Source organism: Streptomyces sp. PT12 (assembly GCF_003311645.1).
Taxonomy (GTDB): domain Bacteria; phylum Actinomycetota; class Actinomycetes; order Streptomycetales; family Streptomycetaceae; genus Streptomyces.
On sequence record NZ_QEST01000162.1, the window covers coordinates 1 to 56,355 of the forward strand.

Sequence of the window (56,355 nt, forward strand, 5' to 3'; positions counted from 1 at the left end):
GAACAACCGAAACGGCCCCCCGAAAGAACCGACGGACCGTCACGAAAGATCGAGGTTAGAGAGGCGAACTTCCCCCGGCCCAAACGCCTGGAGGACTTCGACTTCGACGCCAACCCCAACATCACCCCCGAAGTCGTCAACACCCTCGCCGACCCGGCCTGGGTCACCTCCGGCCAGCCGCTCTGCCTCATCGGCGACTCCGGCACCGGGAAGTCCCACCTGCTGATCGGCATCGGCACCGCGATCGCCGAAGCCGGCCTGCGCGTCCGCTACACGACCACAGCCAACCTGGTCAACGAACTGGCCGAGGCCGCCGACGAGAAGAAGCTGGGCCGCACCCTGGCCCGCTACGGACGCGTCGACCTTCTCTGTCTCGACGAATTCGGCTATCTCGACTTGGACAAGACCGGCGCCAAACTCCTGTTCCAGGTTTTTACAGAACGCGAGGAACGACGCGCGATCGCAGTCGCCTCCAACGCGCCGTTCTCCGAATGGAAGCAGACCTTCACCGATCCCCGCCTCTGCTCGGCCATCGTCGACCGGGTCACCTTCAACGCCCACATCATCGAGACCGGGACTGACTCCTACCGGCTCAAGCAGACCAAGGAGAAGCGCCGACGACGCTGATCCGCCCTCCCATCACGACCGAGGCCGGCACCCCATCGGGATGCCGGCCTCGGCTTTGCTGAGCCTGTCCGGTCTCCGCATCGTCCAGGCCATGCCCCGCCCTCGTCGTCCACCGAGGTCGCGGAGATGCCATCGGTCCCGGATCGAACACGGGTCGAAATCCGGAGGCCACACGCGCCTGTCGGGGACACGCTGCCAACCCGGACCCGAGACTCCAACGCTATCGCCCCCACCCCACTCTCCGGCCAGACGAACCACCCGATCGAGGTGGGGCCAAAACAACCTGGAACCAGGGCGCGAACACTCGCCCCGAGCGCCCCCAGCACTCCGCGAGTGGGGCCAAAAAACCTCGGAATCCTGGTCCCAAAAAAAGTGCCTACAAACAGGGCGTTTGTCCTCGCCGACGGCCGGGCACATGAACGCGACCTGCGCTTCGTCCACCACGCACACCAGCGGCCGGAACACCGGGTTGGTGCGGGCCATGTCCCGGGTGACGCCGTCCGGGGCGCCGGAGCGCTCCAGCGCGGTGATCCGCTCCTCCATCTCCGCGACCGCGCCTTCAAGCATCTCGGTCGCGTCGATCACGTGGTCATCGGTCGGGCCCTGGATCAGCACCGTCGCCAGCCCGTCGAACATCCGCCAGTCGCCCACGCCCTTCAGGTCGGCGATGCGGAACTCAACGGACGTGTCCAGGGCCAGCCACAGCGCCAGCGCCCGCAGCGCGGCGGTCTTGCCCTGGTTCGACAGGCCCGTGATCAACAGCATCCGCTGGAGCAGGCTGATGGCGGCAGCGTCCCCGCGCAGGTCCTGACCCCACGGCGCCCGGCCGGTGTAGAGGTCGGCCATCAGGTCGGGGTCGATCACCAGCGGGGAGGGGCCGATCGGCTCATCCAGCGCGCCCGAGTCGGCGATCCACAGCCGCACCGTGCGCGCGGCAGTGGGGATCGTGATGAACACCTCGTGCTCGTGCCGCCCCAGGTTCTCCGCAAGCTTCCGCCGGCGCTTTTGGATCTCCTCCGTGGACACCCCGGAAGGAAGCGTGACGTCGACCTCGACACCGCATCCGGCGATCGTGATCGGCCCCAGCATCCCCGCCCCGGCGTCGCCCATGGCGCGGATCGCCGTACGAAGCGACCCGATCCCCAGATCCCGCAGCGCGGTCACCACGACGGACGGCGTGATGGGGGCGCCGGAGTCGTCCCGGGCCTGCGGGGAGAGAGCCCACTGCGGGGCCGCCTGCTGGTGACGTCCGACCGCCCACAGCCCGGCCAGCCCCAGGAACGGCGCCGCCGTCACCAGCGGGCCCCACACCACGGTGGCGATGACCACGATCCAGCGGACCATCTCCACGAACGCCCGCGCCGGCGCGACCACGTCCGCCAGGTTCTCGTTCGCCACGGCCAGGATCACCCCCAGCGCGAGCAGGCTCCCGGCCGTCACCAGACCGCCCACCACCGCGCCACGGGCGATCCGCTGCGGAGCGGACAGCAGATCCATGCGCCGCTGGTGGCGGGCGGCGCGGAACGCCTGCCCGCGCATCTCCCAGTGCGCGGCCACCTCGTACTGACCGGCCACCTCAGCGGCCCGGATCATCCGCTCGTACCGCGCGGCCGTCCGGCTCTCCCACGCGCGGCGGGCCACGATCCGCGTGCCGCCCACCACGTACATGCCGTGCCGCGCCGCCCCACGCGCCACGGCGCGGGTCCGCTCGTGCTTGACCGCCCGCCAGGCCGCATGTCCCGCACGCACCCATACCCGGCGCGTTCCCGCGGCTTCAACCGCCGTCGCCCCGGCGGCGGCCTGGGCGGTCTCCTCGGCCGGTGCGGGGGCGGTCGTGGTGGTGCGGGCGGAGCGCGCCGACTCGATGCTGACCACGTTCCCGCCCGGCGCGGGCGGGTGCTCCTCGGACGGCTCCCGGCCGCCCTCAAAGGCGTGATTCACTGAAGTTCCTCCCCGATGGGATGGGCGGGGCCCGACCCGCAGTCTTGGCGGATCGGGGGCCGGGCCCCGGATCGACTGATTCAGACGCGCTGTTCCTCGGCCGACCGACCGGCCGGAAAGGCGCACGGGACACACAGCCCCAGCGAGACCGGGATGCAGTACTCCCGCACCGCCCGACACCCCGGGCACGTACGGCGCGCGGTCAGCGCCGCGCGGATGGCGCGCCACCTCGCCGGCGTCATCGGCCTCACCGGCGCCGCGCGGTCCAGGTCGTAGAGGTAGGCGACCAGCGGCGGCCGTCCCCGGCGGCGGGGCCGCTCCAGTACCGCAACCGGATCCTGACTGCCCGGCCGCAGACCCCGCGCACGAAGCTGCCGACGCGTGGCCAGCCCGTCCGGCGCGAGACGCCAGCGGTAGACAGGCAGGCCGCTCACGCCGCCGTCTCCATGGCCGCAGCGGCGGGGACGCGGGCGAGGAAGGCCCGGCCGATCCACTCCGTGTACGCGGGCGGGATCGCCTCGGTCAGCTCCTCGCGCGTGCTGGTCCAGGTGATGCCCATGGCCGCCTGCATCTCCTCCACGGTGGCCTTGCCGCCGCCGGACCCGTACGCGGCCACGTACGGCCCGTCGAACCACTGACCGTGGCGCCAGCCCCGCACGCGGCCCCGGTGCGGCACGTGGGCCAGCTGAGCGACGCTCCAGCCGCCCAGCTCGAAGTTGCGGTGTCGCAGCACCCCCAGCCCGAACATCTCCCCACACAGCCGCAGATCCGTGCGGACCGGGGCGCGGCCGTTGGGCTGCTCGATCACGAACGGCACCCCGGCGCGCTCCAGCAGCTCCCGGAGAGCGGGGATGAGCTGCACGTGTTCGCGGCCCCAGCCCTGGGAACGGTTGGTGCCCACGGTCAGCGTGCAGCCGTCCTGACAGGGCGGGGAGGCGTGGACCACCGCGTAGCGGTCGATCCCGCCCGTGGAGATCAGCCGCTCCAGCACGGCAAGGGCATCGCCCTGCTCACGCGGGAACGGATAGTTCGGGCGCGGAGCGATGTCCACCCCGTGCACCTCGAACCCCGCACGGTGGTAGCCCACCGCCGCCCCGCCGGCGCAGCAGAACAGATCCAGCAGCAGCGGACGACTCATGCCGCCACCCGCTTCCATGCGGCGCGGAGGCGGACTTCGGAGGCTGAGTGGCCAGCAGCGCGGAAGCGGGCGGCCATCTCCCGGTAGGACAGGGCCGGATCCTCACTGGTGCGGATCTGGTCGACCACGGCATCAAGCGCCTCATCGGTGAGTGCCGGGCCCGACTCCAGCGCGGGAACCGGCTCGGTGGCCCCCCACACGGGCAGTTCCCAGCGGGGCGTGACACCGGGCGTGACCCGGTGCGTCACGCTGGTCAGGGCCCTGCCGGTGTCCTCCCCGGCGCGCGCCTTCTCCAGCGTCGACCACGCCCCGGCGAGGGTGTCAGCGGTCTTGGCCTGGACGCGTGCGACGCGGGCGCCGGCATCGGTCACGGCCGTCAGTCGCGTCTCCTCCGTGGCCGCCTCAGCCCGCAACCGGGCGCGGGCCACGGCCGCTTCGTCACGGGCCTCCTGCTGGATACCCCGGATCGCGCCCAGCGCAGCCGGGGTGAGCGCGGTCCGCTCCCACATCCCGTGCACCAACCACAAAGCCTTGGCCGCGATCGGCAGCCATGCCACGGCCAGCCACGCGCCGATGGAGTGGTCGGCGGTGCATGCGTGCGCGACCAGAACGCCGGTCGCGATCAGACCGAAGCACCAGCCCACACCCGTGACCACGCGACTGTGGTCGCCCTGCGCGGCCAGACGGCGCTCATAGGCGAGGGTGGCCAGCCAGCCCCCGTCGATCCCCAGGCCGACCACCACGGCGACCGGCCACGGCATGACCGCCCCCAGCCACATCACGACCACGGCCAAGGTCAGCACCATCGACACCGCCGTCATCGCGACAGCGGGCAGAGCCGTCTTCGCCTTCATGCCACCACACCCCCGGCCGCGATGAGCGCCGCGACGGCCAGCAGACCGCCGGCCACGAGGGTGAGGGTGACCGCGCGCTGGATCCTGCGGTGCTTGGCCACCGCCAGGCGGGCCAGCGTCACCACTGCCACCGGCCGCCGGTCGGTGGCCACTTCGGTGAGGAGCTGTTCGGCGGTCAGGGTGGCCCAGTGCGGGAACGTCCCCGGGGCCCGGGGCGCGAGCTGGGGGCGGGCGGTCAGCAGCAGCAGCGCGCCGGCCGCCATCAGCACCGCGACGCCCAGACCGCCCACGATCCGGGCCGCGAGCGGCAGGGACAGCGCCCCGCCAGCCACCGTGACGCCGGTCAGCAACAAGCCGATGAACGTCGTGAGGTTCGCAGTCTTGGTGTCCGTCCGCGCGATCTGGCCCTGAGCCTCGGCGTACGCCTCGGACAGCGCCACGTTCACGTCCCGGGTCGCCTCGGTGCTCACGCGCCCACCCCCACACCGGCGGTGGTGCGGTTGGCCAGGGTCCGGCGGGCGGCCAGCACCCGGCGGCGGGCCCGGCGCAGACGCCGGGTGTCCAGCTCACTGGGGGTGCGGTCAAGGGTGATGATCTGTGCGTCCAGCAGCTCGACCTCCGCCAGGATGACGGGCATCTCGTGCTCGATCGCGTCCAGCTCAGCGGCCGTGGGCTCTCGGTCGAACGGGTCGGTAACAGGCGTCTGACGTGCGACGATGTTCCTCATGGGTCGTGGTCTCCCTAGCAGGTGGTACGGCCCTACAGCGGCACCCGGTTGCCCCCGGGTGCCGCACGCCGTCGAGTCGGAAGTGCTCCGGCTCCCCTCAGCGCCGCTCGTACGAGACGAGCAGCGGAGGCAACCGGCCCGCAGCGCCAGTGCGGCACTGCGGAAGTTGAGTCGTGCAGGTGTCTCCTTCGGGAGCGCGCTCCCGTTTCAGGCGATGTGAGACACAGCGACCTTTCGGTCTAGCCCTCCGGTTGCCAAGGGATCCGGGACCCTCCCCCGTCGCCGGGGACCTTTCGCGCCGGAAGCAGCCCAAACAAGGCCCTTCCGGGGCCTCACCTCGCTCTCGCTCGGTGCGACATGACCAACATACCCAGCCTGCCTAGGTAGGTCAACCAGGCTGAGAAGGATGGCCTTCCTGGGATTCACGGGCAGGTGGCCGTACGATGGCGGGATGAGCCTTGACCCAGACGACACGCGGCCGGCGTTCCAGCAGGTCAGCAGCGCACTGCGGGCGGACATCCTGACGGGGAAGTACGTCCCGGGAGACCAGCTCCCGTCCGGCCCGGAACTGACGAGGCACTTCGGTGTCGCCAAGGCGACCATCCAGCGGGCCCTTGACCAACTCCGCGACGACGGTCTGATCGTGACCAGAAAGGGAAAGGGGTCCTTCGTCCGTCAGCGGACCGAACGACCGGTGGGACTTCGCCCTCACCTAGAAGCCGCATTCAGCGAGCCCCAAGTCACCATCGACTTCGCCGGTTTCTCAAGCGAGACGCTGCACAACGCGATTCAAGAGCCGCTGGATAAAGTGCGCTCCGGCCGGCTCACTCCGCAGTCCATCACCGTTCGCCTGCTGCTGCCGGACAGCTCGGCCCCCATGGCCGTCCCTGTACTGGTAGACGGTCTGCGGGACGACTCCGACCTACGCCAGCGGGCGGGCCAGATCGGCCAGACAAACGCTGGCGGCATCAAGCATTCGGTGGAAGTCCTCGCGGAACTTGGGCTTGTGCAGTCGGCCACGGTGGAGATTCGTCTTTACCGGGCTTCACCGCTGTTCAAGCTGTACATCATCAATGGCGCGGAAGTCTTCTTTGGCTACTATCCGCTGCGCCAAAGGACGATGACCGTCAATGGCTCCGAAAAGGAGTTCTTCGACATCACCGGGAAGGACACGACCCTGTTTCATCATTCGTCCGGTCCCGATGAGTCGTCCATCGGGTCGCAGTATGTGAGCCAGTCCCGGCGGTGGTTCGACAGCGCTTGGTCCAGCATCGCGTTCGAGAGCCAGGCATGATCGCGGCCCTCGGTCCCCTGCTCGGGGAGGTCACGACCGTCCTGCTCGACTTCGACGGGCCGGTCTGCTCGGTCTTCGCAGGGCTCTCCGCCGGCGAGGTGGCCGACCGAATGCGGCAGCGGATCGCGGCCGATGGCCACACCGTCGAAGAAAGCTGGGAGGCGGAAAGCGATCCGCTCGCGCTGTTGAGTCGAATCGCCCGGGAGCGCCCCGGCCTGGCAGGGGAGGCAGATGCCGCCCTGACCGATCTGGAGACGGAAGCGGTCCAGCGCGCACGGCTCAACCCGGACATCAAGGTGGTGCTCGACGCGTGCGCCAGTTCCGGACGACGAGTCGTGGTGGTCAGCAACAACGCGGGGCGGGCCATCACGAGCTACCTGGATCGGGAAGGACTGGCCGGGCACGTGCACGGCGTTGTCGGCCGTGTTCCCGGAGAGCCAGCGTCCATGAAGCCGTCCCCCCGACTGCTGCTCGATGCGATGGGGGAGGTCGCCCCCGCCCGCTGCGTGTTCATCGGTGACGCCACACGTGACGTGGAAGCGGGCGACGCGGCCGGGGTGCCCACCATCGGCTACGCCAACAAGCCGGGGAAGGCTGAGAAGCTGTCGGCCGCTGGCGCGGTGGTCGTGGTGGAATCGCTGCTCCCGCTGGCCAACGCCCTATCGTCCAAGCCGTAGGCGTACGCCAACCCGTACGCCAACAGCGGCGTACAACGACGTACAGCCCCGCCCCCCGGCGGCCGATGAGCAGCGCGGTCCCGGGGCCGGGGCACGGCCTGAAAAGCGGAAGGTCGCCGGTTCGACCCCGGCCCCAGCCACCTTCTCTCCCTCCTCCGCTCAGCGCCCCGACCTCCCGCCCGGGTGGCGGTCGCGTGGCCCACCGTGCGGCAGACGCGTTCCAGCGGCTTCGACTCCCGTGGGGCGTCGGCCATGGCGTAGGCGCAGGAGCCCGCGAAGAGACCGGCCTCTGCGGCCGCGAGCAGCCCCACGACCGTGGCGGGCAGGCACGGAGAGTGACGGAAAGCGCGCAGGGAACGCCCATCCGGTCACCCTATGCGGGCAATTCACCACAACACGCCCAGCCGGATAAGGGCTCGCCGCTCACCGCGCGGAGGTGAGACGCTTGGGTGCGTATGTCTACGCATCCCTCCCCCGCATCGCCCTCCTTCTCCGGGCTGGCCGCGCGGCTGCCCGAGCTGACGCTACGCGACCAGCGGCGGCTCGGCAGGCGGCTCGACGGAGCGCGCCGCGTGCGCAAGCCCGAGGCCCAGCGGGCCGTCCTCGCCGAGATCGCCGACGCGATCGACGCCGCCGAGCTGCGCGTCGAGGCCAGGCGGGCGGCCGTTCCCGCGATCACCTACCCCGAGCAGCTGCCGGTCAGCCAGAAGAAGGACGAGATCCTGGAGGCGATACGCGATCACCAGGTGGTGATCGTCGCCGGGGAGACCGGGTCGGGCAAGACGACGCAGATCCCGAAGATCTGCCTGGAGCTTGGCCGCGGCGTCAAGGGCCTGATCGGCCACACCCAGCCCCGCAGGATCGCCGCCCGCACGGTGGCGCAGCGTGTCGCGGACGAGCTGGGCGGGCCGCTCGGCGAGACGGTCGGGTTCAAGATCAGGTTCACCGACCAGGCGAGCGACCACACCCTGGTCAAGCTGATGACCGACGGCATCCTGCTGGCCGAGGTGCAGCACGACCGCGAGCTGCGGGCGTACGACACGATCATCATCGACGAGGCGCACGAGCGCAGCCTCAACATCGACTTCCTGCTCGGCTATCTCGCCCAGCTGCTCCCTCGCCGCCCCGACCTCAAGGTCGTGATCACCTCCGCCACGATCGACCCGGAACGTTTCGCCCGCCACTTCAGGGACCGCGAGGGCCGGGCCGCGCCGATCGTCGAGGTCTCGGGGCGCACCTACCCCGTCGAGGTGCGCTACCGGCCGCTGCTCGAGGAGGAGGGCGACGCGCCCGACCGCGACCAGATCACCGCGATCTGCGACGCCGTTGACGAGCTCCAGGCCGAAGGCCCGGGCGACATCCTGGTGTTCCTCTCGGGCGAGCGCGAGATCAGGGACACCGCCGACGCGCTGGAGAAGCGCCGCCTGCCGCACACCGAGGTCCTGCCACTGTACGCGCGCCTCTCGCACGGCGAGCAGCAGCGCGTCTTCCAGGCGCACGCGGGGCGCCGCGTGGTGCTCGCCACCAATGTCGCCGAGACGTCGCTCACCGTTCCCGGCATCAGATATGTCATCGACCCCGGCACCGCCCGCATCTCGCGCTACAGCCACCGCACCAAGGTGCAGCGGCTGCCGATCGAGCCGGTGTCGCAGGCGAGCGCGAACCAGCGCAAGGGCCGCTGCGGGCGCACGAGCGACGGCATCTGCGTCAGGCTGTACTCGGAGGAGGACTTCCTCGCGAGGCCCGAGTTCACGGACGCGGAGATCCTGCGCACCAACCTCGCGTCGGTGATCCTCCAGATGAACGCCGCGGGCCTGGGCGAGGTGGAGCGCTTCCCGTTCATCGACCCACCCGACCACCGGTCGATCAAGGCGGGCGTGCAGCTGCTCGAGGAGCTGAACGCCCTCGGGCCCGGGGGCAAGCTGACCGAGACGGGCCGCAAGCTGGCGCAGCTCCCCGTGGACCCGCGCCTCGCGCGCATGATCCTGGAGGCCGACAGGAACGGCTGCGCGCGCGAGGTCATGGTGATCGCCGCGGCGCTCTCCATCCAGGACCCCAGGGAGCGCCCCTCCGACAAGCAGCAGCAGGCGGACGCCAAGCACGCGCGCTTCCGCGAGGGCCCGGGCGAGGAGTCGGACTTCCTGGCGCTGCTCGCCCTGTGGGGATATGTCCGCGAGCAGCAGAAGGCCCTGTCCTCCTCGGCGTTCCGCCGCATGTGCCGCACCGACTTCCTCAACTACCTGCGGATACGCGAGTGGCAGGACATCTTCGGGCAGCTGCGGACGGTGGCGAGGTCGCTGGGCATCGAGCTGTCGGACCGGGACGCGGAGCCGGGGCCCGTCCATCAGTCGCTGCTCGCCGGGCTGTTGTCGCACATCGGGCTCAAGGACCCGGACAAGCACGAGTATCTGGGGGCCAGGAGCGCCAAGTTCGCCATCTTCCCCGGCTCGGCGCTCTTCAAGAAGCCGCCGCGCTGGGTGATGTCGGCGGAGCTGGTGGAGACGTCGCGGCTGTGGGCGCGGATCAACGCCAAGATCGAGCCGGAGTGGATCGAGCCGCTGGCCGGGCACCTGGTGAAGCGCGCCTACAGCGAGCCGCACTGGGAGCAGAAGCAGGCCGCGGTGGTCGCGTTCGAGCGCGTGACGCTCTACGGGGTGCCGATCGTGGCGCAGCGGAAGGTGTCCTACGGGCGGATCGACCCGGTGGTCTCGCGCGACCTGTTCATCAGGAACGCCCTGGTCGAGGGCGACTGGCGGACGCGGCACCAGTTCTTCCACGACAACAGGAAGCTGCTGGCCGAGGTCGAGGAGTTGGAGCACAGGGCCAGGCGCCGCGACATCCTGGTGGACGACCAGACGCTCTACGACTTCTATGACCGGCGCGTTCCCGAAGAGGTCGTCTCAGGGGCGCACTTCGACGCTTGGTGGAAGAAGAAGCGCAGGGACGAGCCGGATCTGCTCAACTTCGAGAAGTCCATGCTCATCAACGAGCGGGCGGGCCACGTCACCAAGGACGACTACCCGGACACCTGGCGGCAGGGCAGGCTCTCGTTCCGTGTGACGTACCAGTTCGAGCCGGGCGCGGACGCGGACGGCGTCACGGTGCATGTGCCGCTTCCCGTGCTCAACCAGGTGACCGCCGACGGCTTCGACTGGCAGATCCCCGGCCTGCGTGAGCAGTTGGTGACCGAGTTGATCAGATCGCTTCCCAAGCCGATCAGGCGGCACTGCGTTCCCGCGCCCGACGTGGCGCGCCGTTTCCTCGCGGAGGGCGCGGAGGCGGCCGCCGACCCCGCGCGGGAGCCGCTGCGCGTCGCGCTGGCCCGCTCGCTGACGCGGATGACCGGGGTGCGGGTGGCGGCCGAGGACTTCGACGAGGACCGGATCCCCGGCCATCTGCGGATCACGTTCCGCGTCGTGGACGAGCGCGGGCGCCCGCTGCCTGGCCCGCGCGAGCACGCCGAGGACAAGGACCTTCACGCGCTGCGCGAGCGGCTGCGCCCGCAGGCCAGGCGGGCGCTCACCGAGGCGTTCACGGCCACCGCCTCTGGGCTGACGGCGTGGACCGTGGGGACCCTGCCGAGGGCGTTCGAGACGCGGCGCGGCGGGCAGCCGGTGAAGGCGTATCCGGCGCTGGTGGACGAGCGGACGTCGGTCGCGGTGCGGCTGTTCGACACCGAGGACGAGCAGCGCGCGGCGATGGCCCTCGGCACCCGCAGGCTGATCCTTCTCAACCTCCCTTCGGATCCCGCCAAGTTCGCGCAGCGGCAGCTGGACAACGCCGCCAAGCTCGCGCTCTCCAGCACCCCGCACGGCAGCGTGGGGGCGCTCTTCGACGACTGTGTGACCGCGGCGGCCGACCAGTTGATCGCGGCGCACGGAGGGCCCGCGTGGGACGAGGAGGGCTGGATCAAGCTGTTCGACGCGGTGCGCGCGGACATCGTGGACCTGACCCAGCGGATCGTGCGCCAGGTGCGCGAGGTGCTGGGCGCGTGGCAGGCGTGCGAGCGCCGTCTCGCGACCGTCACGAGCCCGGTGCTGCGCCCCGCCGTGGAGGATGTGCGCGAGCAGCTGGACGCGTTGGTGGGCCCGGGGTTCGTCACCGCGCACGGCGCGCGGCGGCTGCCCGACCTGCTGCGCTATCTGATGGCCGCGGACCGCAGGCTCCAGCAGCTGCCGCACCAGGCCGAGAAGGACCGGGCGCGGATGGCCAAGGTGCACCAGATGCGGGACGAATACGCCTGGCTGCTCGAGCAGTTCGGCCCGGGGCGGCCCGTGCCGCCCGCGGCACGGGAGATCCGCTGGATGATCGAGGAGCTGCGCGTGAGCTACTTCGCGCACGCCCTGGGCACGGCCTATCCCGTCTCCGACAAGCGGATCGTGAAGGCCGTGGACGCCCTGGCGCCCCCTCGGTGAACTGATTGGCCCGGCGCGCCCGCGCTGCGGTAGAGTCTCGCTCGCGCAGATGGTCCTGTGGAGCAGTTTGGAGTGCTCGCCACCCTGTCAAGGTGGAGGCCGCGGGTTCAAATCCCGTCAGGACCGCTCACATGAGCCCGGATCCCCCACAGTGGGATCCGGGCTCTCTTGTTGGGTAAGGAAGGGGAAGGAGAGGAAGAACGGCGCCTCTTACCGCAAGATCATCTGCGTGGGCAAGGCGCGGGGGGTGTGACGGGAGTCACTGAACTTGATTGCGGGCTGAGCTCGTCCGACCCCGTAGAGACACCCGCCAATTTAATATGTGCAATTGTACGGGGTGTCGGACATGGCCAGGACGCACAAAAAGATCGCGCCGGACCCGGCGGAGTCCGACGCGATCGGGGTCCAGACGGACCGGGGTGGGGGCCCCGGCGCCTGGGTCGTGCTGTGCTGCTCAGGCCTCGCCGCGCTGCTGCGGGATGCCCGCGAGCAGTGCGCGCACCTCCGCCTCGCGATAGCGGCGATGCCCGCCGAGCGTGCGAATGGACGTGAGCTTGCCCGCCTTTGCCCAGCGTGTGACCGTCTTGGGGTCGACGCGGAACATCGTGGCAACCTCAGCCGGGGTCAGCAGCGGCTCGGCATCAGGGGTGCGAGCGGTCATGAGCGGCCTCCTCGGGAGAACCGAACCAAACGGTTCTTTCCTCTAAATTCTGCACCTTGACCCACGTTGCCCGAAATGGGAGACGGGGGTCGAGTCGGTTATAGGACGAACGGCTTGTCCTCGGCACTACAACTACACCATCCGTCTAGCCGGGTCGGCCAAACCGATGGAATTGCCCTCTCAGGTGTTCAACCTCGGCGGAAGCCCACTGGACCATGCCATAACGGACAGTCACTCGACCGTGACGCGGAGTCACGGCACGATGACCGGGCGGGCAGGCGAGCACCCTCCCGGACTCCTTGTCCTATTTTGACACGAGGAGACTACTTGTTGGCAAGAGTTCCTTACAGTGCCTTCCATCACGCTTGGGGCTTTAGTCCCTTGATCAGTTGGCGAACTGGCGTTCCCTGATGGCCATCCAGCGATCGGTCAGCTCCTCGTAGACCCGGCTCGCGCGCTCCAGGTCATCCGCGGCGAGCGCGGCAAGGCCCTCGGCGACCTCGGCCGCCGAACGGTCCGCGGCGAGCCGGTCCTCGTCGATCGTGTGCACGAGCCCGCCGTAGTCGAGCTCGACCAGCGACCGCGGGTGGAACTCCTCGAGCCAGCGCCCCACATCCACCAGCGCCTCGGCCAGCGGCCCCTGCGGCATCGCCTCGCGCACCGCGCGCAGCCCCCTGGCCACCCGCCGCCTGGCCTCGACCATCTTCGTCCGGTACCGCAGCCCCGGCGCCCCACGGCCCTCGCCCCCCGGCCCTTCGTCCCCCGCCTTGGTGAACGCCCGCTCCTCGTCCGTGAAGAGCGCGAACCAGCGCACTGGCACATGCCACAGCGCCGAGCGGATCCAGGGCCGCGCGTCGGGGTTGCGCTCCCGCCAGTCCGCGTAGTCGGCCGCCGCCCGCCGCCGCGCCTCGGGCGGCAGCGCGGTGTCGAGCACAGACCCGGGCAGCAGCCAGTGGTCCACCTCGCCGAGCGCCTGCCAGGCCCGCAGCCGGGTCCGCCACGGGCACACGCACAGCACGCCGTCGACCGTGGCCACGAACGCGTCGCCGCTCTCCCGCGCCGGGGCCGCCCGCGGGGGCGCGGCGGCGAGCGCCGCCAGGGCGCGCTCCGCCTCGTCCTGCGCGGTCGGCAGCCGCGCGCGCCTGGCGTACTCCGCCCAGTGCGAGCGCTCGGGCTCGGGGAAGGCCGCGAGCGGCTCGTAGACCCTGAGATACGCCGCGTACGGAACCTTCGGCACGCAACCCTCCCGCTCCCTCGCTCACCAACGGTCGGCGCGTCCCGCGCGCCTCCCCCGATCGTGTCAGTGTGCGGATCCCGGGGCACCCCCCGCCCCCCGATCGCCGTAGTCTCATCTCACAACCATGCCCTCCCGACCCCACCGGAGAGCAGCCACATCGACATACAGGAGTCACCACCGTGACTGACGTACGTCCCGCTGTCCGCGTCGACGGCCTCGGTGAGGCCGGCGTGCTGGACGCGTTGTTCCACTCGGACCAGGGCGGCCACGAGCAGGTCGTGCTCTGCCAGGACCGGGCGAGCGGCCTCAAGGCCGTGATCGCCATCCACTCCACCACGCTCGGCCCCGCCCTCGGCGGCACCCGCTTCCACGCCTACGCCGACGAGGCCAGGCCCGAGGAGGCCGCCCTGCGCGACGCGCTCAACCTCGCCAGGGGCATGAGCTACAAGAACGCGATGGCCGGTCTCGAGCACGGCGGCGGCAAGGCCGTGATCATCGGCGATCCCGACCTGATCAAGACCGAAGAACTGCTGCTTGCCTACGGTCGTTTCGTGGCCGCGCTGGGCGGCCGTTATGTCACCGCGTGCGACGTCGGCACCTATGTCGCCGACATGGATGTGGTCGCGCGCGAGTGCCGCTGGACCACGGGGCGCTCACCCGAGCGGGGGGGCGCGGGCGACTCGTCCGTGCTCACGGCGTTCGGCGTCTTCCAGGGCATGCGCGCCTCGGCGGCGCACCGCTGGGGCTCCCCAGACCTGACAGGCCGCACGGTCGGCGTCGCGGGCGTGGGCAAGGTCGGCCACCTGCTGGTGGACCTGCTCGTGGAGGCGGGGGCCCGGGTCGTGGTCACCGACGTGCGCGACGAGGCGGTCCGGCGCGTCCTGAGCGCGCACCCCGGCACGGCCGTGGCGGCCTCGACGAACGAGCTGATCGCCACGCCTGGGCTCGACATCTACGCTCCGTGCGCGCTCGGCGGCGCGCTCGACGACACGACCGTGCCGCTCCTGACGGCGGGCGTGGTCTGCGGGGCGGCCAACAACCAGCTCGACCACCCCGGAGTAGAGAAGGACCTCGCCGACCGCGGCATCCTCTACGCCCCCGACTATGTCGTGAACTCGGGCGGCGTCATCCAGGTCGCGGACGAGCTCCACGGGTTCGACTTCGCGCGTGCGAAGGAAAAGGCCGCGTTGATCTACGACACGACGCTGGAGATCTTCGCCCGCGCCGAGGCCGAGGGAGTGCCCCCCGCGGTGGCCGCCGACCGGATCGCCGAGCACCGAATGGCCCAGGTCGGCACCCGCTGAAAGCGCGGTCGCGTAAGACATGTCACCCCCCTCGCGCGAGTCGCGCGCCGAAAGAAGGTAAAATCGCGGCTGACCAGCAAAGAGAGGACCACCGGTCGCCGTGCGCGCGGCCCGGTCCTGCGGACGGCGTACCGCAGGCCCGCGGAAGCAGGTACGGTTGAAGGCCGATGGACCGGGCCCTCGTCCGAGGGCTCGCTCTCAATCATGAACGGATGTCAACACTCCGGGGCCGTCGCGCCCCGTCGTTGAGGGGGTCGAGCCAATGGGGCGCGGCCGGGCCAAGGCCAAGCAGACGAAGGTCGCCCGCCAGCTGAAGTACAACAGCGGCAGGACGGACCTTTCTCGTCTGGCCGAGGAGCTGGGTGCATCGACGCCGGAACACCAACCGCCGAATGGCGAGCGGTTCGAGGACGACGATGATCAGGACGATGACCTGTACGCACGGTACGCGGAGATGTACAGCGACGAGGAGGAGGACGACGGCGACGAGCCCGCGTCCGACGCCTCCTCGAAACGCCGCGGCGCCTGACACGACTCTCCGAGCTCTCTGATCCACCCACCGGTCGACGAGGCGAGCGAGACGACAAGACAGACTCCAACCCGGTCCGGCAGCGCCGGACCGGGTTCAGTCCTGCCCGGCCGACCGCCGGTCCCTCACCCCGCACGGCGCCCCGTGAGGCTCGCGCCGCCGCCGGGGAGCCCGTCGCCCGCGGGCACCAGCTCGCCCGCCACCCAGGCGGGCACGTCGCGCTCCGTGAGGGTGGCCAGGGCGGCGCCGACCGCGTCGGACGGCACGACGGCGACCATGCCGACGCCCATGTTGAGCGTTCTCTCCAGCTCCTCGGTGGCCACGTCGCCCAGCCGGCCGACCGTGCCGAAGATCGGCGGCGGGGTCCAGGTCGTCCGGTCGACGCGGGCGTGCAGGCCATCGGGAACGACGCGCGCCAGGTTGGCGGCAAGCCCGCCGCCCGTCACATGTGCGAAGGCGTGCACATCTGTCGCGGCGATGAGCGCGAGGCAGTCGAGGCTGTAGATCCTGGTCGGCGTGAGCAGCTCCTCGCCCAGCGTCCCGCCGAGCTCGGGCACCTCGCGCTCAAGCGCCCAGCCCGCCCGGTCGAAGAACACGTGGCGCACCAGCGAGTACCCGTTGGAGTGCAGCCCCGACGAGGCCATGGCGATCACGACGTCGCCGGCGCGCACCCGTTCGGCGCCCAGGACCGCGTCCGCCTCGACCACGCCCGTGCCGGCGCCCGCCACGTCGTACTCGTCGGGGCCGAGCAGCCCCGGGTGCTCGGCCGTCTCGCCGCCGACCAGCGCGCAGCCCGCCAGCACACAGCCCTCGGCGATGCCCTTGACGATCGCGGCGACGCGCTCGGGGCGCACCTTGCCGACGCAGATGTAGTCGGTCATGAACAGCGGCTCGGCGCCGCACACCACGAGGTCGTCCACGACCATCGCGACCAGGTCGTGCCCGATCGTGTCGTGGACGTCCATGCGCTGGGCGACGGCGACCTTGGTGCCCACCCCGTCGGTGGCGGAGGCCAGCAGCGGGCGACGGTAGCGGGTCAGGGCCGAGGCGTCGAACAGGCCGGCGAAGCCGCCGAGGCCCCCGACGCTCTCGGGGCGCTGGGCCTTGGCCACCCACTCCTTCATCAGCTCGACGGCGGTGTCGCCCGCCTCGATGTCGACGCCGGCCGCAGCGTAGCTTGCGCCGGGCAGCGCGTTCTCAGTCATCGGACTCTGCCATGGGTTCGGGGATGGGAGATCTCTCGTGCTCGTCGCTCGTGCCGGTGCTCGTCGCGCGCGGGCCCGTGCGTCAGGGGCGCCGCAGCGCGTCGGCGGCGCCGGGGCCCGTCGCCAGCAGGGGGCGGCGCGCATCGACGGCTTCGGCGGGCTCGGGCCGCTCGTCGCGCGGCTGCTCCAGGATGTCCTTGGCGAGCACCGCGGGGTCGGGAAGCTCCATGGGATAGACGCCGTCGAAGCAGGCGCGGCACAGGCGCGACTTGGGGATCGTGGTGGCCTCGACCATCGCGTCGAGCGAGATGTAGGACAGTGAGTCGGCGCCGAGCGAGGTGCCGATCTCCTCGACCGAGAGGCCGTTGGCGATCAGCTCGGCCCTGGTGGCGAAGTCGATGCCGAAGAAGCAGGGCCACTTGATGGGGGGCGAGCTGATCCTGACGTGGACCTCGGCGGCGCCCGCCTCGCGCAGCATGCGGACCAGGGCGCGCTGGGTGTTGCCGCGGACGATCGAGTCGTCCACCACGACCAGGCGCTTGCCGCGGATCACTTCCTTCAGGGGGTTCAGCTTGAGCCTGATGCCCAGCTGTCTGATCGTCTGGCTCGGCTGGATGAACGTGCGCCCGACGTAGGCGTTCTTCACCAGGCCCGAGCCATAGGGGATGCCGCTGGCCTCGGCGTATCCGATGGCCGCTGGGGTGCCGGACTCGGGCGTCGGTATCACCAGGTCGGCGTCCACGGGCGCCTCGGCGGCCAGCCTGCGGCCCATCTCGACGCGCGAGAGATAGACGTTGCGGCCGGAGATGTCGGTGTCGGGGCGCGCGAGGTACACGTACTCGAAGGCGCATGTGCGCGGCGCGGCCTCGGCGAAGCGGAGGGTGCGCAGGCCGTTCTCGTCGACGGCGACCATCTCGCCTGGCTCGATCTCGCGGACCAGGGACGCGCCGACGATGTCGAGGGCGGCCGTCTCCGAGGCGGCGACCCAGCCGCGCTCGAGGCGGCCGAGCACCAGCGGACGGATGCCCTGGGGGTCGCGGGCGGCGTAGAGGGTGGTCTCGTCCATGAAGACGAAGCTAAACGCGCCCCGCACGCGCGGGAGTACGAGCGGCGCGGCCTCCTCGACGGTCAGCGGGCGCCCGTCGTCGCCGGTCTGCCCGGCGAGGAGGGCGGTGACGAGGTCGGTGTCGCTGGTGGCCGCCCCGCGGTGGCGCGGGCCGCGGCCGCCGGGGAGGGCGGCGACGAGCTCGGCGAGCTCGGCGGTGTTCACCAGGTTGCCGTTGTGGCCGAGGGCGATCGAGCCATGGCCGGTGGCGCGAAAGGTGGGCTGGGCGTTCTCCCAGGTGGAGGCGCCCGTCGTGGAGTATCTGGCGTGGCCCACGGCGATGTGGCCCGTGAGGGAGCCGAGGGACGATTCGTCGAAGACCTGGGAGACCAGGCCCATGTCCTTGAAGACCAGGATCTTGGAACCGTCGCTCACGGCTATGCCCGCGGACTCCTGTCCGCGGTGCTGGAGAGCGTAGAGCCCGAAGTAGGTGAGCTTCGCGACCTCCTCGCCCGGGGCCCAGACACCGAAGACGCCGCACGCGTCCCTCGGGCCCTGCTCGCCGGGGTCAAGGTCGTGGCTGAGTTGTCCGTCACCACGTGGCACGCTCCCGAGTCTAGGCCAGGACACCAGGGCGGCGAGAACCCCTTGTCGTGAGAGATGGCCCATACCGAACCGGTGTGATCAGCCCATCACGGGCAGCTCGGACGCGAGCGCGGACGCCCGTTCGCCGCTGGCGCGCAGGCGGCCCGCCGCGGTGGCCGCCGCCCACGCGGTGCGCCCCGTGGCCAGGCGCAGCCAGGTCAGGGGGTCGGTCTCGACCACGTTGGGCGGGGTGCCGCGGGTGTGCCGGGGGCCAGGGAGGCACTGGACGGCGACGAACGGCGGCACCCGCAGCTCGGTCGACGCGCCGGGCGCCTTGGCGGCGAGCGCGTCCGCGAGCACGCGCGTGGCGATGGCGAGCGCGCCGCGGTCGAGGCGCACGGGGTGGCCGGTGGCGCGGGCGAGGTCGTCGGCGCGGACGACGAGGCCGACGACCCGGGTGACCGTGAAGTCGAGCGCCCGCATGGGCCCCGAGGCGTGCGGCAGGAGGACGTCGTCGCGCACGCCCGTCTCCAGCACGGCCTCGAGCTCCTGCGCCGCCGCGTCCACGGCGGCGACGGGGTCGGAGGGCTCGTCCACGGAGGGGGCCGCCGTCGCCGCCGCCGTGGTCGCCAGGGCCCAGGTGACCGGGTCCGTGGTCGGGCGGGTGGCGGCCGGGGGCGGCTCGGCCAGCAGCCGCGGCAGCGCGTCGATCAGGCCCGCGACATCCGCGAGCAGCGCGCGGACCTCGCGCCGCCGCGCGCCGAGACCCGGCGCGGCCAGCCGTACGGTCTCCACCTGGGCGAGCAGCGCGTCGCGGACCCGGTCGGGGTGGTAGGCGCGGGGCTTGCGCCGGACGGCAGACATGGCACGGAGCTTAACGATCGCCGCCCCCGCCCGGGGCCCGCGGCGGCCCGGATGGCGGCCCGGGCGGCGGCCCGGGCGGGACAGTCGCATGGGCTGTCCTTCGGCGGGTACTCCGGGCCCATGGCTGGTATCGAACTCATGAGCAGCGCGTTCAACGACAGCGCGCCGATCCCCCCGCGGTACACGCTGGACGGCGAGAACCTGTCGCCGCCGCTGACCTGGAGCAGGGCCCCCGCGGGCACCGAGGAGCTCGTGTTGATGTGCGAGGACCCGGACGCGCCATCGGGCACGTTCCTGCACTGGCTGGTCACCGGCATCGATCCGGACAGTGACGGCGTGGCCACGGGCCAGGTGCCGCCCGGTGGGACGCCGCACCGCAACGGCATGGGCGACGAGGGCTGGGACGGGCCGAGGCCGCCGGTGGGCGACCCGGCGCACCGCTACTTCTTCCGCCTGTTCGCGCTCCCCGAGCCGGTCCGTTTCCCCGAGCGCGCGTCGGCCGACGAGGTGCACCGCGCTCTCGGCAGGCGGCAGCTGGCAAGCGGCACGCTGATAGGGCTCCACCAGCGCTGACCCGCGCGGGTCAGCGCTGGTGGAGAGCCGGTGTCCGAGACCGGTGTCCGAGAGCCGGTGTCCGAGAGCCGGTGTCCGAGAGCCGGTGTCCGAGAGCAGAGGAGGCGAATTCCCATGGCGGGAACCGACATGAACGAGATCCTGCGCGCCGTGCGGGACGTGGACTTCCCCGCGGGCAAGGAGGAGCTGGTAACGCAGGCCAAGCGGGCCGGGGCCTCCCAGGCCGCGATCAAGGCGCTGCGCGGCATCCCGCCCGACCGGTACCGCAACCGCTCCGAGGTGGCGCGCTCCGTGCGGCTGCCCATGGACGCGGGCAGCGAGCCGAGCCCCGCGGTGCGGGCCGAGCAGGCGCGCGAGGGCGGGCGGCCGCGCCGGTCGCCGTGGATGCGGGACATGCCCGAGCCGCCCGTTCAGGAGGAACTGGACCGCTGAGCCGCGGGGCCCCAAGGCCGAGAGGAGCGTGTGCACGCCATGGTGCGCAAGAAGATGGAAGGCAACGAGGAGCAGCGGCGCAGGGCCGCGCGCGACGCCCAGGGCAGCGGCGCGCTGCCGAGCGAGACCGGGTCGACCACCGGGGGCTCGAAGCAGCGCACGCACATGCCGGACCGCTCGTCGCTGAGCCACGAGGAGCGCATCGCGCCCCTCGGCCAGGGCAAGCAGCGGCATCCGGGGCCAGGGCGCGAGCGGCGCGAGCCGCCGCCGCAGCGGACGTTCGCCGGGCGCGGCGGCGCCGAGTACGGGCCCGAGCACGAGCGGGTGTTCCGCGCGCTCGGTGACGCGCAGCGGCGGCACGCGGGGCGGGCCGTGTACCTGGACGAGGTGGCCCGCGGGGCGGATCTGCCCCGCGAGCGCACCCGGGTCCTGCTGCACGACCTGGTGTCGGTGCACCGCCTGGCCACCGAGCTCCAGGGCGCGGACCGGCCCGACCAGGGGCCGCGCTTCCAGACCGGTCCTGGCCGGTGAAAGAGCGGCCCCGCCGCCTCAGCCGAACAGCGCGGGCAGCGTCGCGTCCACCGCGGCGCGCAGCTCGCCCAGCCCCAGTGTGAACTGGCCCTGCACCTCGATCGCCTCGCCCGTCACCACGCCCACGCGCGCCGCCGGGAGGCCACGCGCGGCGCACATGTCGGTGAAGCGGACCTCCTCGCTCCGCGGCACGGCGACGACCGCGCGGCCCGCCGACTCGGAGAACAGGAAGGTGAACGGGGTCAGCCCGTCGGGAACGACGAGGCGCGCGCCGTGCCCGCCCCTGAGGCAGGACTCGACGACCGCCTGGATCAGGCCGCCGTCGGACAGGTCGTGCGCCGCGTCGACCATGCCGTCGCGCGACGCGGCGATCAGGATCTCGGCGAGCAGCCGCTCACGTTCGAGGTCGACGCGCGGCGGCAGGCCGCCCAGGTGGCCGTGGACGACCTGGGCCCAGGCCGAGCCGCCCAGCTCGTCAGCGGTGTCGCCCAGCAGGTAGAGCAGCTGGCCCTCGGCCGCGAACGCCATGGGCGTGCGGCGCGTGACGTCGTCGATGACGCCGAGCACACCCACGACCGGCGTGGGGTGGATCGCGACGTCGCCGGTCTGGTTGTACAGGGAGACATTGCCGCCGGTCACCGGGGTGCCCAGCGTCCGGCAGGCGTCGGCGAGGCCGCGCGTGGCCTCCGCGAACTGCCACATGACGGCCGGGTCCTCGGGCGAGCCGAAGTTCAGGCAGTCGGTGACGGCGAGCGGGCGGGCGCCGGTGGCCGCGACGTTCCGGTAGGACTCGGCCAGGGCCAGCTGCGCGCCGGTGTACGGGTCGAGCTTGGCGTAGCGGCCGTTCCCGTCGGTGGCGATGGCGACGCCGAGGTTCGTCGTCGCGTCGACGCGGATCATGCCGCTGTCCTCGGGCTGGGACAGCACGGTGTTCCCGAGGACGTAGCGGTCGTACTGGTCGGTGATCCAGGACGTGGACGCCTGGTTCGGCGAGGACGCGACGGCGAGCACCTGCGCGCGCAGCTCGTCGCCGTCGGCGGGGCGCGGCAGCCTGGCCGGGTCGTCGGCTTGGAGGTCGTCCTGCCAGCCAGGGCGCGCGAACGGGCGCCGGTAGACCGGCCCTTCGTGCGCGACGGTGCGCGGCGGGACATCCACGATCTGCTCGCCGCGCCAGTGGATCTCCAGGCGGTCCCCCTCGGTGACCTCGCCGATCACGGTGGCGATGACGTCCCACTTGGCGCAGACGGCGAGGAAGCGCTCGACGTTCTCCGGCGCGACGACCGCGCACATGCGCTCCTGCGACTCGCTCATCAGGATCTCCTCGGGGGAGAGCGAGGAGTCGCGCAGCGGAACGGCGTCCAGGTCGATCCGCATGCCGCCCGAGCCCGCCGACGCCAGCTCGGACGTGGCGCAGGACAGGCCAGCGCCGCCGAGGTCCTGGATCCCGGCGACCAGCTTCTCGGCGAAGATCTCCAGGGTGCACTCGATCAGGAGCTTCTCCTGGAACGGGTCGCCGACCTGGACCGCGGGGCGCTTGGCGGGCTTGCCCGCGTCGTCGAACGTCTCGGAGGCGAGCACCGAGACGCCGCCGATGCCGTCGCCGCCGGTGCGGGCGCCGTAGAGGATCACTTTGTTCCCGGTGCCCGACGCCTTGGCCAGGTGGATGTCCTCGTGCCGCATGACGCCCACGCACAGGGCGTTGACCAGGGGGTTCCCCTGGTAGCAGGGGTCGAAGACGACCTCGCCTCCGATGTTGGGCAGGCCGAGGCAGTTCCCGTAGCCGCCGATGCCCGCGACCACGCCGGGCAGCACGCGCCGCGTGTCGGGGTGGTCGGCGGCGCCGAAGCGCAGCGGGTCCATCACGGCGACGGGGCGCGCGCCCATCGCGAGGATGTCGCGCACGATGCCGCCGATGCCGGTGGCCGCGCCCTGGTAGGGCTCGATATACGACGGGTGGTTGTGCGACTCGACCTTGAACGTCACGGCGTAGCCCTGGCCGATGTCGACGACCCCGGCGTTCTCCCCGATGCCGACGAGGAGCGCGTCGGTGGCCGGGGCCTTCTCGCCGAACTGGGCCAGGTGGACCTTGCTCGACTTGTAGGAGCAGTGCTCCGACCACATCACCGAGTACATGGCGAGCTCGGCACCCGTCGGGCGGCGGCCCAGGATCTCGCGGATCCTGGCGTACTCGTCCTCCTTGAGGCCCAACTCGGCCCAGGGCTGCGGGACTTCGGGGGTGACTTCGGCGTGCTTGACGGTGTCGACGCGGGCGTGCGCGCTCATCGGGCGACCAGCTCCCCGATGACCCCGGCGACCGAGGTGAAGAAGCCGAGTCCGTCGGTGCCAGGACCCGTCAGGGACTCCACGGCGTGCTCGGGGTGCGGCATGAGGCCCACGACGTTGCCCTGGGCGTTGGTGATCCCGGCGATGTCGCGGCGGGATCCGTTGGGGTTCACGTCCAGGTAGCGGAAGACCACGCGGCCCTCGGCCTCCAGCTCGTCGAGGGTGCGCTCGTCGGCGACGTACCCGCCCTCGCCGTTCTTGAGGGGGACGGTGATCTCCTGGCCATCGGCGAACGCGCGGGTCCAGGCCGTCGCGGTGCTCTCGACGCGCAGGCGCTGGTCACGGCAGATGAAGTGCAGGTGATCGTTCCGGGTGAGGGCGCCGGGGAGGAGATGGGATTCGCACAGGACCTGGAAGCCATTGCAGATCCCGAGGACCGGGAGACCGGCGCGGGCCCCTTCGATGATCGTTTCCATGACGGGCGAGAAACGGGCGATCGCGCCGCAGCGGAGATAGTCCCCATAGGAGAATCCGCCGGGCAGGATCACCGCGTCGACCTGGTGGAGGTCTTTGTCGCCGTGCCAGAGCGCGACGGGCTCGGCCCCGGCGAGCTTTACCGCGCGCCGCGCGTCGCCGTCGTCAAGGGAGCCGGGAAAGGTGACGACACCCACACGAGTGGTCACAGCCGCTCCTCGGGACGCACATGAACGGGCTCATCGACGGGCTCATCGACGCGGACGGTGAAGTCCTCGATCACGGTGTTGGCGAGAAACGTCCTGGCCATCTCGCGGACCCGCTCGATGGCGGCCTCGTCCACGGGGTCGGACAGCTCGAGCTCGAAACGCTTCCCCTGACGGACGTCCGCGACGCCGTCGAAGCCGAGGCGGGGCAGGGCGCGCTGGACGGCCTGGCCCTGGGGGTCGAGGATCTCGGGCTTGAGCATGACGTCGACTACGACGCGAGCCACTGGTACTCCCGGTGGTGATGCGGTGGTGGTGGTGCTTGACGCTGCACCGCTCAGCGTACCGGGGCGGAGAATCTACCCGGGTAGATAGGGCGCTTCGGTCACGTTAAGGTATCGAGGGCGGAAACCCCTGCAAGGAAGCCCCAAGAAAAAGTAAGGTCCCGCTTGCGGGATCTCGCCAAGCGGGAATTCCGTTGCCGCGCATTCTCATGAGAGCGCGGAACAAATAGAATGAAGCACAGTCGCGAACCAGGGAGCGTCAGCATCGCTGCGTGTGATTCGGCGGTCACCGGCTCGGGCACCGTCGGGCAGCGAGCCTCCCGGAAGGACCGATATCCCGTGGCACAGCGTGTAGTGGTCACCCTCTCCGACGACATCGACGGCGGAGAAGCGTCGGAAACGGTTGCCTTCGGTCTCGACGGGAAAACGTATGAGATCGATCTCAGCTCGCACAACGCGGAGAAGCTGCGCACCGCGCTCGCCCCCTACGTCGAGGCGGGGCGGAAGCGGGCGCGGTCGGGGAAGGCGTTCCACCACACCGCCGTCGCCCCCGACCCCAAGGCGGTACGGGCCTGGGCCGAGTCGAACGGCTTCGGCGTCCCGGCCAGGGGGCGCATCCCCAAGAAGGTCTACGACGCGTTCAACGAGGCACATGCCGCCGTCCATTGAGCCGACTTGCCATGAACCCCGGTTGATCCGCTAGAGTCTGGAGCACGCCAAGGGGCGCAAGCCCCGGAAGCCAGGCGGGTGTAGTTCAGTAGCAGAACACCCTCTTTCCAAGAGGGAGGCGCAGTGTGCGATTCCTGTCACCCGCTCCAGCCACTTCCCCACCTCAGGGTGGGTCCCATCCTCGGGGTGGGGGTATAGTGAGCGTCGTGCGGACGTGGCTCAGTTGGTAGAGCATCACCTTGCCAAGGTGAGGGTCGCGAGTTCGAATCTCGTCGTCCGCTCGTGAGAAGGGCCCGGTCTTCGGACCGGGCCCTTTGTCGTGTGCGAGGGCGGGCGTTGGGCTGGGGTGGGCTTCGTTGGACCCCGTTGGCCCGGGTGGGCTTCGTTGAGCTGGGCTGCGCGGGGCGGGCGTTGACGCTTTGGCCAAGGACTGACATTTGTCATGTGAGGCCATGACGATCGGCACTACCGTCGGGGGGCGAGGGGCCCGACGCTTGATCACATGGACACGATGATCGACGTACGAGGGCTGCGGCGGCGCTACGGGCCGCGGGGCGAGGGCGGGTTCGAGGCCGTCAGAGGGCTGGACTTCTCGGTGCGCGGGGGCGAGGTGTTCGCCCTCCTCGGGACGAACGGCGCGGGCAAGACCTCCACGGTCGAGGTGCTCGAAGGGCTGGCGCCGCCCACCGACGGCACCGTGCGCGTGATGGGGCGCGACCCGTTCCGCGAGCGGGCCGAGGTCCGGCAGCACACAGGGGTGATGCTCCAGGAGGGCGGGTTCCCCTCGGATCTGACGGTCGCCGAGACGGCCAGGATGTGGGCGGACTCGCTCACCGCGGCGCGGCCCGTGGACGAGGCGCTGGAGCTGGTGGACCTCCGCCACCGGGCTGCGGTGCGGGTCAAGCAGCTCTCCGGCGGCGAACGACGCCGCCTCGACCTGGCGTTGGCGCTCGTGGGCAGGCCGCGGGTGCTCTTCCTCGACGAGCCGACGACCGGCCTCGACCCCAAGGCGCGGCAGACGACGTGGGAGTTGGTGCGGCAGCTGCGCGACGAGGGCGCGACGATCCTGCTGACCACGCACTATCTGGAGGAGGCCGAGACGCTGGCCGACCGGCTGGCGATCATGCGCTCGGGGCAGATCGTGCTCGCGGGCACCCCCGCCGAGGTCACCGCGGCCCTGCCGTCCCGGATCCGCTTCACCCTGCCGGACGGGGTCGATCCCGCGGTGCTGCCGGTGGGTGGCGCCAGGGTGCGCGGGCAGGAGATCGAGCTCGAGACGCCCGATCTCCAGACGTCGCTGACGGACCTGCTGGTGTGGGCCAGGGACCGCAAGCTCGAGCTCGGCGGGATAGACGCCCGCTCGGCCTCGCTCGAAGACGTGTTTCTCGCCGTGGCGGAGGAGGCCCGATGAGCGTGACCGGAGCGGAAGGCGCGACGAAGTCCGGAGGCTTCTGGTCGGTCTGGGGCCTGCCGAGCTCCAGCGCGTGGCGCAGGATGCGGGCGCTGGCGAGGGCCGAGCTGACGCTGCTCCTGCGGAATCGCACGGCGGTGTTCGTCTCGCTGGTGATGCCCGTGCTGATGATGGCGGCGACATCGTCCACGGTGGGCGAGCTTGATCTCGAGGGCACGGGCTTCAGCGCGGGCGAGGTGGTGCTCACGGGCGGCCTCGGCATCGTGCTCGTCCTGGTCATCTACACCGGGCTGATACCGACGTATGTGGCCCGGCGCGAGGAGCGGACGCTCAAGCGGCTGCGGACCGGTGAGCTGACCGACGCCGAGATCCTGGTCGGCTCGGCCGCGCCCGCGGCGGCGCTGGCCCTGGCGCAGTGCGTGATCCTGGTGGTGTGCGGGGTGGTGGCGTTCGACGTGTCGGCGCCCCGGTCGCTTCCGCTGCTGGTGGTCGGCGTGGCGCTCGGCTTTGTGATGCTGACGGCCCTGGCGGCGGCGACCGCGGCGTTCACCAAGACCGTGGAGAGCGCGCAGATCACCTCGATGCCGCTGCTGATGGTGTCGCTCGTGGGCTCGGGCCTCATAGTCCCGCTCGAGGTCATGCCGGACGCGATGGCGGCGGTGTGCCGCGTGCTGCCCGTGACATCCCTGACGGAGCTGATGAGGGACGGCTGGCTCGGCGGCCTCGACGGGATGGAGCGGCTGCGCGCGCTGGCGGTCGCGGTGGCCTGGACGGCGTTCGCGGTGTTTGCTGTACGGCGGTGGTTCCGCTGGGAGCCGCGGCACTGACGAGAAGGGGACCGATGCGGGGGTTCGGCTGGCTGGGGCGGCTGCGCGGCGCGAGTCAGCAGCGCAGGATCCACCAGTACTTCCGGTTCTCGCTCGACTCGTTCGGCGTGACGGAGCTGGTCGTGGTTCTCGCGGTGATGGCCGTGACGGCGGAGGACAGCAGCGCCCTGGCCCTCACCCCGATCACCGCCCTCGCCCTGGCCAAGGGCGTGGTGGCGCTGCGGCTGACCAGGGTGGGCCTCGCCCACTACCTGGGGGCGGCGGAGCGCCCCGACCGGCTGCTGATGGCCATCTGCGCGCTGACGCTGGCGACGGTGTTCGGCGCGGGGGTGTCCATCGCGACCGGGGCGCTGCCCCCCGGCGCGACCGTGATCATCTCCTATGCCGCGGGCTATGCGTGCGGCCCGGTGATGCTGGCGCTGCCGCTGAGGCGGGCGATCGGCGTGAGCGCTGGCCTGGTGGCGTCGGCGGTGGTGGCCACGCTGATCGCCGGGGGGAACGGCGGCCTCCAGCTGGGGACGGTGCTCGGGGCGGTGCTGATCGCCGTGCTGCTGGGGTTCACGGCCCGCACCTCGGCCTGGACGCTGCGGGTGGTGGACAAGCTGGACGCGTCGCGCGAGACGGAGGCGCGCCTCGCGGTGGCCGAGGAGCGGCTGCGGTTCGGGCGGGACCTGCACGACATCCTCGGCCGGAACCTCTCGGTGATCGCGCTCAAGAGCGAGCTGGCCGCGCAGCTGGCCCAGCGGGATGTGACGGCGGCGACGGCCCAGATGGCCGAGGTCCAGGAGATCGCGCGGGACTCGCAGCGGGAGATCAGGGAGGTGGTGCGCGGCTATCGCGAGGTGAACCTGCACGCGGAGCTTGCCGGGGCGCGGGGGGTGCTGGAGGCTGCGGGGATCCGCTGCCGGATCGAGCACATGAACGCCTCGGACGACTCGGGCGCGCTGCCCGCGCGGGTGCAGTCCACGCTGGGGTGGGTGGTCAGGGAGGGCACGACAAACGTCCTCAGGCACGCCGACGCCGAGCAGTGCACGGTGCGGGTGCTCAGGACCGCGCGCGGCGAGGCGGTCCTTGACATGGTGAACGACGGGGTGCGCGGCGGTCGTTCGGCACCGGGGGACGCGGGTGCGGACGCGAGCGCGAGCGCGGGCGCGGACGCGGGCGCGGGCGCGGGCGCGGGCGCGGGCGCGGAGGGCGGCACGGAGGGCGGTGGGGCGGCGGGCTCAGGGGGCACGGGACTCGCCGGGCTGAGGGAGAGGCTGGCGGCGCTCGGCGGCTCGTTGACCGCACGGGCGGAGGACGACACATGGCGCCTGGTCGCGCGGGTGCCGATGAAGGGGACGGCGGAGTCATGACGGCGATCCGGGTGCTGCTCGCCGACGACGAGCACCTCATCAGAGGGGCCCTCGCCGCGCTGCTCGCGCTTGAGGACGACCTGGCGGTGGTCGCCGAGGCGGCGTCGGGTCCCGAGGCGCTGTCGATGGCCAGGGCGCACCGCCCCGATGTCGCGGTGCTGGACCTCCAGATGCCGGGCGGCGACGGCGTCTCGGTGGCGGAGGCGCTGCGGGGGGAGCTGCCAGACTGCGCGACGATGATCGTCACCGGGCATGGGCGGGCCGGGCACCTGAAGCGGGCACTCGCGGCCGGGGTGCGGGGGTTCCTGCCGAAGACGGTGTCGGCGCAGCGTCTCGCGGAGGTGATCCGCGCGGTGCACCGGGGGCAGCGTTACATCGACCCGGAGCTCGCAGCCGACGCGATCAGCGCGGGCGACTCGCCCCTGACCGCGCGTGAGGCGGAGCTGCTTGAGATGGCCGAGGACGGGGCGCCGATCAACGAGATCGCCGCGCGCGCGGGCCTGGCCGCCGGGACCGTGCGGAACTATCTCTCGTCGGCAGCCGCCAAGCTGGGCGCGGAGAACCGCCACACGGCGGCGCGGATGGCGCGCGAGCGCGGGTGGCTGTGAACGGGTGGCTGTGAGCGGTTCGCCTGGGGGGGCGTGCGGCGGCGTGTGCGAGGGCTGAAGACGCCGTCGTCGACTGGACGTTGACGCGGATGCGCCGGACGTTGACGCGGATGCCCGGGGCGTTCGCGGGCCCGGGTCAGGACCAGGAGGTGCCGGTCAGCAGGCGGTACGCCTCCTCGTACCGCGCGCGCGTCTGGGCGACGACCTCCGCGGGGAGGGGCGGCGGCGGGGTGTCGGACGCGCGGTCCCACCGCGCGTCCCGTGACGTCAGCCAGTCGCGGATGTACTGCTTGTCGTAGGGCTTCTGGGGGCGCCCGGGCCGCCACTCGTCCGCGCGCCAGAAGCGGGAGGAGTCGGGGGTCAGCACCTCGTCGGCCAGGATCAGCGGGTCGCCTGCGGTGGCCCCCGGGGCCCGCCCGAACTCGAACTTCGTGTCGGCCAGGACGATCCCGCGCTCCCGCGCGATGTCGCGCGCGCGGCCGTACAGGCTCAGGGTGGCCTGGCGCAGCTGGGTGGCCGTCTCGCTGCCGACCTGGCGGGCGACCTCCTCGTAGCTGACGTTCTCGTCGTGGTCGCCGACGGCCGCCTTCGTTGCGGGCGTGAAGATCGGCCCCGGCAGCTCGGAGCCGTCGACCAGGCCCTCGGGGAGCACGAGTCCGCAGACCGTGCGGTCGCGCTCGTACTCGACGAGGCCCGAGCCCGTCAGATAGCCGCGGGCCACGGCCTCCACCGGGATCATCGACAGCGGGCGGCAGATCATCGTGCGGCCCGCCCAGTCGTCGGGGGCGCCGGACGGCGGCTCGGTGCCGATCACATGGTGCGCCGTCAGGTCGGCCAGCTGGTCGAACCACCACAGCGAGAGCCGCGTCAGGATCTTCCCCTTCTCGGGGATCGGCGTGGCCAGCACCCAGTCGAACGCGGAGACCCGGTCGCTCGCGACCATCACCAGGTCGCCCGACTCGGTGCGGTAGAGGTCGCGGACCTTCCCCGTGTGGAGGTGGGTGAGCCCCGGCACCCGGATGGGCTCCGGCTTGTCGACGAATCCTGGCACCGTTGGCCTCCCGGTCGTTCGAGGGGCGCGGCGGCGCCCCGGCCCATTCTCGCGCAGCGCCGTCGGGGCCTCGGGGCGGGGCCGGGGGCAAGGCCGCGGGCGGGGCCTCGGGGCGCGTCAGGGGCGGGGGCTCAGTCGCGTTTGCAGATGCGGTCCATCAGGTTCGCCGTCGCCTTCTGCACCCGCGGGTCGACATGGCCGGGGCGGCTGAGCGCCGGGGTCCAGGCGAAGGTGCCCGAGGCGAAGACCCACGCGCCGCTCGGCGCCCGGTACAGCGACGTCTCCTGGTGGCGGCGGGCGCCCGACGCGTCGCGGTACGGGGAGTGCGCGAGCAGGATGCGGCTGGTGCACTCGGGCAGCGCGGTCCTCGGGAAGTAACGGTCCGCCTCCCCCGCCACAAGCCCCGGCAGCTCGTCGCCCTCCTGGGCGCCGGTGGACTCCCACAGCCAGTGGTCGGCGTTGCGCACCACGAGCGGGTGCGGGTGCGGCACCGCGCCCGTGTACTGGATGCCGAGCACCTGCTGCTCGGGGCGGCCGAGCTCGCGCCAGAGCGGGGCGCGTCCTGGGCCCTGCCGCTTGCGGCAGCTCAGCAGCCTGTCCTCGTCGCCCGATGGCAGCGCGGCCAGGGTGACCTGCCAGTACATGGTGTTGGCCGAGAGGAACACCAGCGATGTGCCGCCGTCGCGCGCCTCCTCGACCGCGCGCCGCATGGGCGCCGACCAGTACTCGTCGTGGCCCGAGAACACCAGCGCGCGGTACCGCCCAGGGTCGACGCGCCCGGCGTGCAGATCGCGGGCGGTGGCGTAGCCGACGTCGTACCCGAAGCGTTCGGCCCACCGGATGAAGTCGTAGGCGTGCCCGGCGTGCAGCGGCAGCCCCGAGCCCGCGTACGGCCGGTCGAAGGACACCGTGATCGCCGCGTCCTGCTCGCCGAGCAGCCGCCCCGCGCCGTCCCACGCGTGGTAGAGGCTGGCGCCGCCGCTGCCATCCTCGGGGAAGAGGTTGTACGCCTGCCATGTGACATCGGGCAGGACGAGCAGCAGGTCGGCGGGCCTGTCGTCGCGGACCGCGAACGGCACGTGCGAGCGGAACGCGCCGTCCGCCGTGGTCAGCACCGCCACATAGGCGCCGGGCAGCCAGTCGGTGGGGACCTGGAGGCGCCAGGAGAGCCACCAGTGGTGGCACGAGACGGTGCGGCCCGCGGCCAGCGGGGGCGGCTGGCGGATGCCCATGAGCTTGGGGCTGCTCAGCAGCAGCCTGGCGCCCTCGTCGCCGAAGTACCCGATGCGGTAGATGTCGATGGTGAACTCGCGCGGCGGGTCCACCGTCACCCGGAAGTCCAGCGGCTGCCCGGGGGCGACCACGGCCTCGGTGACAAAGCCCTTGATCTGGCAGCCGACATCGTCGGCGGCGCGCAGGGTGGTCGGCGCCCCGGGGTCACGGCCCGGCAGGAGGACCTGGTCCGCGCCCCGCAGATGGCCGTCGCCCGCTCTGACCCAGGGCACCGGCCCCTGCCCGAACGGATCGGAGACCGCGTGCGTGAGCGCGCCCGCCTCCCAGCGCCGGATGTGCTCCGTGCTCTTGTTCAAGCTCCCCTCCCTGCGCCTGACGGACGGGCAGTGCCGGTCCCAGCACATCACATCCCGCGAGCGAACGGTCACCAGTCGTCGCACCGTCAACCGGAGGTGATGGCCCGATGGTGGCGCCGGGGGCCCGGAGTGTCGAGCCCCCGCAAGGGGGAAGCGCCGCACGATCGAAGGCGGCGGCGGCCCGCCCCGGAACGGCCCGCGGCCCGCGGCCCGCGGACCGCGTCAGACCAGCCGGACCGGCTTGTCCGGGCGGACCCCGGCCCCGGCGAGCCAGTCGCGCAACGGTCCCGGGTCGCCGTCGTCCACCAGCCGGTGGACGGGGGCGGCCAGGCCGCGCTCGCGGGTGCCGCCGGTGAGCAGCACGGGGCCGTCGAGCCAGTCGAGCCCCGGGGCCGCGCCCGTGGTGTCGGCGGCCGCGCAGCAGATCGCCGCGGACACGTGCTCGACCAGGGCCTCCCGGTCGCCCGGTGGGGGCGGCCCCTGCGCCGCGGCCCCCGTGGCCGGCTGCGGCTCGGCGCGGGCGGCCTCGGCGACCAGCCGGGCGGCGAGGGCCGCGGTGCCGTTCCGCGCGGCGGCGGCGTCGGCGAGCCGCTGGAGGGCGCAGGCCAGGGTGGGGGTCTCCGCGGCGTCGAGGGCGGCGAAGAGGCGGGCGGCGCGGTCGCGCCAGATGCGGTCGACGACCTCGTCGGGGTACGCGGCCCAGTCGACGGGCGTCCAGTCGGCGTCCTCGCGGCCCTGGGCGCCGTGGAAGAGGCGGGCGGCGAGCAGGGAGATGGCCTCGTCCACCGCGCCGGGCTCATCGAGCAGGTCGCACGCGGGGCGCTCGCCGAGCCGGGCGGCGAAGCCCTCGGCGAGGCGGTCCCTGCGGGACAGCTCGGTGAGCGCCGAGACGACGCCCGCGTCCAGGCTCCTGGGCCAGCGGCCGATGCGCCACGCGGGCAGCGCGACGCGGGTCAGCAGCCGGTCCCAGCCCGCGTACGCGAGGCCCACCTGCTCCTGCGCCGCGCCGCGCAGCCCCTCGTCCACGCCCTGGGCGCGGGCGGCGGCGGCGCGCGCCACCCCGCGCTCCATCTCCGCGCCGTACCCGGCGCCAAGCCGCAGCAGGGCGCGCGCCACAAGTCCTGAGAACGCCGTCAGCGGACGCCGGTGCCGGGGAACGCCGCGGGCGAGACCCGCGGCGGCGTCCCACGCGCGGACGCAACGGCGGGCCGAGGCGATGTCGGGGTGCGCGGCGGGCCCCGTGCCCGCCACGACCGGCGCGAGGAGGGCGCGCAGCTCCCCCACCCGCATCCACCACAGGAACGGCGAGCCGATGACCAGCACGGGCCCGGGCGCCGCCGCGGCCCCCGGGGCGCGGGGCGGCTCCTCGAGCCAGCTGTCGCAGTCGGGGGTCAGGGCGATGCCGCTCGGCGGGGGCACGTCGAGCCGGTCGGCGAGCTCCCGTATCAGCCCGTGCAGGGCGGGCGCCGAACGCTCGGGCACCTCGATGGTGGGGGTGACGGCGGGCCGGGCGCGGGCGATGAACAGGCCGGTGGCCGTCGCGACGGCGGCCGTGGCCGCGGCCAGCGCCGTGACCGGCCAGCGCAGCGCGCCGGGCGCGCCCGCGGCGAAGAGCACCACCGCGGAAGCGGCGGGGATGAGGGCGAGGGCCAACGCGCCGTTCCGCACGCGGAGGACGGCGAGGGCGTCGTCCCGCGCGGAGCGCCCGGCGTCTCGCGATGTCCGCTGCACCATGCCCTGCCTCTCGCCGCGCGATGCCGGTGTGTGCCGTGTGCCGTGTGCCGTCCCGCTCTCCACTGTCGCACCGGCGACCGACACCGCAACGTGCGCGGGGCCGAACGCGTCGGCGCGGTGGAGGACGCCGCACCGCACCCTAAAGGGGGTGCCACCGGCCCGTCAGCACAACGGTGGGACGGTCACTCGATGGTGGGGCTTTGGGGAGAGGAGGGAACCGCTGAGGCGGCCCGCGCGGCGATGTCGGTGCGGTGGTGGGAGCCCGCGAGGCGGACGCGGGCGACGGCGCGGTAGGCGAGCGCCCGCGCGTCGGCGAGCGCGGGCCCCGTGGCGGTCACCGACAGCACGCGCCCCCCCGAGCTGACCACGCGCCCCTCGTCGTCACGGCGCGTGCCCGCGTGCAGCACATACGCCTCGGGCCCGTCGTGCTCGGCCACCTCGGCGAGCCCTTCGACCGGGTCGCCCGTGCGCGGCTTGTCGGGGTAGCCGTCGGCGGCGACCACGACCGTCACGGCCGCGCCCGCGCTCCAGCGCAGCGGCGGGAACGCGGCGAGCTGCCCGGTGGCCGCCGCGAGCAGCAGCCCGGCCAGCGGGGTGCGCAGCCTGGCGAGGACGACCTGGGTCTCGGGGTCGCCGAACCTGGCGTTGAACTCCACGACGCGCACGCCGTTCGACGTCAGCGCGAGCCCGGCGTAGAGCAGCCCGGCGAACGGCGTGCCGCGCCGCCGCAGCTCCTCGACGGTGGGCAGCAGCACGGTGTCGAGCACGCGCTCCACGAGGTCGGGCTCCGCCCAGGGCAGCGGTGAATAGGCACCCATGCCGCCGGTGTTGGGGCCCTCGTCGCCGTCGTGGGCGCGCTTGAAGTCCTGTGCGGGCGTCAGCGGCACGACCGTCTCGCCGTCGGTGACGGCGAACAGCGAGACCTCGGGCCCGTCCAGGTACTCCTCGATGACGACCTGACCGCACGCGCGGGCGTGCGCGCGGGCGTGTTCGAGGTCGTCGGTCACCACGACGCCCTTGCCAGCGGCCAGCCCGTCGTCCTTGACGACATAGGGCGGGCCGAACGCGTCGAGCGCCTCGTCGGCCTCATCGGGGGTGGCGCACACATAGGCGCGCGCGGTCGGCACCCCCGCGGCGGCCATGACCTCCTTGGCGAACGCCTTGCTGCCCTCGATGCGCGCGGCGTCGGCCGATGGCCCGAAGGCGGGGATCCCTGCCTCGCGCACGGCGTCGGCGACCCCGGCGACCAGCGGCGCCTCGGGCCCGACGACGACCAGGTCGGCGCCGACGCGGGTGGCGAGGGCGGCCACGGCGGGGCCGCTGGTCGCGTCGACGGCGTGCGGCGTCGCCAGCTCCGCCGTGCCCGCGTTGCCCGGGGCGCAGTGCAGCTCCGTGACGGCCGGGTCGAGGGAGAGGGCGTGGCACAGGGCGTGTTCGCGGGCGCCGCCGCCGATGACAAGGATCCTCACGGGGCCCAAGACTAGGGGGTGTCCGCGTCACCCACCCGTTCGGGCGACCGTGACGCCGGGGCGCGTGCGCCCTTCGCGTCAGCTGAAGACGATCATCGAGCCCTGCGCCAGGCTCCGCGTGGCCGCCGCGTGCAGGCCGAGCCACACATGGCGTTCCCTGACAAAAGGCCCTGGCGCCTGGTCCGGGAGCGCGGCGGGCTCCTCGAGCGTGGTCGGGCGCTCGGGGGGCGCGGGCGGCGGTGGCGGCTTCAGTGGGTCGATGTCGAGCACCGGCGCCACGACCTCGAGCTCGCGCAGCAGCCCATGGCTCGAGCCCAGCGGCCCGCCGCCCGCCAGCAGCGTCTCGTTGACCAGCGGGTGCGGGAAGTCCACCGGGACATACGCGCCCGCGTGGTCGAAGTGCCACACCAGGTGGGACTGCTGGGCGCTGGCCTCGAACATCTCGAGCAGCTGCTGGTAGTCCCCGTCGAGCTCCACCGCGGGCTCCACGGGAAGGCCGCTGAGCCGGAGCAGATAGGCGCGGCGCAGAAGGTGGAGCGCGGCGTAGTCGAACCCCGCGACCGGCGCGACGGCGCCCGAGATGCCGGGGACATACCCCTGGACGGGCACGGGCGGCAGCCCCGCGTCGGCCAGGGCGCGGTCGTACTCGGCCAGCTCGTCGGCGAAGGGGTTGTCGGGGCTGTGGCACAGCACGTCGACGAGGGGGACCAGCCACAGGTCACAGGCCACGTAACTGCTCTCTATCAGGAGGGACGTGAGGAGGGACACATGAGGGGGGACACAAGGGGGGGACACATGCGAAGACGGCGCTCCGGGTCAGCGTAGAGCCTGAAACGGCTTCACGCGTCGGCGACTTGCGCCGCGAGCGCCAGGGCGTGCGCGCGCTGGGCGCGCAGCAGGCGGTGGGTCTCCCCCAGGTCCTGGCGCTCGACGGCGTCGGCCAGCTCCAGGTGCCCCGACCACAGCCGCCCGGCGAGCGCGGGCTCGCGGCGCAGATACGGAACGGTGAACGCCCAGCACGCGACGCGCAGCCGGTCGAGGAAGTCCCCTATGGGCGGATTGCCGAACAGCGCCTCGAACTCGCGCCAGAACCGCAGGTCATAGGCGATGAGTATGTCTAGGTCACCCGCGACGGCCGCCTGCCGCGCCGCGGCGGCGCGGCGGCGTATGGAGGTGAACGCCTCGGGTACGGCCTCGCGCAGGGCCAGCTCGGAATGGGCGTGCAGAAGGCCGTCGCTGACGATCGTCTGGGCCTCGACCATGTGGCGGAAGTCGGCGAGGGTAAGGCGCCTGATGCGGAATCCCCTGTGCTGCTCGACCTCGAGCAGCCCCTGCGCCGACAGGTCCACCAGGGCCTCGCGGACCGGGGTCGCCGAGACGCCGTACTGCTCGGCGATCTCCCGCACGGTGAACTCCCCGCCAGGGGCGAGCCGCCCCGCGAGGATTTCCTCCCGCAGGGCGTCGGCGAGTTGCTCGCGCAAGGTGCTGCGTTGAATCACGGCGGCCCAGCCTAGTGCCGCCGCCGCGCGATCGCGGCGAACGCGCCGTGTGACAGAGGGCGTTACGGAACGGGTGGCGAGTCGTGACGTTCGGGAGCCGCCCCCGCCTGGGGCGTTGCCCGTATCCTCGTCGCCATCGACCGCGCACCGGGCCCCTCGGGAGGGAACGCCACACATGGAACGCCTCGCGCCCGATGACCCGCACAGCATCGGGGGATATCGGCTGCTCGGCAGGCTGGGCGCGGGCGGGATGGGGCAGGTCTACCTGGCCCGTTCCGAACGCGGCCGCACCGTCGCGGTCAAGACGATCCAGCCGGGGCTGGCCCGCGAGCCCGACTTCAGGCGGCGGTTCACGCGGGAGATCGCGACCGCCAGGCGGGTGGGCGGGGAGTGGACCGCGCCCGTCCTCGACGCGGACACCGAGGCGGCGACGCCGTGGGTGGCCACCGGCTACATCGCGGGGCCGACGCTGCACCGCGTGGTCGCCCAGGACTATGGGCCGCTGCCCGAGCGCTCGTTGGGCTTCCTGGCCGCGGGGCTCGCCCAAGCGCTGCGCGACATCCACAGCACGGGGCTGATCCACCGCGACCTCAAACCGTCCAACATCATGATCACCATCGAGGGCCCCCGCGTCATCGACTTCGGCATCGCCCGCGCCCTCGACGGCATCACGGGCGGCGGGCTGACCAGGACGGGCGCGGTGATCGGGTCGCCGGGGTTCATGTCGCCCGAGCAGGTGCGCGGGCTGCGGCTCGGCCCGGCGAGCGACGTCTTCTCCCTCGGCTCGGTGCTGGCCTACGCGGCGACCGGGCGGCTGCCGTTCGGCACGGGCGACAGCGGCGGGCACGCGCTGATGTTCCGCATCGTGCAGGAGGAGCCCGACCTCGACGGGGTGCCAGAGCCGCTGCGCGGGCTGGTCGCCGACTGCCTGCGCAAGGACCCGGAGCGACGCCCCACCGTCGCGGAGCTGCTCGAGCGCACGGGCGCGAACGAGCCTTCTGGGGACGCGCCGGGCGGCCCCTGGCTGCCCGCCGAGGTGCTGGCGCAGCTGGGCAGGCACGCGGTGGCGCTGCTGGAGCGCGAGGACCCGGACGCCGGGGGGCGACAGGACGGCGCGCTCGCCGCCACGACCATGTCAACGGCCCGTCCCACGGCGGCCGTTCACCCGCCGACCCACGCCGCGCACCCGGCGCACCCGCCCGCGCACGCGGCGTCCCCGCACGCGCACCCCTCCCCCGCGCCCACCTATGGCTGGGACTTCCCCGCGTCGCCCGCGCCCCCCGCGGCCCCCGTCGCACCGGCGGCGCCCCCTCCGGTGCCCGTGCGGGCCCTGACCACGGCGTTGACCTGGATGTTCGCCGGGCTGACGGTGCTCCTGACCGCCCTCGCGCTGCACCACGCCTCCGCCTTGGGCAAGACCCCCGGCTGGGAGGACGACGGGATCGGGGTCCTCGGGCGGCACCTCGCCGACCCCGAGGCCGCGATCCACGGCTCAGAGGGCGTCCTTGGCTTCGCCGTCTTCGTCGTGTGGCTCGTCTGGTTTCGGCGCGTCCGCCGCAACGCCGAGGCGATCGCGCCAGGCCGCATCCGCTACTCGGGGGCCGCATCGGTGTGGCTCTGGTTTGTCCCCCTTGTCAACTTCGCCCTGCCCAAGCAGATCGCCGACGACGTCTACCGGGTCTCGCACCCGGCGCCCCGCCCGTCCCTCGTCCTGGTCAACGCCTGGTGGACGCTGCTGCTCGGGTACTTCGCCCTCGGCGTCGTCTCTGAAGGGAGCGGGAACGCGGCGAGCGCCAGGCGCGAGCCCGGGGAAGAGGCCATCGAGCTGGCGGAGAACGGCGTCGGCGCGCTCGCCGCCCTGCTCGCGCTGCTGCTCATCCGCAGGATCAGCAGCCACCAGAACCGCTGGCTCACCGGCGTGGCACGGTGAGGGGGGCCGCGGCCGACCGGCATGGGCGGCCGAACCGTTCACCTTTATTCTCGGTGGGGCAACCAACGTCAGTATCGGGGGAGTTTGCGGCGATATGGATCGGCTGACGCCACAGGACCCGCACCGGATCGGGGAGTACCGGCTGCTGGGCAGGCTCGGGGAAGGCGGGATGGGGCAGGTCTACCTGGCCCGTTCCGAACGCGGCCGCACGGTCGCGGTCAAGACGATCCGCTCCGCGCTGGCCCAGGAGCCGGACTTCAGGCGGCGGTTCGCGCAGGAGATCACCGCCGCCCGCCGGGTGGGCGGGCGTTGGACCGCGCCCGTCCTCGACGCGGACACCGAGGCGGCGACGCCCTGGGTGGCCACCGGCTACATCGCGGGGCCATCGCTGCACGAGGTGGTCGGCCGCGACTACGGCCCGCTGCCAGAGCGCAGCGTCTCGCTGCTGGCCAACGGCCTTGCGCACGCGCTCTCCGACATCCACGGCGCCGGGCTCGCGCACCGCGACCTCAAGCCGTCCAACGTCCTGATGACGATCGACGGGCCCCGCGTCATCGACTTCGGCATCGCCCGCGCCCTCGACCCCGCCCCCGGCGAGAACCTCACGCGCACCGGCGCGACCGTCGGCTCCCCCGGCTTCATGTCGCCCGAACAGGTGCGCGGCGGGCGGATCAGCCCGGCGAGCGACGTCTTCTGCCTGGGCTCGCTGCTCGCGTACGCGGCCACGGGGCGCACGCCGTTCGGCGCGCTGGACTCGGGCGTGCACATCCTGATGTTCAACATCGCCGAGGAGCGGCCCGATCTCACGGGCGTGCCCGAGGGGTTGCGGGAGCTCATATCCGGCTGCCTGGCCAAGGACCCCGCCCGGCGCCTCCCCGTCGACGAGGTGCTGCGCGCCACCACGCCCGCGTCCGTCTCGCGCGAGCCGTGGCTGCCCGGCGCCCTGGTCGCCCAGCTGGGGCGGCACGCGATCGAGCTGCTCGACTCGGAGAACCCCGAGAGCCGCACCGACCTGCCCGTCGTGCCCCCCGCGGACGCCAGGCCGTCGCCGACCCCTTCGCCCGCGCCGGGGCCGCACACCGACGCGGGCCAGGCCCGCCCCGCCCCCGCGTGGCCCTACTCCGCCTCCCCGCAGCACTCCGCCTCCCCGCAGCCGCGCCCGACGCCGATGCCGTCGCCGTACTCGCAGCCCTCGGGCTCCTACAGCCCGCCGCCGCCCTCGATGCCTTCGAGCGCGGGCTATCCCAGCTCCCCCTGGACCACGCCCTCGCCATCGCGCGGCGGCCCCAAGCGCTCGACCGCCGTCCTGGCCACCACCGCCGTGCTCGTGGTGATGGCCGTGCTCGGCGTGCTGGTCGCCACGCAGTTCGCCGGTGGCTCGGGCGGCGGCGACGCGATCGACGAGGAGTATCTGGGCGCCTGGCAGGGCGAGTACACCTCGAGCGGCGGCGACGTGCACGAGCTGCGCTTCGAGATCGAGCAGGGCGCCGAGGGCGACATCGTCGGGCGGGCGCTGACGCTGGCCCCCGAGACCCTGTGCGTCTACCACATGCGCCTCGACGCGTTCGACGACCGGCTCGACTTCACCGAGGAGTCCGACTGGGCCGCGCCCCCCGAGCAGTCCGACGAGGCATGCCGCGACAACGCCACGGTGCAGTCGCTCTCGCTCTACGCGGCGGGTGACGCGCTCGACTGGAGCTACAACGACCGCTCCGCCGAGCTCCACCGCGCCCCCGCGGCCTCCGCCACCAACGTGCCCGACGCGCTCATGGGCGAGTGGCGCGACGAGTGGGAGGACCGCGACGAGGACATCGAGGGCGAGGACATCGTCACCATCTCGCAGGGCCGCGTCGGCGACGTCGTGCTGCGCTTCGCCCGCTCGCAGAACGGCGCGATGACCTGCACCTGGGAGAACCACCTGGTGGCCACGGGGGACCGGCAGATCACCCTGGGCCCCGACCAGTTGGTGGAGACCGGCGAGGACGCGGACTGCAACGTCTATCCGGGCTTCCGGGTGTTCCAGGACGAGGGCGACGAGGACACCCTCAAGATCAATTGGCTGGATCGTCTCGACGACGACCCCGCGGAGCTGGAACGTATCGAATAGGTCTCTTTCCTGTTCGCGATGTGTCAGCTTCAGGTCACGAATCAGTACGGTCACCGCCTCTGGCAGGCCGGACGGGAACCGATCACGGTTCGGCCTCTGTCCCCCTCCTTGTGTACGGTCCCCCGTATTCTCATGAGGCTTATCGGAGCGAAGGGGAGTAGCACGACATGAAACCGCTCGGGCCGACAGATCCTCAACGAGTCGGCCAATACCGGCTGCTGGGGAAATTGGGCGCCGGCGGAATGGGCAGTGTCTATCTCGCCCGCTCCGACCGCGGGCGCACGGTCGCCGTGAAGCTGGTCCAGCCCGAGCTCGCGGCACAGCCGGAGTTCCGCCGCAGGTTCCAGCAGGAGGTGGAGGCGGCCAGGCGCGTGGGCGGCGAGTGGACCGCGCCCGTGCTCGGCTGCGACACCGAGGCGGAGACGCCCTGGGTGGCCACCGGGTACGTCGCCGGGCCCTCGCTTCACGAGGTCGTCGCGCACACCTACGGGCGGCTCCCCGAGCGCTCGCTGCGGATCCTTGCCAACGGCCTGGTCAAGGCGTTGCGCGACATCCACGCCGCGGGCCTGGTGCACCGCGACCTCAAGCCGTCCAACGTCATGATCACGATCGATGGCCCCCGCGTCATCGACTTCGGCATCGCCCGCGCCCTTGAGGCGGGCGGCGGAGGGCTGACCAGGACGGGCGCCGCCGTCGGCTCGCCCGGCTTCATGTCGCCCGAGCAGTGCCGCGGCGAGGTGCTGACGACCGCGAGCGACATCTTCTGCCTTGGCTCGGTGCTGACGTTCGCGGCGACCGGGTCCACGCCGTTCGGCGACGCCAACAGCGCCATGACCGCGCTCATGCTGCGGATCGTCCAGGGCCAGCAGGACCTCAGCGAGGTGCCCGAGGGGCTGCGCGGCCTGATCGAGCGCTGCCTGGCCCAGCACCCGGCCGACCGGCCCGAGCTCGACGAGCTGATCGCGCTCACCGAGTCAGACCCGGCCGACGAGGAGCCGTGGCTGCCGGGCGCGCTGGTGGCCAAGCTCGGTCGGCACGCGGTCGAGCTGCTCGACTCCGAAGACCCGCTCCAGGCGCCGCCCAAGCCCGCGAACCAGCCGACGCCCGCGATGCCGCAGGTCCCGCCGACGCCCGCGCCGCCCACGGCCATACCCGCGCCGCCGCAGAGCGCGCCCACGCAGATCGCCGCCCCGGCCACGCCGCCGCCGTCCCCGCCGCCCTCGCCACACCCCAACGCCCCGGCCGACCCGATGGCGACGATGACCGCGCAGATGCCCGGCTATGGCACCCCGCCGCCCGCGGGCTATGGAACGCCCCAGCCCGGTGGCGGCTATGGCACCCCGCCGCCCGCCAGCGGCTACGGCTATCCGCAGGCGCCCGGCACGCCGGGCTACGGCTCGCCCGAAGTGGGCGCGGTCCAGGGCCCCTACGGCCCCGGCTACCCCGGTGGCGTGCCACCTGGCGGCCAGGGTCCTGGCCACCGCGGCGGCGGGAACCGGAAGAACGTCACCTGGCTCATCGTCGCCGCCGTCGCCGTCTTCGCGCTGGCCGCGGGCGTCGCGGTGATGTCCATGAGCGGCGGCGAGGACGACCCGGACGACGACGGGGCGGCCCAGCCGATCCCGGCCCCGGACGGCCCGACCGACGGCCCCACGGACGACCCGACCGACGACCCGACCGACGACCCCACCGACGACCCCACCGACGACCCGGAGCCCGGTGGCGGCACCGTCGGCTACCAGTTCATCGGCGCGTGGGAGGGCGAGGTGTTCAGCGACGGCGAGTCGCGGGGCTGGTTCCAGCGGATCGAGATCAACGAGGGCTCCGCGGGCGAGACGGTCGCCACCCAGTGGACGCTGCTCAGCACGCTGCTGTGCACCGAGGAGTCCGAGCTGGTCTCCGGCGGTGACACGCTGACCCTTGAGGGCACCGGCACCACCAACACCGTGCCGTCGAGCGACCCCGACCGCTGCGAGCCCTATGGCGAGCAGACGATCGAGGCCCAGAGCGACGGCACGCTGCTGTGGTCCGCGGGCTCGCTGACGGCCGAGCTGACGATGTCCAACCTGTCCCAGAGCGGCGACGGCATCCCGATCGCCGTCTACCAGAACACCTACGAGGGGCCCGACTGGGACGTGACGATCGCGCACAGCGCCTCGGCTGGCGAGGTCGCGGCCACCTACACCAACGGCACCTGCACATGGGAGTCGCACATGGTCGCCAACCCCACGGACACGATGATGGTGGGCCCGGCCGAGGCGACGTCGGGCGACTGCGACCCGCTGCCCTCATACACGATCACGTGGACGCTCGAGGCGGGCGAGAGCGACGCCCAGGAGCTCCAGTTCACGGGCTTCGGCACCGACGACTCGTTCACGGTGCAGTACACCGGCTGACGGGCGGGGCGAGCACACGACGAGCGGGCCGGGCGCGGGGGCGCCCGGCCCGCTCGTCGTGGGATTGGCGGAGGAGTGGGAGACGCTGACCGTATGAGGGCGACCGGATAGAGGTTCATCCTGTGCGGGAGCCGGACCCGTGGGCGCGCGTTGCGGGCGGGGCGCTCGCGTTCGTGGACGGTGAAGATGACCGGCGTCTGGGGCGCGGCTTCCTCGAACTGGTGGGCCAGGGCGAGCGCCTTCTCCAGCTCGGGCCGCACCTTGACGCGGGTACCGATCCGCTCGGAGAAGCTCTTGTGGCACTCCGCCCGGCGGAGGGCTTCGAGCTGGCTGGCCAGCTCCTGGCGGGCGGTGGACGTGCGGGCGTTACCCGATCCGGATCGGCCGCTCGGTGGGGGGCGCGGGCATGGCGGCGAGTGCGGGGCCCTGCCGCCAGGGTCGGCCGGGGCGCCGGTCGGCGGGGAAGAGCCTTGGGTGGTTGCCCGGCGGATCTTGTGGCCGTCTGATGGCCGACTCGTTGCGCGGGGCTGGGCGGAAGTAGCTGCCGGACGCCGTCGTCAGGGCCGGTTCGGGTCCGAGTGCACCACCAGGAAGAGCGACCAGGCGGGCGCGGCTGGGTCGTCCGGGCGGGCGGCGAACTCTTCCAGCAGATCCTTGAGCCGGGTGCGGAACTCCTCCATCTGCGGCGGTGGCAGGCGCAGCGCCATCCTGATGCCCTCGGCCTCGGTCGCGGGAACGAGGGCGAGTTCCTCCAGGAACGCGTCGAGCATCGACCGGTCCAGCGCGGGCGTTTCGAGGTGCCAGCTCTTGCGCGTCGCCAGATAGGGGATCTCTCGTGCGCCGCGCGCGCCGCGCCGTTCTTCCTGCGCCTCCAAGAAGCCGGTGCGGACCAGCGTTCTGGTGTGGTGCAGCACGCTGGCCGGGTCTCGACCGAGGATCGCCGCGATCTCCTTGTTCGTGTGCGGCTTCCGCACGCAGATACGCAGGATGCGCAGGCGGAGGGCGGAGGCGAGTGCCTTCGCCTCCGCGTCGGTCGCCGGCCGGCGTTCGGTCATGATCAGCAGCCTACTGAAGAGGGGGCAGCCCGTTGAAGGGCCGAACGCGAGTGATTGACAAAACTCAATCACTCGTCCAGGGTACCGCTGTGCCCCTCACAGCCGGGGGATCCGCAGATCGCCCGCCACGCCCACCGTGGCCCGAACGAACGAGGTCAACCATGCCGAACCGTCCCGGAACCACCGGCGGGAGGGCCGCTCCCGAGAGCCCTGCAGAACAGGCGGATGTCCCACCGAACCGGCAGATGGCGTCCTGGGTCAGTCCCGTCGAGGCTCCTCCGGGGCCCGGGGAGAGGGTGAACGACTACGACAGTTTCGCCGAGGCGTACGCGGCCGGGAACGAGACCAGCCTCCTCAACGCCTACTATGCGCGCCCCGCGATAGTGGACTTGGCCGGCGACGTGGCGGGCCGCCGCATCCTCGACGCCGGCTGCGGCGCCGGCCCCGTGGCCGCAGACCTGCGCGAGCGGGGCGCCGTCGTCGCCGGCTTCGACTCCAGCGCCGGGATGCTGGAGCTGGCCAGGCGGCGGCTCGGCGAGGGCGTGGTGCTGGAACGCGCCGAACTGGGCGGCCCGCTGCCCTTCGCCGACGCCGGGTTCGACGACGTCGTCGCCTCCCTGGTCCTGCACTACCTGGAGGACTGGACGACGGCCCTGGCCGAACTGCGGCGCGTGCTGAAGCCCGGCGGCCGCCTCATCGGGTCCGTCCACCACCCCTTCGTCCAGCACATGACGGCACCGCCAGGAACCGACTACTTCGCGACCCGCTCCACCTCCCAGTGGTGGGAACTCGGCGGCACCAAGCACCTGATGACCTTCTGGGACCGGCCGTTGCACGCGATCACCGACGCGTTCACCGCGGCCGGCTTCCGGATCGACGTCATCAGCGAACCGGCCCCGGGGCCCGGCACCCGCGAACGGTTCCCCGAGGTCTTCGAGCAGAGGGAGTCGGGCAAGTTCCTGTGCTTCCTGTTCTTCGTCCTCACGAAGGCGTGACCTCCGCCCGTAGGCGCGGGCCGTCGGCCAAGGAGCCGACTTCACGCACGCCTCGTACGGCGTCGCGGATTCGGCAGCAGCGTCGCGGCGGCAGCCGTCACCCGCGCGAGGCCCCCGTCGCGTTCGCCGTCCTTGCCCTGCTTCTCCTCAGCGGCGATGGCGCCCTGGAGGTGCTTGGTCGCCCACCACCGCCACTCGGTGGCCAGCGGCGCGGGCAGGTCCCGGGGCAGCTCGACGGCGTCCAGCAGCTCGGCCGGGCGTCCGGCGGCGGCCTTCGCGGCGGCCGACAGCTCCGCCTTCATCCGGGCAGGACCTTCTGGTAGCAGTCCCAGCGGCGCGGCTTCTTCTTCGCCGCCGCCTCGGGGGTGACCATCACGGTGTGCCCGCACTCGGGGTAGGTGTAAAAGACGGGGTACCCGACGCACTCGCGGCAGGCCGCAACGTCGCCGTTCTCAGCCCTGGGATGCCGCGGTCGGACAGGAGTTGACCGATGTGCTCGCGCCGGTGACCGAGAGGGGATGACCGTGGCGGATTCGCCCGTTCTCCTGACCGAGGAGGAGATCGCCGAAGGGCTCCGGCGCGTGCCCGGGTGGTCGCGGCAGGGCGAGGAGATCACCCGCACCTTCGGCATCCGCTACCACGGCGGGGGGCGCTGATCGTGCATGTCGCCGACGTGGAGCGGCTGATCGGCCACCACGCGGACATCGATCTGCGTTGGGACACCGTGCGGTTCGCGATCACGACACACGGCGCACGCCCCCTCGACTGACGCCAGGCATGACGGAACGCCCCCGCGCGGCGCGGCTCGCGTGCGGGGGCGCGGTCACCGGTCGATCACCCGATACTCGGTGAGCGGGGCGTCGGGCTCGTCGGTCGCCAGCCCCGCGCGTCGCGGCCGTCCCCGCACCAGGGGCAGCGCCATCACGCGCGTGACCGCGGCAGCCACGCCGGACGGAAGGGCGGGCGCGTCAGATGAACGCGTTGATCTGGATCGTCTCGTCGCGCCCAGGCCCCACGCCGATGGCCGAGATGGGGGCGCCCGAGAGGTCTTCGAGCGCCCGCACATACACCCGCGCGTTCTTCGGCAGGTCCTCGAACGAGCGGGCCTTGCTGATGTCCTCGCTCCAGCCCGGCAGATACTCGTAGACTGGCTTGGCGTGGTGGAAGTCGGTCTGGCTGTACGGTAGTTCGTCCACGCGCCGCCCGTCGATGTCATAGGCGACGCACACCGGGATCCGGTCCCAGCCGGTGAGGACGTCGAGCTTGGTGAGGAAGAAGTCGGTCAGCCCGTTGACCCGCGTCGCATACCGCGCGATCACCGCGTCGAACCAGCCGCAACGCCGGTCGCGGCCCGTGGTCACGCCGAACTCCCCGCCGATGCGCCGCAGCGCCTCGCCGTCCGCGTCGTGCAGCTCGGTGGGGAAGGGGCCCGCACCCACGCGCGTGGTGTACGCCTTGAGGATGCCGATGACGCGGCTGATCTTCGTCGGCCCGACGCCCGATCCCGTGCAGGCCCCGCCCGCGGTGGGGTTGGACGACGTGACGAACGGATACGTGCCGTGGTCGACGTCGAGGAGCGTGCCCTGACCGCCCTCGAACAACACGACCTTGCCCTCGTCGACCGCCTGGTTGAGGATCAGCGCGGTGTCGCGGACACAGCCCTCGATCCGCTCCGCGTAGGAGAGCAGCTCGGTGACCACCTGGTCGGCGACGATGGCGCGGCGGTTGTAGATCTTGGCGAGCAGTTGGTTCTTGTGGTCGAGGGCCGCCTCGACCTTCTGCCGCAGGATCGACTCGTCGAAGAGGTCCTGCACGCGGATCCCCTGCCGGTTGATCTTGTCGGCGTAGGCGGGACCGATGCCGCGGCCCGTGGTGCCGATGCGGCGGGTCCCGAGGAAGCGCTCGGTGACCTTGTCGATGGTCTGGTGGTACGGGGTGATCAGATGGGCGTTGCCGCTGATCAGCAGGCGCGAGGTGTCGACGCCCCGCTCGTTCAGGCCGCTCAGCTCGGCGAGCAGGACCTTGGGGTCGACGACGACGCCGTTGCCGATGACGGGCACGCAGCCGGGCGAGAGGATGCCGGACGGCAGCAGGTGGAGGGCGTACTTCTGGTCGTCGACGACCACGGTGTGCCCGGCGTTGTTCCCGCCCTGGTAGCGCACCACGTAGTCGACCGAACCGCCGAGCAGATCGGTGGCCTTGCCTTTGCCTTCGTCACCCCACTGAGCGCCGAGCAGCACAAGTGCGGGCACAGGCGTACACCCCTTTCGAGCGGGGCATCTACGCAAGGGCTGCCCCGGATCGACGAAACCCCTGGCGCAATCGCGACAGGGGCTCTTGCACAGAGAGCTTACGGGAGACGCAGCCGGGAGGCGAACAGTCAGGTGCTCATCGTCATCGACCCGACGGCTCGGCGGACGGACGGGGAATCGGTGCGCATCGCTAGGGATGTGCTGTGCGCCGGCGCGGGTGAGGCGAAGGTGTGCGTGCTCGACGGGCCGGGCTCGCTCACCCGCGTGCTCGAACGCCGGGGCGGGCGGCGGCTGGTGATCGTCGGCGACGACGGCGCGCTGCTGCGCGCGGTCACGCTGCTGCACGGCACGGGCGAGCTGGGGGCGAGCCCGCTCGCCATGGTGCCCGTGGGCCCCGGGCCCTCGGTCGCGGTGGCGCGGGCGCTGGGGGTGCCGACGGACGCGGTGGCCGCGTCGCGCGCGGTGCTCACCGGGACGGTGCGGCGCCTCGACCTGCTGACGGACGACGCGGGCGGGGTGGTGCTCGGGCCGCTCGGCATCCCGGCGCCGCGCGCCTCGGGGGCGTCGGGGCTGTGGTGGCGCACGGTGCACCGGCCGCGGCAGCGGCTGCGGGTCGAGGCGGACGGCCGGGTGCTCGCGGACGTGGACCGGCCCGTGGCGGGGGTCTCGCTGCGGGCGGCGGGCGGCGGCCGCGCCGAGGTAGTGGTGCGGCCAGGACAGGCGGGGGGCGACGTCTCGGCGCTCGCCAGGTCGGTGACGGTGTCGGGAGCAGCGTTCAGCTACCGGGCCGACACGGTCGACGTGGGCCCGACGCGCGAGCGCACGTGGACCGTTCGGCCTGGGGCGCTGCGCCTGACCGTGCCCGCGGGCGGCTGAGCGGGCTCGGGGCGGCGCCGGATCGGCGCCGGATCAGGGCCGGATCAGGGCCGGATCAGGTGGACTCGGCGCGGAAGGCGCGCCAGCGCTCCAGGACGCTGCCGAGGTCGTCCCGCAGGAACGCCAGGAACGCCGCCGTCTCCTCCATCCGCCGCCCCGCGCGCGATGTCGGGCCGACCGCGTCGAGGCCCGCCTGCATGGTGCTCACCCAGCGGGTGAGCAGGGTGTCGCGGTTGGCGACGGCCTCGTACCACACGTCGTGGTGGAGCCGGTAGCGCTCGCGGCGCGAGCCCGGCTCGCTCTCCCTGCCGATCAGGTGCACCTGCTCGAGATAGCGCTTGGCGCCCGAGATCGCGGCGGGGGACACATGAAGCCGCTCGGCCAGCTCGGCCGAGCTGAGGGAGCGCTCCTCGGACACCAGCAGGCAGGAGAAGATCCGGGCGGCCATGCGCGGCATCCCCGCGCTCGCCAGGTCGCCCGCGAACCTCTCGACCCACTGGGCCATGGCCTCCGTGTACGGGGGTGACTGCGGTGCCTCCTCCCGGGGGCCTTCCTCCCGGAGACCCTCCTCCTCGGGGCGCTGCACGGGGACATCGTGATTGATCACCTGGCCATCCTCCCATTGGTGTCCCGGGGATTGACGCTTCCCTAACTTCACAAATTTGTGAACCAACTGTAGATTCAAAAGCATGAACACGGCAAGCGACGCCATCACCGTCAGCGGTCTGGTGAAGACCTTCGGCCGCACCCGCGCCCTTGACGGCCTTGACCTGGAGGTGGGGACGGGGGAGGTGCACGGCTTCCTCGGGCCCAACGGGGCCGGGAAGTCCACCACCATCCGCGTCCTGCTGGGGCTGCTCCGTGCCGACGCGGGCACCGTCTCCCTGCTCGGCGGCGACCCCTGGAACGACGCCGTCCAGCTGCACCGCAGGCTCGCCTATGTGCCGGGCGACGTGGAGCTGTGGCCCAATCTGAGCGGGGGTGAGGCCATCGACCTGCTCGCCAGGCTGCGCGGCGGCCTCGACGCCGAGCGCAGGGCCGAGCTCGTCGACCGCTTCGACCTCGACCCGACCAAGAAGGGCCGCACCTACTCCAAGGGCAACCGGCAGAAGGTCGCGCTCATCGCCGCCCTCGCGTCGAACGCCGAGCTGCTGCTGCTCGACGAGCCGACGGCCGGGCTCGACCCGCTCATGGAGGTCGTCTTCCAGGACGTCATCGCCGAGGCCAAGGACGCGGGCAAGACCGTGCTGCTCTCCAGCCACATCCTCGCCCAGGTCGAGAAGCTGTGCGACCGCGTCAGCATCATCAGGCTCGGCAAGATCGTGCAGTCGGGCACGCTCAGCGAGATGCGGCACCTCACCCGCACCAGCATCGAGGCGGAGACCGCCACGCCGGTCACCGGGCTCAACGAGCTGCCAGGCGTGCACGACGTGCGCGCGGAGGGCGGCAAGATCCGCTTCGGCGTCGACGGGAACCACCTGGACGGCGTGATCCGCCACCTGGCGGGCTTCGGCGTCCACAGCCTGGTGAGCCACCCGCCGACGCTGGAGGAGCTGATGCTCCGCCACTACGGCGACGAGCTCGAACACAACGGGCACAACGGGCACAACGGGCAGCGCGCCGCGGGGGCCTCGCGATGACCGCAACCGCCACCGCGCCCACCACAGGGGAGCGGGCCGGGAGGAACGGCGGGCCGCGCAGCCCGCTGGCCGGCACCGGCACGCTCATCCGCTTCAGCCTGCGCCGCGACCGCGTCCGCCTGCCGGTCTGGATCGGCGCCTCGCTGCTGGCCACCGTGGGCTCGGTCACCTCCTTCGAGGCCACCTACCCCGAGCCCGAGGACATCGAGTCGGCGAAGGCCACGTTCGAGGCGCCCGCGGGCCTCGCGATGTCCGGGCCCGATCACTACCTCAGCGGCGAGTATCACTACGGCGCCATGACCGGTCACCAAATGATCAGTTTCATGGCCCTGGTGATCGGCATCATGAGCATCCTCACCGTCGTGCGGCACACCCGCGCCGAGGAGGAGACGGGCCGCGCCGAGCTGCTGCGTTCCCACGTGATCGGCCGCCACGCCCACCTGGCCGCCGCGCTCGTCGTCGCCGTCGCGGCCAACGTCGTGCTCGGCGCGCTGCTCGCCGCGGGGCTCGGCTCGCTCGGCGTCGACGGCGTGACCGCGGGCGGCTCCCTGCTCTACGGCGCCACCAGCGTCGGCATCGGCCTGGTCTTCACCGCCGTCGCGGCGGTCACCGTGCAGATCACCCCGTTCGCCCGCGGCTCGTCCGGCATGGCCATCGCCGCCCTCGGCGTCGCCTACGCCCTGCGCGCGGTCGGCGACGTCGGCGCGGACGCGTTCTCCTGGCTCTCCCCGATCGGCTGGGCCCAGCGCACCTACGTCTATGTCGACAACCGCTGGTGGCCGCTGCTGCTCAACGTCGCGCTCGCCGCCGTGTGCGTGGCGCTCGCCGTGTTCCTGTCCACGCGCCGCGACGTCGGCGCCGGGCTCCGCCCGCCGCGCCCCGGCAGGCCGGGCGCCACGGACCGGCTCGCGCACCCGGTGGCGTTCGCCCTCAGGCTGCACCGCGGCGTGCTGGTCGCGTTCGGCTTCGGCGCGCTGCTGATGGGCGTGGCCTTCGGGTCGCTGCTCGGCGAGACCGACGACGTGCTGGACAGCAGCGACGAGTTCAGGGAGACCGTGGAGGAGCTCGGCGGCAGCCTCGAGGAGGCGTTCGCCTCCGTGGTGCTGGCCATCCTGGTCCTCATCGCCATCTGCTACGCGGTGATGACCGTGCTGCGGGCGCGCGCCGAGGAGACCGGGGGCCGGGCCGAGCCCCTGCTGGCGACCGGCCTCTCCCGCACCCGCTGGCTCGGCAGCCACCTGGTCGTCGCGCTCGCGGGAGGCAGCCTGATCAGCGTGCTCGGCGGCCTCGGCTTCGGCCTCGCGGGCGCGGGCCCGGCCGACGACAGCGGGCTCATCTGGAGCCTGACCTGGGCCGCCGCCGCCTACGCGCCCGCCGTGTGGGTGACCGCGGGGATCGCGCTCGTGTTCGTCGGCTGGTTCCCGGGGGCGTCCGCCGCCGCGTGGGCCGCTCCGGCGTACATGTTCTTCACGGTCTACCTGGGCCAGCTGATGGACACGCCCGACTTCCTGCTGAACCTCTCGCCCCTCAGCCATATCCCGCAGGTGCCCGCCGAGGACCTGGAGTGGACGCCGCTGCTGATCCTCACCGCGCTCGCCGCCGGGCTCGTCGCCCTGGGCCTCGCTGGCTTCCGCCGCAGGGACCTCGACCTCAAGTAGGGCCGCCACGACGCGAGGCCAGGGGCCCGGCCGCCACCTCCCCGTTCGGCGGCCGGGCCCTCACCCGTAGAGATCTCTCCGGATGCGCGAGGAGTCACGGACTGTTCGCATGAGTGACAACCCGTCACGCCCCCCGCGTGCGGCTGACGACCGGAGGTCACTCGTCCATGAAGTACCTGCACCGCACCGCCACCCGGCTGACCGCGGCCGCCGCCACATCCCTGCTCGCCCTGGGCCTGGCCGCGCCCGCCGCGCTCGCCGCCGACGAGGCCAAGTCCGTCTCGGACCAGGGCCCTTCCTCCCCGCTGACGATCTCGCCGAGCTCGGGAGGCGCGGGCACCACGGTCACCGTCAAGTCCTCGTGCCAGCCCGCGGGCCCGGCCACGTCGCAGGCGTTCCAGCAGAACATCACCCTGCGCAAGGGCAAGGACAACCGCTGGACCGGCACGGGCCGCATCAAGACCAGCGGCCTCCAGGTCGGCAGGAGCTACCAGGTCACCGTCCGCTGCACCGACGGCGTGACACTGAGCACGACGTTCACGTTCACCGCCGGTACGCCGAGCGGCGGCGCCTCGGCCGGCTTCGGCGGATCGGGCGGCGCGAACAGCGGCTCGACCCAGGCGACGGCGCTCGCCGTCGGCGGCGGCTTCGCGGTCGCAGGCGCGGTCGGCTATGTGTTCCTGTCCCGCCGTCGGCGCACCACCGGCAGCCACTACTGATGCCGCGGGTGCCCACCCTCCCGGGTCTCGACCGCCTCGTCCCCCTGCTGCGCGAGCGCGCGCGGCAGGTGGGCAGGGCGCGCGTGGTCGCGGCCGCCCTCGCCCGGTGGCGGGCGGGCGCGCCGCGCGCCGGGGCCGCGTGCCGCCGCCACGCGGGGCGCGCGCTGGCCACGGTGAGCCGCGGACGCCTCACCTGGAAGGAGCGGCCACCGGCCGTGGACCTCACCAAGGCCACGGACCGGCCAACGGACCGGACCAAGACCCCGCCGCCCGAGCCCTCCGGGCCCCCCGGGCCCCCGCCACGCCCGCCCGCCAGGACGCGGCAGCAGCGGCTCTCCGCGGCGAGCCGCCGCCTCGAGGTGGCGGCGGCCGGGGGCGCGATCGCCCTCGGCCTGCTGGCCGCGCTGCTGTGGCCCGACGCGGGCGGCGGCATGCGCGAGGCCCGCGCGTCGAGCAGCATCGCCGAGGGCGTCTCACGCCCCGGCGCGGTGGACGCCCCGGCCGCCGCCCCCGACGCGGGCTCGACGGCGGACCTCGACCCGTCCATATCGGGCGAGCCGTCGGCCGTCGTCGCCCCGCCCCTGACCAGAGCCGACCCGGTCCGCGTGCACATCCCGCAACTCAGCACCGACGTCGAGGTCTTCGGTGCCGACCTCTCCCCCGACGGAGGCCCGCCCTCGCCGTCGGAGGAGGACGCCCAACGCGCCGCCTGGTACTCGGGCGGCGTCTCCCCCGGCGAGCGCGGCGCCGCGATCCTCGTCGGGCACCTCGACACCTACGACGGGCCCGCCGCGTTCGCCGGGCTCGGCTCGCTGCGCCCCGGCGAGAACATCGAGATCGACCGCGCGGACGGGCAGATCGCCGTCTTCACGGTGGACTCCGTGGAGCAGTACCCCAAGTCGGACTTCCCCGACGAGCGCGTCTACGGCTCGGTGGACAGCCCGCAGCTGCGGCTGATCACATGCGGCGGGCGCTGGAGCGAGGGCGGCGGCTACGACTCCAACATCGTCGCCTACGCCCGCCTCACCGCCTCCACGATCTCCGCGAGCAGCCATGTCCCCGCGGGCGAGGCGGGGATGAACGGCGCGTAGTGCCCGGTGCCCGGCAGCAGCGCGAGCCGGGCACCGTGGCGTTCCGCGTAGCCGCGCGCGACCTCGGGCGGCACCTGCGCGTCATCGGCGCCGTGCGCGAGCAGCACGGGCGCGGGCGGCCGCGGCCCGTCCAGCGGATCGGCCGCGCCCTGTGCGAGGAACGCCGCCACCGCCCCCGCGCCGAGGCCCAACGCGGCGGCGCGCCGCAGATCGGCCAGCGCGCCCACCCCGACCGTGGCCGTCACCCGGTCGGGGTGGCGCACGGCCGCGAGCAGCGCCAGATGCGCGCCCGCCGAGTGCCCGACCAGGATCAGCGGCCCGTTCCCCGGCAGCGCGGCGAGCCCCGCCCGCACGTCGTCGAACGTGGCGGGCCAGCCGCCGCCCCCGCCCACCCGCCGGTACTCGGGCAGCGCCACCGCGACGCCGCGCGCCACGAGCGCCGCGGCGAACGGCACGAGGTAGCCGCGGTCGTACGCCTGCCGCCAGAACCCCCCGTGCAGCAGCACCGCCCTGGGCGCGCCCGGCGCCTCGACGCCATAGAGGTCGACGCGCTGCTCGGGGTCGTCGCCATAGGCCACGGTCGCGTCGGGCGGCGGAACGGGCCCGCGCGCCGCCGCGAGCAGGGCGTCGGCCTCATCGGCGTCACGCCCGGTCTCCCTCGCCCCCTCGCTCACCCGCCCCCCAGCGCCCGGCCGAGCTCCCACGCGGCGCGTTCGGCGTCGGCGAACGTCGTGTACAGCGGCGTGAACCCGAACCGCAGCAGGTCGGGCGGGCGTTGGTCGCCCACCACGCCGCGGCTCACCAGCAGCGCGTGCGCCGCCTTGGCGTCAGGGCAGCGCACCGACACCTGGCTGCCGCGCCGCGCGTGCTCGACCGGCGTGATCGGGCCCGCGTCCACGCCCGGCGGCAGCTCGGCCGCGAGCCGCTCGATGAAGAAGTCGGTCAGCGCGAGGCTCTTGGCCCGCACCGCGGCCAGGTCCACGCCCTCCCACACGCCGAGCGCCGACTCGAGAGCGAGCAGCGACAGGATCTCGGGCGTGCCCACCCGCCCCCTGGCCACGCCATCGGCGGGGGTGTGGCGCGGCTCCATCGCGAAGGGGTCGGCGTGGGAGTTCCAGCCGGGCAGCGGCGAGTCGAAACGCTCCTGGTGCGCGGCGCGCAGATAGAGGAACGCCGGCGATCCCGGGCCGCCGTTCAGGTACTTGTAGGTGCAGCCGACCGCCAGGTCCGCGCCCCACGCGTCCAGCTCGACGGGCAGCGCCCCCGCGCTGTGGCACAGGTCCCACACCGCGAGCGCGCCCGCCTCGTGCGCCGCGGCGGTGAGAGCGGGCAGGTCGTACAGCTCGCCCGTGCGGTAGTCCACGTGGTTGGCCAGGACGGCCGCGGTGCGCGGGCCCGCCTCGGCGGGCATCCGCGCCACCGGCACGGGCCGCACGGTGTGGCCCGTCATCCGGCCGACGGAGGCCGCGACATAGCCGTCGGTGGGGAAGGTGGCCGCGTCCACCAGGATCTCGTCGCGCCCTGGCCCGGCAAGGCGCACGGCGCCGACCAGCGCCTTGAACACGTTGACGCTCGTGGAGTCGCCGACCACGACCTGGCCTGGGGCCGCGCCCACGAGCGGCGCGATCAGCTCGCCGACCCGCTCGGGCGCCGTCCACCAGCCCGACTCGGCCCAGGAGCGGATGCGCAGCTCGCCCCACTCACGGGCCAGCACGTCGGCAAGCCGCTCGGGGACGTCGCGCGGCAGGGCGCCAAGGGAGTTCCCGTCGAGGTAGACGGTGTCGTCGAGCACAAAACGCGCCCGCAGCGCCCGCAGCGGATCGGCCGCGTCCAGCGACGCCGCCACGCCGCGCGCCTCGCCCCGCGCCTCACCCCGCGCCTCACCCCGCGCCTCGCCCCGCGCCCCGTCCCGCGCCTCAGACCTGGCCACGCGCGGTCCACAGCTCGGGGAACACCCAGCGGGCGGCCCGCTTCTCCAGCCAGGCGACGCCGGGCGAGCCGCCCGTGCCCGTCTTGCCGCCCATCGCGCGGCGCGTGGCGGCCAGGTGGTCGTTGCGCCAGCGCCACACCAGCTCGGCCACCTCGGTCAGCGCCTCGCCGAGCCGCAGCAGCGCGCCGCCGTCGGGGCCCTCGTCGCCCGCCGCGTAGATCCGCTGCCACACCGCGGCCACCCCGTCGTCGGGCTCATAGCGCTGGGTCAGGTCCCGTTCGAGCACCTCCACGGGGATCCGCTCGCCGCGGCGCGCGAGATAGGCCAGCACGTCGTCGTACAGGCTCGGCTCGCGCAGCGCCTTCTCCAGCTCCGCGTGGGCGCGGGGCGTGCCCTTGTGGGGCACGAGCAGGGACGCCGACTTGTCCCCCAGCAGGAACTCCATCCGCCGGTACATCGCCGACTGGAAGCCCGAGCCCTCACCGAGCGCGGGGCGGTAGGCGTTGAACTGCCTGGGGGTCAGGCGCGCCAGCGGCTCCCACGACGCGTTCAGCGCGCGCATCTCGTGGGTCGAGCGGGCCAGCGCGCCCAGCGCCTCGGGCAGGCGGTCGGCGCGCAGTGCGTCGGCGGCGGTGCGCCACTCGTGCACGAGCACCGTGAACCACAGCTCCATGACCTGGGTGGTGACCAGGAACGCCATCTCGCCGGGGTCGTCGGTGAGCGGGTGCTGGAGGTGGGTGATCACGTCCGCGTGGACGTAGTCCTCGTAGGGGGTGGGGTGTTCCCCGAAATCCATGACCGGTTGCTGCGACATCGTTGTCTCCGTAGGCCGCTTGGTTCGCACGTCAGCGTACGTGCGGCACGCGCGAGGCGCCCCGCGGGGGAGCGGGGCGCCTCGGGCGGGGCCTTCCGGGTCGTCAGGACAGCGTGTCGGCTGCGGTGGGCGAGCTGTCCCTGAGGAACGTCGTGCAGCGCTCGTACTCCTCCTGCTCGCCGATGGCCCCCGCCGCGCGGGCGAGGGCGTGCAGGGCGCGCAGAAAGCCTCGGTTGGGCTCGTGCTCGAACGGGATCGGGCCCTGGCCGCGCCATCCGCTGCGCCGCAGGGCGTCGAGGCCGCGGTGGTACCCGGTGCGGGCGAACGCGTAGGACTCGATGGTCCGGCCCTCGGCGAACGCGTCGTCCGCGAGCTGGGCCCAGGCCAGCGAGGAGGCCGGGTACTTCGCGGCCACCTCGGCCGGGGCCGTCCCGGCCGCGAGCAGCTCCCGGGGCTCGGGGTCGTCGGGCAGGTGGGTCGGGGGCGGACCCCCGAGGAGATTCTCATGGATGGCCATGCGGACCAGTCTGCCGGTTCGCCGCGGGAAGGCCCAACCGCCTGCGGGGGCGGCCCGGGCCCCGGGGGCCGAACGCGCTACTTCAGCCGGGTGCCGGTGGACCGCAGGTGGCCGCAGGCGGCGGTGACGCGCTCGGCCATCCCGGCCTCGGCGAGCTTGCCCCAGCTGCGCGGGTCATAGGTCTTCTTGTTGCCGACCTCGCCGTCCACCTTGAGCACGCCGTCGTAGTTGCGGAACATGTGGTCCGCGATCGGGCGGGTGAACGCGTACTGCGTGT

General features: G+C 72.8%; 52 protein-coding genes, 3 tRNA genes and 3 pseudogenes (1 of these 58 only partly in view). 27 read left to right on the top strand and 31 right to left on the bottom strand.

Annotation, left to right across the window (positions count from 1 at the left end; genetic code table 11):
- Positions 1-627: IS21-like element helper ATPase IstB (gene istB / locus DEH69_RS17970; protein ID WP_113688003.1), on the top strand; the 627-nt coding region annotated here is incomplete at its 5' end.
- 384 nt (positions 628-1,011) lie between these two features.
- Here istB and DEH69_RS17975 read toward each other — a convergent pair.
- From DEH69_RS17975 to DEH69_RS18000, 6 genes and pseudogenes are all read right to left on the bottom strand, one after another.
- Positions 1,012-2,376 (bottom strand): annotated as a pseudogene (locus DEH69_RS17975) (ATP-binding protein); the annotation flags it as partial.
- Between the two features lie 272 nt (positions 2,377-2,648).
- The gene (locus DEH69_RS32830) at positions 2,649-3,002 is read right to left on the bottom strand and encodes an RRQRL motif-containing zinc-binding protein (protein ID WP_113688004.1); all 354 of its coding nucleotides are present in this window, start codon (positions 3,000-3,002) and stop codon (positions 2,649-2,651) included.
- Positions 2,999-3,706, bottom strand: a complete 708-nt coding sequence (locus tag DEH69_RS17985; RefSeq protein ID WP_181727483.1) for a DNA cytosine methyltransferase — start codon at positions 3,704-3,706, stop codon at positions 2,999-3,001. Before DEH69_RS17985 ends, DEH69_RS32830 begins: the two co-directional genes overlap by 4 nt.
- Positions 3,703-4,560, bottom strand: coding sequence for a protein spdB (locus DEH69_RS17990; RefSeq protein WP_113688006.1), 858 nt, complete (start codon positions 4,558-4,560; stop codon positions 3,703-3,705). The genes DEH69_RS17985 and DEH69_RS17990 overlap by 4 nt, the downstream gene beginning before the upstream one ends.
- The gene (locus DEH69_RS17995) at positions 4,557-5,030 is read right to left on the bottom strand and encodes a Pycsar system effector family protein (protein WP_258534751.1); all 474 of its coding nucleotides are present in this window, start codon (positions 5,028-5,030) and stop codon (positions 4,557-4,559) included. The genes DEH69_RS17990 and DEH69_RS17995 overlap by 4 nt, the downstream gene beginning before the upstream one ends.
- Entirely contained in the window at positions 5,027-5,287 is a 261-nt protein-coding gene (locus DEH69_RS18000) for a DUF6284 family protein (RefSeq protein WP_113688007.1), read from the bottom strand. Before DEH69_RS18000 ends, DEH69_RS17995 begins: the two co-directional genes overlap by 4 nt.
- A gap of 451 nt (positions 5,288-5,738) precedes the next feature.
- On the opposite strand from DEH69_RS18000, the gene DEH69_RS18005 reads away from it, so the two are divergent.
- From DEH69_RS18005 to DEH69_RS18025, 4 genes are all read left to right on the top strand, one after another.
- The gene (locus tag DEH69_RS18005; RefSeq protein WP_113688078.1) at positions 5,739-6,581 is read left to right on the top strand and encodes a GntR family transcriptional regulator; all 843 of its coding nucleotides are present in this window, start codon (positions 5,739-5,741) and stop codon (positions 6,579-6,581) included.
- A complete protein-coding gene (locus tag DEH69_RS18010) occupies positions 6,578-7,258 on the top strand; it encodes an HAD family hydrolase (RefSeq protein ID WP_113688008.1) in 681 nt (226 codons plus the stop codon). Before DEH69_RS18005 ends, DEH69_RS18010 begins: the two co-directional genes overlap by 4 nt.
- Positions 7,259-7,713: 455 nt before the next feature.
- The gene (hrpA, locus tag DEH69_RS18020) at positions 7,714-11,673 is read left to right on the top strand and encodes an ATP-dependent RNA helicase HrpA (protein WP_113688009.1); all 3,960 of its coding nucleotides are present in this window, start codon (positions 7,714-7,716) and stop codon (positions 11,671-11,673) included.
- 51 nt (positions 11,674-11,724) lie between these two features.
- Positions 11,725-11,799, top strand: a tRNA-Asp gene (locus DEH69_RS18025).
- A gap of 328 nt (positions 11,800-12,127) precedes the next feature.
- Here DEH69_RS18025 and bldC read toward each other — a convergent pair.
- Entirely contained in the window at positions 12,128-12,334 is a 207-nt protein-coding gene (bldC, locus tag DEH69_RS18030) for a developmental transcriptional regulator BldC (RefSeq protein ID WP_019431930.1), read from the bottom strand.
- A gap of 385 nt (positions 12,335-12,719) precedes the next feature.
- The gene (locus DEH69_RS18035) at positions 12,720-13,571 is read right to left on the bottom strand and encodes a hypothetical protein (protein ID WP_113688010.1); all 852 of its coding nucleotides are present in this window, start codon (positions 13,569-13,571) and stop codon (positions 12,720-12,722) included.
- 179 nt (positions 13,572-13,750) lie between these two features.
- Here DEH69_RS18035 and DEH69_RS18040 point away from each other — a divergent pair, with 179 nt between their 5' ends.
- Positions 13,751-14,875 carry a Glu/Leu/Phe/Val dehydrogenase dimerization domain-containing protein gene (locus DEH69_RS18040; RefSeq protein ID WP_113688011.1) on the top strand — a complete coding sequence of 375 codons (1,125 nt, stop codon included), beginning with the start codon at positions 13,751-13,753 and terminating at the stop codon, positions 14,873-14,875.
- 262 nt (positions 14,876-15,137) lie between these two features.
- Positions 15,138-15,404 carry a DUF3073 domain-containing protein gene (locus tag DEH69_RS18045; RefSeq protein ID WP_113688012.1) on the top strand — a complete coding sequence of 89 codons (267 nt, stop codon included), beginning with the start codon at positions 15,138-15,140 and terminating at the stop codon, positions 15,402-15,404.
- A gap of 125 nt (positions 15,405-15,529) precedes the next feature.
- Here the strand turns inward: DEH69_RS18045 and purM are convergent, their stop codons facing one another.
- The 3 genes from purM to DEH69_RS18060 form a co-directional block, all read right to left on the bottom strand.
- Entirely contained in the window at positions 15,530-16,609 is a 1,080-nt protein-coding gene (gene purM / locus DEH69_RS18050; protein ID WP_113688013.1) for a phosphoribosylformylglycinamidine cyclo-ligase, read from the bottom strand.
- Between the two features lie 82 nt (positions 16,610-16,691).
- A complete protein-coding gene (gene purF / locus DEH69_RS18055) occupies positions 16,692-18,260 on the bottom strand; it encodes an amidophosphoribosyltransferase (protein ID WP_113688014.1) in 1,569 nt (522 codons plus the stop codon).
- Between the two features lie 78 nt (positions 18,261-18,338).
- Positions 18,339-19,103 (bottom strand): sterol carrier family protein, encoded by a 765-nt coding sequence (locus DEH69_RS18060; RefSeq protein WP_113688015.1) that lies wholly within the window; start codon positions 19,101-19,103, stop codon positions 18,339-18,341.
- 120 nt (positions 19,104-19,223) lie between these two features.
- On the opposite strand from DEH69_RS18060, the gene DEH69_RS18065 reads away from it, so the two are divergent.
- From DEH69_RS18065 to DEH69_RS18075, 3 genes are all read left to right on the top strand, one after another.
- Positions 19,224-19,676 (top strand): YbhB/YbcL family Raf kinase inhibitor-like protein, encoded by a 453-nt coding sequence (locus tag DEH69_RS18065; protein WP_113688079.1) that lies wholly within the window; start codon positions 19,224-19,226, stop codon positions 19,674-19,676.
- Between the two features lie 114 nt (positions 19,677-19,790).
- Positions 19,791-20,108 (top strand): DUF2795 domain-containing protein, encoded by a 318-nt coding sequence (locus DEH69_RS18070; protein ID WP_113688016.1) that lies wholly within the window; start codon positions 19,791-19,793, stop codon positions 20,106-20,108.
- A gap of 39 nt (positions 20,109-20,147) precedes the next feature.
- A complete protein-coding gene (locus DEH69_RS18075; protein ID WP_113688017.1) occupies positions 20,148-20,639 on the top strand; it encodes a hypothetical protein in 492 nt (163 codons plus the stop codon).
- An 18-nt stretch (positions 20,640-20,657) separates the two neighbouring features.
- On the opposite strand, the gene purL is transcribed toward DEH69_RS18075, so the two are convergent.
- From purL to purS, 3 genes are read right to left on the bottom strand one after another with little or no spacing between them, the layout of a single operon-like run.
- Positions 20,658-22,922, bottom strand: a complete 2,265-nt coding sequence (gene purL / locus DEH69_RS18080; RefSeq protein WP_113688018.1) for a phosphoribosylformylglycinamidine synthase subunit PurL — start codon at positions 22,920-22,922, stop codon at positions 20,658-20,660.
- Positions 22,919-23,605 (bottom strand): phosphoribosylformylglycinamidine synthase subunit PurQ, encoded by a 687-nt coding sequence (gene purQ / locus DEH69_RS18085; protein ID WP_113688019.1) that lies wholly within the window; start codon positions 23,603-23,605, stop codon positions 22,919-22,921. The genes purL and purQ overlap by 4 nt, the downstream gene beginning before the upstream one ends.
- Positions 23,602-23,889, bottom strand: a complete 288-nt coding sequence (gene purS, locus DEH69_RS18090) for a phosphoribosylformylglycinamidine synthase subunit PurS (RefSeq protein WP_113688020.1) — start codon at positions 23,887-23,889, stop codon at positions 23,602-23,604. Before purS ends, purQ begins: the two co-directional genes overlap by 4 nt.
- Before the next feature lie 336 nt (positions 23,890-24,225).
- Here purS and DEH69_RS18095 point away from each other — a divergent pair, with 336 nt between their 5' ends.
- The 7 genes from DEH69_RS18095 (at position 24,226) to DEH69_RS18125 (ending at position 28,756) form a co-directional block, all read left to right on the top strand.
- Positions 24,226-24,555 carry an Lsr2 family protein gene (locus DEH69_RS18095; RefSeq protein ID WP_113688021.1) on the top strand — a complete coding sequence of 110 codons (330 nt, stop codon included), beginning with the start codon at positions 24,226-24,228 and terminating at the stop codon, positions 24,553-24,555.
- A gap of 74 nt (positions 24,556-24,629) precedes the next feature.
- A tRNA-Gly gene (locus DEH69_RS18100) sits at positions 24,630-24,704 on the top strand.
- 59 nt (positions 24,705-24,763) lie between these two features.
- Positions 24,764-24,836, top strand: a tRNA-Gly gene (locus tag DEH69_RS18105).
- Positions 24,837-25,057: 221 nt separating this feature from the next.
- The gene (locus tag DEH69_RS18110) at positions 25,058-25,966 is read left to right on the top strand and encodes an ABC transporter ATP-binding protein (RefSeq protein WP_113688022.1); all 909 of its coding nucleotides are present in this window, start codon (positions 25,058-25,060) and stop codon (positions 25,964-25,966) included.
- On the top strand, positions 25,963-26,793 hold the full coding sequence (locus tag DEH69_RS18115; protein ID WP_113688023.1) for an ABC transporter permease: 831 nt from the start codon (positions 25,963-25,965) through the stop codon (positions 26,791-26,793). Before DEH69_RS18110 ends, DEH69_RS18115 begins: the two co-directional genes overlap by 4 nt.
- A 14-nt stretch (positions 26,794-26,807) precedes the next feature.
- Positions 26,808-28,148, top strand: coding sequence for a histidine kinase (locus DEH69_RS18120; RefSeq protein WP_258534752.1), 1,341 nt, complete (start codon positions 26,808-26,810; stop codon positions 28,146-28,148).
- Positions 28,145-28,756 (top strand): DNA-binding response regulator, encoded by a 612-nt coding sequence (locus DEH69_RS18125; protein ID WP_113688024.1) that lies wholly within the window; start codon positions 28,145-28,147, stop codon positions 28,754-28,756. The genes DEH69_RS18120 and DEH69_RS18125 overlap by 4 nt, the downstream gene beginning before the upstream one ends.
- A 136-nt stretch (positions 28,757-28,892) precedes the next feature.
- Here the strand turns inward: DEH69_RS18125 and DEH69_RS18130 are convergent, their stop codons facing one another.
- From DEH69_RS18130 to DEH69_RS18155, 6 genes are all read right to left on the bottom strand, one after another.
- Positions 28,893-29,807: a phosphoribosylaminoimidazolesuccinocarboxamide synthase gene (locus DEH69_RS18130; RefSeq protein ID WP_113688025.1), complete on the bottom strand. Its 915-nt coding sequence runs from the start codon at positions 29,805-29,807 to the stop codon at positions 28,893-28,895.
- A 131-nt stretch (positions 29,808-29,938) separates the two neighbouring features.
- On the bottom strand, positions 29,939-31,444 hold the full coding sequence (locus DEH69_RS18135) for a N,N-dimethylformamidase beta subunit family domain-containing protein (protein ID WP_113688026.1): 1,506 nt from the start codon (positions 31,442-31,444) through the stop codon (positions 29,939-29,941).
- 174 nt (positions 31,445-31,618) lie between these two features.
- Positions 31,619-33,130 carry a hypothetical protein gene (locus DEH69_RS18140; protein WP_113688027.1) on the bottom strand — a complete coding sequence of 504 codons (1,512 nt, stop codon included), beginning with the start codon at positions 33,128-33,130 and terminating at the stop codon, positions 31,619-31,621.
- Positions 33,131-33,312: 182 nt separating this feature from the next.
- Positions 33,313-34,599 carry a phosphoribosylamine--glycine ligase gene (gene purD / locus DEH69_RS18145; RefSeq protein ID WP_113688028.1) on the bottom strand — a complete coding sequence of 429 codons (1,287 nt, stop codon included), beginning with the start codon at positions 34,597-34,599 and terminating at the stop codon, positions 33,313-33,315.
- A gap of 78 nt (positions 34,600-34,677) precedes the next feature.
- A complete protein-coding gene (locus DEH69_RS18150) occupies positions 34,678-35,328 on the bottom strand; it encodes a hypothetical protein (RefSeq protein WP_113688029.1) in 651 nt (216 codons plus the stop codon).
- A 110-nt stretch (positions 35,329-35,438) separates the two neighbouring features.
- Positions 35,439-36,098, bottom strand: a complete 660-nt coding sequence (locus DEH69_RS18155; protein ID WP_258534753.1) for a GntR family transcriptional regulator — start codon at positions 36,096-36,098, stop codon at positions 35,439-35,441.
- Positions 36,099-36,273: 175 nt separating this feature from the next.
- Between DEH69_RS18155 and DEH69_RS18160 the strand changes: the two genes are divergently transcribed.
- The 3 genes from DEH69_RS18160 (at position 36,274) to DEH69_RS18170 (ending at position 42,531) form a co-directional block, all read left to right on the top strand.
- A complete protein-coding gene (locus DEH69_RS18160) occupies positions 36,274-38,028 on the top strand; it encodes a DUF4328 domain-containing protein (RefSeq protein ID WP_113688031.1) in 1,755 nt (584 codons plus the stop codon).
- A 94-nt stretch (positions 38,029-38,122) separates the two neighbouring features.
- On the top strand, positions 38,123-40,135 hold the full coding sequence (locus tag DEH69_RS32835; protein ID WP_113688032.1) for a serine/threonine protein kinase: 2,013 nt from the start codon (positions 38,123-38,125) through the stop codon (positions 40,133-40,135).
- Positions 40,136-40,302: 167 nt separating this feature from the next.
- Positions 40,303-42,531 (top strand): serine/threonine-protein kinase, encoded by a 2,229-nt coding sequence (locus DEH69_RS18170; protein ID WP_113688033.1) that lies wholly within the window; start codon positions 40,303-40,305, stop codon positions 42,529-42,531.
- A 155-nt stretch (positions 42,532-42,686) separates the two neighbouring features.
- Here DEH69_RS18170 and DEH69_RS33665 read toward each other — a convergent pair.
- Together DEH69_RS33665 and DEH69_RS18180 are read right to left on the bottom strand one after the other, a co-directional pair.
- Positions 42,687-43,022 (bottom strand): annotated as a pseudogene (locus tag DEH69_RS33665) (recombinase family protein); the annotation flags it as partial.
- A gap of 66 nt (positions 43,023-43,088) precedes the next feature.
- Positions 43,089-43,586, bottom strand: a complete 498-nt coding sequence (locus DEH69_RS18180) for a transcriptional regulator (RefSeq protein ID WP_113688034.1) — start codon at positions 43,584-43,586, stop codon at positions 43,089-43,091.
- 245 nt (positions 43,587-43,831) lie between these two features.
- Between DEH69_RS18180 and DEH69_RS18185 the strand changes: the two genes are divergently transcribed.
- Positions 43,832-44,581, top strand: coding sequence for a class I SAM-dependent methyltransferase (locus DEH69_RS18185; RefSeq protein WP_113688035.1), 750 nt, complete (start codon positions 43,832-43,834; stop codon positions 44,579-44,581).
- A 41-nt stretch (positions 44,582-44,622) separates the two neighbouring features.
- On the opposite strand, the gene DEH69_RS18190 is transcribed toward DEH69_RS18185, so the two are convergent.
- Complete coding sequence (locus tag DEH69_RS18190) at positions 44,623-44,883, bottom strand: hypothetical protein (RefSeq protein ID WP_113688036.1); 261 nt, start codon at positions 44,881-44,883, stop codon at positions 44,623-44,625.
- A gap of 216 nt (positions 44,884-45,099) precedes the next feature.
- Between DEH69_RS18190 and DEH69_RS18195 the strand changes: the two are divergent.
- Positions 45,100-45,329: pseudogene (locus DEH69_RS18195) on the top strand (4a-hydroxytetrahydrobiopterin dehydratase); the annotation flags it as partial.
- 75 nt (positions 45,330-45,404) lie between these two features.
- Here the strand turns inward: DEH69_RS18195 and DEH69_RS32840 are convergent.
- On the bottom strand, positions 45,405-45,527 hold the full coding sequence (locus DEH69_RS32840; protein ID WP_258534754.1) for a hypothetical protein: 123 nt from the start codon (positions 45,525-45,527) through the stop codon (positions 45,405-45,407).
- 22 nt (positions 45,528-45,549) lie between these two features.
- Positions 45,550-46,833 (bottom strand): adenylosuccinate synthase, encoded by a 1,284-nt coding sequence (locus DEH69_RS18200; protein ID WP_113688037.1) that lies wholly within the window; start codon positions 46,831-46,833, stop codon positions 45,550-45,552.
- A gap of 138 nt (positions 46,834-46,971) precedes the next feature.
- Between DEH69_RS18200 and DEH69_RS18205 the strand changes: the two genes are divergently transcribed.
- On the top strand, positions 46,972-47,709 hold the full coding sequence (locus DEH69_RS18205; protein ID WP_113688081.1) for a diacylglycerol kinase family protein: 738 nt from the start codon (positions 46,972-46,974) through the stop codon (positions 47,707-47,709).
- Positions 47,710-47,764: 55 nt separating this feature from the next.
- On the opposite strand, the gene DEH69_RS18210 is transcribed toward DEH69_RS18205, so the two are convergent.
- Positions 47,765-48,316: a GbsR/MarR family transcriptional regulator gene (locus DEH69_RS18210; protein ID WP_258534755.1), complete on the bottom strand. Its 552-nt coding sequence runs from the start codon at positions 48,314-48,316 to the stop codon at positions 47,765-47,767.
- Positions 48,317-48,398: 82 nt separating this feature from the next.
- Between DEH69_RS18210 and DEH69_RS18215 the strand changes: the two genes are divergently transcribed.
- From DEH69_RS18215 to DEH69_RS18230, 4 genes are all read left to right on the top strand, one after another.
- The gene (locus tag DEH69_RS18215; RefSeq protein WP_113688038.1) at positions 48,399-49,349 is read left to right on the top strand and encodes an ABC transporter ATP-binding protein; all 951 of its coding nucleotides are present in this window, start codon (positions 48,399-48,401) and stop codon (positions 49,347-49,349) included.
- On the top strand, positions 49,346-51,007 hold the full coding sequence (locus DEH69_RS18220) for an ABC transporter permease (protein ID WP_113688039.1): 1,662 nt from the start codon (positions 49,346-49,348) through the stop codon (positions 51,005-51,007). The genes DEH69_RS18215 and DEH69_RS18220 overlap by 4 nt, the downstream gene beginning before the upstream one ends.
- A gap of 167 nt (positions 51,008-51,174) precedes the next feature.
- The gene (locus DEH69_RS18225; RefSeq protein WP_113688040.1) at positions 51,175-51,726 is read left to right on the top strand and encodes a hypothetical protein; all 552 of its coding nucleotides are present in this window, start codon (positions 51,175-51,177) and stop codon (positions 51,724-51,726) included.
- A complete protein-coding gene (locus DEH69_RS18230; protein ID WP_147255679.1) occupies positions 51,726-52,817 on the top strand; it encodes a class F sortase in 1,092 nt (363 codons plus the stop codon). The genes DEH69_RS18225 and DEH69_RS18230 overlap by 1 nt, the downstream gene beginning before the upstream one ends.
- On the opposite strand, the gene DEH69_RS18235 is transcribed toward DEH69_RS18230, so the two are convergent.
- From DEH69_RS18235 to fbaA, 5 genes are all read right to left on the bottom strand, one after another.
- Positions 52,739-53,491 (bottom strand): alpha/beta hydrolase, encoded by a 753-nt coding sequence (locus DEH69_RS18235; RefSeq protein ID WP_258534756.1) that lies wholly within the window; start codon positions 53,489-53,491, stop codon positions 52,739-52,741. The two genes, DEH69_RS18230 and DEH69_RS18235, sit on opposite strands and share 79 nt — an antisense overlap.
- Positions 53,488-54,663, bottom strand: coding sequence for a kynureninase (gene kynU, locus DEH69_RS18240; RefSeq protein ID WP_113688084.1), 1,176 nt, complete (start codon positions 54,661-54,663; stop codon positions 53,488-53,490). The genes DEH69_RS18235 and kynU overlap by 4 nt, the downstream gene beginning before the upstream one ends.
- A 70-nt stretch (positions 54,664-54,733) precedes the next feature.
- Positions 54,734-55,561 (bottom strand): tryptophan 2,3-dioxygenase, encoded by an 828-nt coding sequence (locus tag DEH69_RS18245; RefSeq protein WP_113688042.1) that lies wholly within the window; start codon positions 55,559-55,561, stop codon positions 54,734-54,736.
- Positions 55,562-55,664: 103 nt separating this feature from the next.
- Positions 55,665-56,078 (bottom strand): DUF3151 domain-containing protein, encoded by a 414-nt coding sequence (locus tag DEH69_RS18250; RefSeq protein ID WP_113688043.1) that lies wholly within the window; start codon positions 56,076-56,078, stop codon positions 55,665-55,667.
- 77 nt (positions 56,079-56,155) lie between these two features.
- Positions 56,156-56,355 carry the 3' end of a class II fructose-bisphosphate aldolase gene (gene fbaA, locus DEH69_RS18255; RefSeq protein ID WP_113688044.1) on the bottom strand. The gene runs 823 nt beyond the window's last position, so 200 of the gene's 1,023 nt are visible here — the last part of the coding sequence; its start codon lies beyond the right edge, outside the window — the gene reads right to left on this strand; it ends in the stop codon at positions 56,156-56,158.

Bases quoted from the DNA above. Each gene is read 5' to 3' on its own strand.
- DEH69_RS18135 (WP_113688026.1), bottom strand. From the start codon at position 31,444: ATGTGCTGGGACCGGCACTGCCCGTCCGTCAGGCGCAGGGAGGGGAGC.
- DEH69_RS18010 (WP_113688008.1), top strand. From the start codon at position 6,578: ATGATCGCGGCCCTCGGTCCCCTGCTCGGGGAGGTCACGACCGTCCTG.
- DEH69_RS18140 (WP_113688027.1), bottom strand. From the start codon at position 33,130: ATGGTGCAGCGGACATCGCGAGACGCCGGGCGCTCCGCGCGGGACGAC.
- DEH69_RS18045 (WP_113688012.1), top strand. From the start codon at position 15,138: ATGGGGCGCGGCCGGGCCAAGGCCAAGCAGACGAAGGTCGCCCGCCAG.
- DEH69_RS18075 (WP_113688017.1), top strand. From the start codon at position 20,148: ATGGTGCGCAAGAAGATGGAAGGCAACGAGGAGCAGCGGCGCAGGGCC.
- DEH69_RS18060 (WP_113688015.1), bottom strand. From the start codon at position 19,103: ATGTCTGCCGTCCGGCGCAAGCCCCGCGCCTACCACCCCGACCGGGTC.
- DEH69_RS18185 (WP_113688035.1), top strand. From the start codon at position 43,832: ATGGCGTCCTGGGTCAGTCCCGTCGAGGCTCCTCCGGGGCCCGGGGAG.
- DEH69_RS18005 (WP_113688078.1), top strand. From the start codon at position 5,739: ATGAGCCTTGACCCAGACGACACGCGGCCGGCGTTCCAGCAGGTCAGC.
- bldC (WP_019431930.1), bottom strand. From the start codon at position 12,334: ATGACCGCTCGCACCCCTGATGCCGAGCCGCTGCTGACCCCGGCTGAG.
- DEH69_RS18065 (WP_113688079.1), top strand. From the start codon at position 19,224: ATGGCTGGTATCGAACTCATGAGCAGCGCGTTCAACGACAGCGCGCCG.
- DEH69_RS17985 (WP_181727483.1), bottom strand. From the start codon at position 3,706: ATGAGTCGTCCGCTGCTGCTGGATCTGTTCTGCTGCGCCGGCGGGGCG.
- DEH69_RS18070 (WP_113688016.1), top strand. From the start codon at position 19,791: ATGGCGGGAACCGACATGAACGAGATCCTGCGCGCCGTGCGGGACGTG.
- DEH69_RS18250 (WP_113688043.1), bottom strand. From the start codon at position 56,078: ATGGCCATCCATGAGAATCTCCTCGGGGGTCCGCCCCCGACCCACCTG.
- DEH69_RS32835 (WP_113688032.1), top strand. From the start codon at position 38,123: ATGGATCGGCTGACGCCACAGGACCCGCACCGGATCGGGGAGTACCGG.
- DEH69_RS18170 (WP_113688033.1), top strand. From the start codon at position 40,303: ATGAAACCGCTCGGGCCGACAGATCCTCAACGAGTCGGCCAATACCGG.
- DEH69_RS18220 (WP_113688039.1), top strand. From the start codon at position 49,346: ATGACCGCAACCGCCACCGCGCCCACCACAGGGGAGCGGGCCGGGAGG.
- DEH69_RS18125 (WP_113688024.1), top strand. From the start codon at position 28,145: ATGACGGCGATCCGGGTGCTGCTCGCCGACGACGAGCACCTCATCAGA.
- DEH69_RS18245 (WP_113688042.1), bottom strand. From the start codon at position 55,561: ATGTCGCAGCAACCGGTCATGGATTTCGGGGAACACCCCACCCCCTAC.
- DEH69_RS18160 (WP_113688031.1), top strand. From the start codon at position 36,274: ATGGAACGCCTCGCGCCCGATGACCCGCACAGCATCGGGGGATATCGG.
- DEH69_RS18120 (WP_258534752.1), top strand. From the start codon at position 26,808: ATGCGGGGGTTCGGCTGGCTGGGGCGGCTGCGCGGCGCGAGTCAGCAG.
- DEH69_RS18000 (WP_113688007.1), bottom strand. From the start codon at position 5,287: ATGAGGAACATCGTCGCACGTCAGACGCCTGTTACCGACCCGTTCGAC.
- purM (WP_113688013.1), bottom strand. From the start codon at position 16,609: ATGACTGAGAACGCGCTGCCCGGCGCAAGCTACGCTGCGGCCGGCGTC.
- DEH69_RS18230 (WP_147255679.1), top strand. From the start codon at position 51,726: ATGCCGCGGGTGCCCACCCTCCCGGGTCTCGACCGCCTCGTCCCCCTG.
- DEH69_RS18215 (WP_113688038.1), top strand. From the start codon at position 48,399: ATGAACACGGCAAGCGACGCCATCACCGTCAGCGGTCTGGTGAAGACC.
- hrpA (WP_113688009.1), top strand. From the start codon at position 7,714: ATGTCTACGCATCCCTCCCCCGCATCGCCCTCCTTCTCCGGGCTGGCC.
- DEH69_RS18190 (WP_113688036.1), bottom strand. From the start codon at position 44,883: ATGAAGGCGGAGCTGTCGGCCGCCGCGAAGGCCGCCGCCGGACGCCCG.
- purL (WP_113688018.1), bottom strand. From the start codon at position 22,922: ATGAGCGCGCACGCCCGCGTCGACACCGTCAAGCACGCCGAAGTCACC.
- DEH69_RS17990 (WP_113688006.1), bottom strand. From the start codon at position 4,560: ATGAAGGCGAAGACGGCTCTGCCCGCTGTCGCGATGACGGCGGTGTCG.
- DEH69_RS18225 (WP_113688040.1), top strand. From the start codon at position 51,175: ATGAAGTACCTGCACCGCACCGCCACCCGGCTGACCGCGGCCGCCGCC.
- DEH69_RS18110 (WP_113688022.1), top strand. From the start codon at position 25,058: ATGGACACGATGATCGACGTACGAGGGCTGCGGCGGCGCTACGGGCCG.
- DEH69_RS18180 (WP_113688034.1), bottom strand. From the start codon at position 43,586: ATGACCGAACGCCGGCCGGCGACCGACGCGGAGGCGAAGGCACTCGCC.
- DEH69_RS18115 (WP_113688023.1), top strand. From the start codon at position 25,963: ATGAGCGTGACCGGAGCGGAAGGCGCGACGAAGTCCGGAGGCTTCTGG.